The organism is Sorangium aterium, assembly GCF_028368935.1.
Classification (GTDB): Bacteria; Myxococcota_A; Polyangia; order Polyangiales; family Polyangiaceae; genus Sorangium; species Sorangium atrum.
Genome location: NZ_JAQNDK010000002.1, coordinates 1,959,073 through 2,016,743, shown reverse-complemented (window position 1 = coordinate 2,016,743; position 57,671 = coordinate 1,959,073). Strand labels below are relative to the sequence as shown.

The following is a 57,671-nucleotide window of genomic DNA, read 5'->3' as shown; positions in this document are numbered from 1 at the left end:
CGCCGTAGCCACGCCGTCGGAAAGGAAGATCACGCGGTTCTGCCAGGCCGGATCGAGGTGCCGCTCGGCGAGCGCATACGCCGTGAAGAGCCCCTCGTACAGGTTGGTCGACCCCTGCGCGGTCAGGCCCTCGAACGCCTCTGTGAGCGCCTCCCTGTCCGAGCCCTCGGCCTGCTCGAGGACGACCTCGGCCGCGTCCGAGTACCGGACGAGCGAGATCCGGTCGGTCGGCTGGAGGGCGTCGATCATCTCGACGAGCCCCGCCCTGACGTAGGCGATGGGGTCGCCTTGCATCGAGCCGCTCGTGTCGACGGCGATGACGAGGTGCAGCGGCGGCCGCTCGATCGCGCCGAGATCCACGGGCGAGTTCATCCCGATCTGGATGAGCGTGCAGGGCGAGCCGCTGATCATGTTGCCCATGATCCCGAGCAGCCCGTGCATGCACACGTCCTCGCCGCAGGTCGCTGCCGGGTAATCGAGCTTGTGCTCGGCAAAGAAGCCGACGTCGTCGAGCGTGTCCGGCCCGGGGATCTCGCCGTCCTCGAGGATCTGCCGGAACAGGCCGAAATCCTGCGCGCCCCCCTGGGAGACGCCCACGCTGCCCGGGGGATCCGTCGGTGCGGCGACGCTGCCCCGAGCGTCACCGGAATCGGCGCAGCCGGCCGCGCCGAGCGCGGCGGCGGCGCTGAGCGCGAGGACATCATGGATGCGGAGCTTCATGGCGTGACCTCCTACGGCGCCGCGGTGGCGGCGACCAAGACCGACTCGAGCAGGCGGGGTTGATCGATGGGAACGGTGAAGCACTCCGCGTCACGCACGGGCATGTCGTCGGCGCGCACGAGGAAGAGCGCGCCAGCGCCCTCGGCGAGCTCCGCGCTCTCACCCGGCCGCAGCGAGGCGACCCCGGAGACCCCCTCGCCGAGGAGCGACGCCTCGAGCGGCGCGACGAGGCTTCCGCACGCGTCGTGGAACGCGTCGCAGCCCGCGAGCGGCGAGAGATCGGCCGAGAAATCGGCGGCGGGCTGCCGGCCGACCATCGACCAGCGGGCGAGCACGTTGCCCCGCAGCGCGAGCACGGCGTGCGTCGCGCTCTCGATGTGGATGCCGCGCGCGAAGGCGAGCTGGTCCCGCGGGAGCTCCGGGTAGCTGCCGCGGTCGATCGCGACGGAGCTCACGCGGAGGACGTCGCCTTCGCTGAACGGGATCGCCTCGGCAGGAGCGCAGAGGAAGAACGTCTCGCCGCGCTCGAGCGTGAGGGCATGACAGCCGTCCGGAGACGATGTCACGCCGGTGAGGACCCCCGCCCCGGGGACGGGCATGGTCCAGTCGAGCCCGCTCCCCGTGGCGTGGACGCCGCACGCGCTCGCGGGCGACGGCGTCTCGAGCGGCGGCGCCGGGAACACCGCCGGGTGCTCGGCAAGCGCGAGCCTGGCCCCGGCGCGCTGCAGGACGATCATCCGATCCGGCCGCGGGTTCTCCGTCGACGTGACGAGCAGCTGCTCGGGAAAGTCCGTCGCGGACCAGGCGAGGAGCGTGAGCGGCAGCCCGTCGGCGTCGATGAGGTAGGCGTCACACCCCGCGTTGCCGAGCGGGAGCGCGCGGCCGGGCGCGATGAGCCAGATCTCGGCGTTCGCGAACAGATCGCGCGAGAGGGCGCCCGTCGGGTCGTCGAGCACGACGCCGCAGTCGACCCGCACCGACTCCCGGAGGCGCCGCACGCGGATGAGCTGCTCGGTCCCGGTCGTGTTGCCGATCACGAGCGACGCGAGCTCCTGCGGCTGCGGCGGCATGCACCCCTCGGCCTCGCCGCACGGAGGCGGATCGTAGCTCGTGGCCACGCAGGACAGGCCGCCGGCCATCAGCGCAAGGCGGTGGGCGACCGGGCGCGCGGGCTCCGGCCGCGCCATCGCCTCGCCGAGCACGCGGTACGAGGCGAGGAGGACCGGCAGCGCGATGAGGTCCGTCGGGTCGACGGTGATCCGCCACGGGAGCGGCGTGAGCGCCATGAGCCCCTCGACCGCGCGGGCGGCCTCCGGAGCGAGCTTGATGGCCGAGAAGACCACGCCGACGACGAGGTGCGCGCCGAGGAACCCGCGGCGTGAGGTCACGCGGAGCAGCGAGGCGAGGACCGCGGGCGCGACAAGGAGCCCAGCGAAGTCGCTGAGCTTCCCGGTCAACCACCCGGGGAGCAGGCCGGAGCCCTTGAGGGCGTGATCGTTGAGGACGAGGAGCGCCAGGGCTCCCAACCACAAGGGGTGAAGGAGCGTTCGAGTTGAGCGCAGATCTCGAGCCATCGGGAGCTCTCCCTCCGTGCGATCAGAGGCCATCGCGGGTGGCCAAGCAAGCGAGCGAGGCGCTCGCCGAGGTCCGGCGCCAAGCAAGCGCCATACCCTGAACAAACCAACATGAATTCAATAAATTACACAGCACCGCGGCCGCGCGCCCCTGACGCCGGTGTCAGGCGTCAGGGGCGCGCGGCGGGCCATGGTTCGCGCGTTCGCGCCGCCCGAGCGCGTGGGCCGCTCCCGAGCGCCGGATCGGCCGGCGGCGCATCGGGCTCCGACGAGGGGCCGTGATGGCGGTGTTCGAAGGACAGAGGCCGTATGACGGCGCGCCGGACGAGCGCCGGAGGGGGCGATCTGCGCCCTCCGTCAGGGCTTGAGGACGACCTTGACGCAGTCGTCGAGCTTCTTGTTGAAGATCTCGTAGCCTTGCGGGGCGCGCGAGAGCGGCAGGCGGTGGGTGATGATGTCGTCCGCCCGGAGGTGACCGTCCTCGATGTGCTTGAGGATCCGGTCGATGTAGTTGTGCGCCGGCGCCTGGCCGGCTTGGAGCCTCAGGCCCTTGTCGAAGATCTGGCCCAGCGGGAAGTTGTCGTAGGGCACGCCGTAGACCCCCACGACCGGCACGACCCCGCCCCGGCGCACGGCGCTCAGGGCGAGCCGGAGGGCCGATATCGTCCCGACCTGGCCGTGAAGGGCGCTGGAGGCCTTCTCGAGGAGGCCGCGGTGGGCCTCCATCCCGACCGCGTCGACGCACACGTCCGCGCCTCGCCCGCCCGTCATCGCGCGGATCGCCTCGACGGCGTCGACCTTGTCGACGTTGACGGTCTCGGCCTTGGCGATCTCGCGGGCCTTCGTCAGGCGGTACTCTTCCCGATCGACGCCGATGACGCGCGCCGCGCCGCGGAGCCATGCGCATTTCATGGTCGCGAGGCCGACAGGCCCGCATCCGAACACGGCGACCGTCTCTCCACCCTTGAGCTCGGCCCACTCGATCGCCGTCCACCCGGTGGGGAGGATGTCGGTCGTGAACAGGACCTCCTCGTCGGTGAGGCGCTCAGGCACCTTCCGTGGTCCGACGTCGGCGTAAGGGACGCGCACGTACTCGGCCTGCCCCCCGTTGTAACCGCCGTAGAGGTCCGTGTACCCGAAGAGAGCGCCGCCCTTGCCCTCGAGGGTGCCGCCCTCGGGTCCGTAGTGCTTGGGATTGGAGCTCTCGCAATGGCCGGGCAGCTCCGCCTGACAGAAGAAGCAACGCCCGCACGCGATGGGGAACGGGACAACGACCCTGTCGCCCTTCCGCAGCTTCGTGACCTGCGGGCCGACCTCCTCGACGACGCCCATGAACTCATGGCCAAGCACCATGGGCTTCGCCTGGGGGAAGAAGCCGTTGTAGATGTGCAGATCCGAGCCGCAGATCGCTGTCGCGGTGACGCGCACGATGACGTCGGTGGGCTCCTCGATCCGGGGATCCGGGACGTCCTCGATGCGGACGTCCGAAGGTTTGTGGAAAACCAGGGCCTTCACGGTGCCTCCTTTCGGGTGACACATCGGTACGGGGCGCTCGGCGGCTCTGCGGGCCGGGCCGGCGCACAGACAGCTGAACCACCGCGCTGGCTCGCATAAAGCGAGCCACGGCGCAGCGGCGCGCCTGCGGACGGGGGTCCTGTCGGCCACGCCGAGCGCGAACGGGGTGCTCTGCCCCACCGTGGCGGTCTGTCTCGGCGCGCGGAGCGACCACGGCGACCGCGGACCGGGCGCGGCCGGCACCCCCGCCGAGCGCGGGCCGGGCGCGGCCGGCGCCCCTGACGGAGCGCGGGCCGCCGCTCGTCCGCGACCCCGCTGGCACCGCCGCCCGCGCCGATGTCTACTCCTCTCGATGCTCCCCTCGTCCCCCGGGCCGCTCCTCGGCGCGAGCTTCGTCCGCGAGCTCGAGGTGCTCCAGCGGCGGCTCGAGATCCGCGCTCGCTCCGGCGGCGCCGGCGAGCACCTCGCGCGGCGCCGCGGCGGCTCGGCCGAGTTCAAGGAGCACCGGGCGTACGCGCCCGGCGACGACATGCGGCGGATCGACTGGGCCGCCTACGCCCGCACCGGGGAGCCGGTGCTCAAGCTGTTCTGCGCCGAGGAGGACGTCATCGCCCGCATCGTCTGCGACGCGTCGGCGTCCCTCGACTTCGGGGAGCCGACGAAGCTCGACGCGGCCCGCCGGCTCGCGGCGGCGATCGGGTACATGTCGCTCGCGCGCTCCGAGCGCGCGCAGCTCTTCGTGGCGGGCGACGGCATCGCCCGCGAGCACGCGCCGGTGCGCGGGCGCGCAGGGCTCGCCGCGCTCCTCCGCGCCCTCGACGGCGTGAGGGCCTCCGGCGGGACGCACCTCGCGCGCGCCATCGACGCCGTCGTGCGGCAGAGCGCTCGGCCAGGCCTCCTCTGCGTCGTCTCCGACTTCTTCGACCCCGGCCCGGTCACCGCCGCGCTCGGGCGCGCGGCGCAGGCCGGCCACGACGTCGCGGCCCTCCAGGTCGTCGCCGCCGACGAGCTCGAGCCGAGCTTCGAGGGCGACCTGACGCTCGAGGACGCCGAGACCGGGGCGCTCGTCGACGTGACCCTGGACGCCGCGGCCCTCGCCGCCTACGCGGCCCGCTTCGCCGGCCTGTGCGAGGCGCTGCGCGCCTTCGCCCGCCGCCACGGCGCGACGTACGTGCGCGCGCGGAGCGACGAGCCGCTCGAGGGCGCCGTCCGCCGCTTCGTCGCGAGGGGCGTCGACTGACGTGGCCGCCCCGCTCGCACAGGCCTCCGCGGGCGCTCCGCTCGCGCTGCTCTCGCCCGGCGGCCTGTGGCTGCTCGCGCTGCTCGGCCCGCTCGTCCTGCTCTACATCCTCAAGATCAAGCGGAGCCGCCGGCGCGTCCCCTCGACGTGGCTCTGGGCCGCCGCGCAGCGCGACCTCATGGCGCGCGCGCCGTTCAGGAAGCTCATCGCGCAGCTGCCGCTCGTCCTGCAGGCGCTCGCGCTCGCGCTCCTCGCGCTCGCGCTCGCCCGCCCCGCCTCGCGTGGGCGCGAGCTCACCGGCGATCACGTGGCGATCGTCCTCGACACGAGCGCCTCGATGTCCGCGGCCGCTCGAGGGCCGGCCGGCGAGGCGACGACGCGCATCGAGCTCGCGAAGCAGCTCGCCAGGGACCTCCTCTCCGGCCTCGCCCCGGGCAGCGACGCGCTGATCGTCGAGGCGGGGCGCGACGCGCGCCTCGTCGCGGCGCTCGATCGCGATCTCGTCCGGCTCAAGGCGGCGATCGACCCCATCGCGGCGCGCGACGTCGAGGGCGATCTCGGGGCCGCGGTGGCGCTCGGGATCGACCGGCTCCGCCAGCTCGGCGGCGCCCGCCGGGTCGTCGCGATCACCGACGGCAACCTCGCCCGCCCCGCCTCGCTGCGCGGCGCGTCGCTGCCGGTGGAGGTCATCACCGTGGGTGCTCCGGTCGACAACGCCGCCATCGTCCGCGTCGACGTGCGCTCCGGGAGCGCAGCCGTTGACGTGAGCGGCGCGAGCGGCGCGGACGGCGCGCGATCGGAGCAGCGCGAGGAGGTGCAGGCCTTCCTCGTGGTCGCGAACTTCGGGGCGCAGCCGCGCGACGTGTACGTGACGATGCGGCAGGACAACGCGTCGGACGTGCTCGGCTCGCGGCGGGTGCTGGTCAAGCCGGGCGAGCGCCTCCCGGTCGTCGTCACGTTCCGCCCGTCGCCCGGCGACTACCGCAAGGGGCTCGTCTTCGAGCTCTCGCCGCGCGACGCGATGCCGCTCGACGACGTCGCCTACGGGCGCGTGCCGGCCGGCGACAAGCTCCCGGTGTTCCTCGCGTCGGCCGGCACGGGCCAGGGCGGCGACGCCCAGGGCGCGCAGCCGGGAGCGCCCTCCGGCGGCTCCGTCTGGCTCGAGCGGGCGCTCGCGTCCGACCCGATGACCTCGGTGACCTCGGGCGCGCTCGCGGATCTGCTCGGGAAGCCCGGGCTCGATCCCGACACGTTCGTCGTGATCGACGGCGCGTGCCCGCCCGATCCTCCGGGGGGCGATCTGCTGATCGTGAACCCGCCGCCCGGGCGCTGCGCCGGCACGCTCGTCGGACAGACGCTCGAGCGCCCCACGCTCACGTCGTGGGACACGGCGGATCCGCGGCTGCGCTTCCTGACGCTGGACGGCGTGAACCTCCGCGTGGCCTCGTCCCTCAAGCCGGAAGCGGCGACGCAGGAGCTGATCCGCGCCCAGGAGGGCACGATCGCGACCGACATCTCCACCGCCTCGCGGACAGGCACGCTGCTCGGCTTCGACGTCGGCGAGAGCGACTGGCCGCTCAAGGCCTCCTTCGTGCTCTTCGTGCGCAACCTGATCGAGCAGGCGCGAGCCCACCGCGCCCACGGCATCACAGGCCCCGCGCGCACCGGCGAGCCGCTGCGCGTGAGCGTCCCCGCGACCGCGCGGGACCTCCAGGCCACCGGCCCTGCAGGCGAGCGGATCGAGGTAGCGCAGCGCGCAGGCGTCGCGGTGATCGCGGAGACGCCCCGCGCCGGCTTCTACCGCCTCGCCTGGCAGGGACCGCAGGCCGGGTCCGTCGTCGTGCCGGCGAACCTCACGAGCGTCGCCGAGAGCGATCTCACGCCGAGGCCGCTCGTCGCGGAGGGGGGCGGCGAGGTCGCCGTCTCCAGCGCGGCGGGACAGCCGGACGCCCACGTCGAGTGGACCTGGGTGCTGGCGCTGGCGGCGCTCGGCTTCGTGCTCTTCGACGTCTGGTATTTCACGCGCGTGCCACTACGGTCGTGAACACTGCGGTTGCAGGGGCGCAATGTGCTCGACGAGCTCGACGAGCTCGCCGATGCACGCGAATCCCTGCTCGAGGGGCGGGGCGCACCCCCGGACGACGAACCACACCCTGCTCTGGACAACCACCCTCACAGTAATCCGGTGCATCTCCCCTCCGGTGGACTCTCGTATCCCCGGCTCTGAAGGTTCCTGGTAATCTCGATGAGCTTGGCTCCTGTCCTTTTCCACCGGCGGGCGTCGCCCGCGGGCGCATTCCCCGGAGGACCCATGGTTACCCAGGACCCCCCGTGCCGTTCCGGTCGCGGGTTCGCCGCCGGACCTCAGCACCCGCACCCTTCACCATGGGCCGCGCGCGCCGGCCTGGGTGGGTGGCCTCTCGGCAGCGCGGCGTTGCTCCTCGCGCTGCTCGCGGCAGCCTGCGCCGGGGGCGAGATCGGGGATGGCGCGAGCGGCGCCGGCGGCGGCGCGGGCAGCACGGGCGGCACGCGCAACCCGATCTGCGAGGTGGGCACGAGCGCCGGCGAGGTGCAGGCGCCCGAGCACCGGATGGTCCTGCCCGGGCAGACGAGCTGGTACGCGTCTCCTGTGGTGATGGACCTCGACGGCGACGGTCAGAACGAGCTCATCGCCGCTTACTATTCGCTCTTCGTCTTCGACTCGCGCGGGAAGGAGATCGATCGCGCCGAGGTCGGGGAGGACAGGATCTACGCGCCGCACGTGGTCGCCGACCTCGAGGGCGACGGCGCGATCGACATCGTTTATGGCAACGGTCATCAGGTGTTCGCATTCGAATGGAACGACGGGCTCTCGCTGAAAGCCGGGTGGCCGGTGGACACCACCACGGCCGGCAGCGCCCCCGAGGTGCGCGGGCTAGCCGCGGCGGATCTCGACGGCGACGGCACCATCGAGGTGGTGGCGACGACGACCCAGACCGCGACCACCGAGGACGGCGGCGCGCAGGTCTTCGTCTTCAGCGCGGATGGGTCGCTCTATCGCCCCGCAGGCACCGCCTTCGCGGCCTGGCCTCGGTACAACAACCAGAGCGGCCCGGGGAACGACGCCGATCGCAACGGTATGGGGCACTCGGGGTTCGGGTGTTATGGGCTCAACGTCGGCATCGGCAATATCGACGACGACCCGGAGCTGGAGATCCTGGCCACTTACGACAACCACCATATCCAGGCGTTCGACCACGACGGCGTGGCGATCGACGCCGCGCCATATTTCAAGAATCGCGAGGAGTCCTTCGCCGGCAAGCCGCTGACCTGGGGCCAGTTCATCCGCTGGGCGGACCCGAAGGTGGAGGGCGACCATTACCATCTCCATACCGGGACGTGGCCGCACCCCAGCTTCGCCGAGTGGCTGCAGTGGACCGCGTCGCCGCCGAACGTGGTCGATCTCGACGGGGACGGGCGGAACGAGGTCGTCGGCGTACCGAACGTCGAGATGCACGAGCCCTACGAGACGCAGGCGTATGCGGTGATGGTGCTCGAGGGCGCGCACGGCGACGGCAGCCGATCGGCGATGCGCAAACCCGGGTGGGAGACGCTGCCGCGGGGCGAGAGGCCGCTCGCGATCGACGGCTATTACCCGCCGAGCGGCGTGCCCTCGCCGACGACGGTGAACGTCCAGGGGGACGCGCGGCCCGAGATCATCGTCCCGATGAACGACGGCTACCTCTATGCGTTCGGCCCCGACGCGTCGCTCCTGTGGCGATACAACTACATGCACGGCAAATCGATCATGTTCGCGACCGAGGCCACCGTGGCCGACCTGAACCAGGACGGATCACCCGAGGTCTTGCTGGCGACCTATGGCGCTCCCGACGTGCTCGACTCGGGCAACCTCGTGATCCTCGGCGCGAACGGCGCGGTCCTGCACGACGTACCCCTGCCGAACCCCGGCAGCAACGGCAACGGCAACGGCGCGCCCGCCGCGCCGGCGGTGGGTGATCTCGACGGAGATGGCCAGCTCGAGGTCTTCGTGCAGACCTTCGAGCACGGGATGGATGTCTTCACGATCCCGGGTTCGGCGGCCAATTGCATGCTCTGGCCCACCTCGCGAGGCGGCCCGCTGCGCACGGGTCAGCCCTCGCGGTGACCCGCGCTCGTATGGCGGGCGCCGGCCGCTCCATGGGCTCTCAAGGGCAGGCCGTCTGCTCGCCGTGAGGCCGGCCCCGGGACCCCCGGTGCACCCGGCGGCGCGACGACCACCGGCGGCTCGGCCGGCCCCGCTCCTCCACCCAGGAAACGCGCGGCGTCGCGCCGTTGCCCGCAGGCACACAGGGCTCCTCGCAAGGAAGCCACTCCCCCTCGAGCGACACGCCGCGCGCGTCCTCCCGGACGCCCCGCGCCCGGAGCCACGCCGCGAGCGCCTCGCCGAGCTCGCGCATGCTCGACCAGCGCGACGACGGCTCCTTCCGCAGCCCGCGCTCCACGATCGCCCAGAGATCCGCGTCGAGGCCGCACGTGTCGACGAGCGACGGCACCGCGTCCTGCAGCACCGCCCGCAGGCCGTCCAGCGCGTTCCTCGATGAGAACGGGGGCCGGCCCGACAGGAGCTCGTACAGCATCGCGCAGAGCGACCAGACATCGGCGCGGCGATCGATGTCAGGGACGGCGAGGACCTGCTCCGGCGGCATGTAATCCGGGGTGCCGAAGACCTCGAAGCTCGCCGACGCGTTGCTCGCCTCGCGCTCGGAGACGAGCTTCGCGACGCCGAAATCGACGATCTTCGGCTGGAGCCGGCCGCCGCCGTGGCGCACCAGCATCACGTTGTCCGGCTTGAGGTCGCGGTGGACGACCCCCTTCTCGTGCACCGCGTGCATCGCGCCCGCGACCGGGAGCAGCAGCGCGATCGCCCGCTCCGGCGTCATCGCCGCCTCGCGCGAGAGCGCGCTCCTCAGCGACTCGCCCTCGATGAGCTCCATCACCAGGTAGGGGTCCCCCGCCGCGGTCTCGCCGAGATCGAAGATCCGGACGACCTCCGCGTGGTTCAGCCGGCCCGCGGCGCGCGCCTCGCGGACGAAGTACTCCGCGAGCTCCGGCGACCGGAGCTCGGGCCGCATTAGCTTGATCGCGACCTCCGACCCGAGCGCCACGTGCGTCGCGACCCAGACCGTGCCCATCGCCCCCTCGCCGATCCTGCGGACCAGCCGGTACTTGCCCGCGACGAGATCCCCGTCCTGGTAGTGCGCGCTGCGCGCGGGCTCACCGAACCCCTCATCGAGATCCCATGTGCCGCCGTCCGTGCCGCTCCAGGTGTCCGTGGTCTCGATGCGCGACATGATGTCTCCTGCCCCGGCTGCGCGGCCTCGCCGCGCCCATGCCCGCGCTCAAGCAGACAGCGTGCCATCCCTGACAAACATGGAAAGGTGCTCTGATGCGCCGGAGCGCCCCATGAAACCCGCACGACACCGACAGAGACGCCCCATGGCTTCGCCGATGGGGCACTCGGCCACACCCGCCGAAGCGGCGTCCCCGGGCCCGCGTAAAGATGATTTACTGCGGCTCCCCCGCATGCGGACCGAACGGAGGCGTCCCTGATCCCGGCGGCCGCGCTGCGCGCCCTCCCCTACGCCGCCACGCTCGCCGGCGCGCTCGTCTTCGCGGCGCTGCTGCGCCTCGCCCTCCGGCGCGGCGCGCTCCGCCGCCCGATCCTGCTCGGCTGGATGGTGGCTGGCGCCCTGCCGGCGCTCTACGTGGGCCTCGTCTGGTGCGGCCTGCTCCCGGACGCCTATCTGCGGCTCGCGCGGCCCTGGGGCGCGCTGCTCGCGCTGGGCGCCACGTCGTTCATCGCGCTCCGGTACCTCGCGCTCGCGCTCGCCTCGGCGCACGCTCGCCGGCAGGGGGCGTGGCGCTCGCGGCTCGGCGACCTCCTCGCCCCCTTCGCCGCGTTCGCCGCAGCCATGGCCGCGGCCGGGCCAGAGCTTGGCCGGCCACTCGACCGGCTCACCGTCCTGGTCGCAATCGATCGCAGCCGCTCGATCGACCTCGTGCCGAGCGCCGATCGGCGCGTCGCGCAGGAGCTCTCCGTCGCCGAGCTCGGTATGCGCGAGGACGATCGGATCGCCACCATCGCGTTCGCCGCGGGCGCGGCGACCGAGGATCCGCCGCGCCCGCGCTCGCAGCTCGCGGCGCCGCAGCGGGTCGCGCTCGGCCGCGATGGGACGGACCTCGCCGCCGGCATCCGGCGCGCGCTCGCCGAGGTGCCGCCGGACTCCGCGGCGCGCGTCGTGCTGCTCAGCGACGGCGTCGCGACCCGCGGCGACACGATGGCCGCGGCCGCCGCCGCCGTCGCCGCCGGCCTCCCTGTCGACGTGATCCCGCTGGAGCAGCGGCTCGTCCCCGACGTCCGCGTGGTCGCCCTCCGCGCGCCCGCGCGGGCCGACGAGGGCGAGGCGCTCGATCTGCGGCTCGTCACCTCGTCGCCGTCCCCGGCCGAGGTCGAGATCCGCCTCCGCCGCGACGGCGAGCTCATCGCCCGCACCGAGGCCTCGATCGCCGCGGGAGAAGACGTGCTGCGCATCCGGGAGAAGGCGCCGGGGCCCGGGCTGCACCGCTACGACGTCGAGATCACCGCGAAGGATCCGAGGCTCGACGAGTCCGCCGAGGACAACGCGGCGAGCGCGTTCCTGCGCGTCCGCGGGGCCGCGGCGGCCCTCGTGCTGGAGGGCGACGCCGGGCAGGGCGCGTTCATCGCGCGGGCGCTCGCGGACGGCGCGTTCCGCGTGGACGAGGGCGGCCTGAGCCGCGTCCCCGCCGATCTCGGGGAGCTCGCCGGCTACGACGTCGTGGTGCTCAGCGACATCCGCGCGTCGGATCTCTCGCCTGGCCAGATCGACGCGCTCGCGAGCTACGTCCGCGATCTCGGCGGCGGGCTCATCCTGATGGGCGGCGATCGGAGCATGGGGCCGGGCGGCTATGCGCGGACGCCGCTCGAGGAGATCTCGCCCGTCGCGTTCGACCTGAAGCAGGAGCGGCGGCGGGCGAGCCTGGCCGAGGTGATCGGCATCGACATCTCTGGGTCGATGGCGGCGACCGCCGGCGCGCACACGAAGCTCGAGCTCGCCAACGAGGCCGCCGCCCGGTCGGCCTCGCTGCTCGGCGCCGGCGATCGGCTCGGCGTCGCGCACGTCGACACGGCGGTGCGGTGGAGCGTGCCGCTCGGGCCGGTCACGAACGGCGCCGCGATCGACAAGGCGATCCGCGCCGTGGGCCCGGGCGGCGGCGGCATCTACGTCGACATCACCCTCGAGGCGGCGTACCAGGCGCTCGACCGGGACACCTCGAGCCTGAAGCACGTGCTGCTCTTCGCCGACGGGTCGGACGCGGAGAACATGGGGCCGTGCCGCGCGATGGTGGAGGCGGCGATGCGCCGCGGGACGACGACGAGCGTCGTGGCGCTGGGCCAGGGCAACGACGTGCCGGAGCTCGAGGCGCTGTCGCGCATCGGCGGTGGTCGCTTCTACCTCGTCGAGGACGCCACGCGGCTGCCCGCGGTGTTCACGCAGGAGACCATCATGGCGGCGAAGAGCGCGATCGTGGAGGAGCCGTTCCGCGTGGCGCTGGGCGCGCCGTCGTCGATCACCGCCGGCGTGCCGTTCGGCGAGGCGCCGGCGCTCGGGGGCTACGTGGTGACGGTCCCCAAGAGCCGATCGACGGTGCTGCTGTCCGGGCCGGAGGGCGATCCGGTGCTCGCTGTGTGGTCGGCGGGGCTCGGCCGGGCCGCCGCGTTCACGAGCGATCTCAAGGGCCGCTGGGGCGCCGCGTGGACGCGCTGGCCCGGCGCGGCGCGGATGATCGCGCAGGCCGCGCGCGACGTGACGCGCAAGGAGGAGGATCCGCGCGTGCGCCTGGAGGCGGACGCGTCGGGCGGCGAGCTGTCGGTGCGGGCGAGCGTGATCGGCGACGACGGGCGCGCGCAGTCGTTCCGCCGGCTGGTCGTGCACGTCGCGGGGCCCGACGGCTTCTCGCGAGAGCTCCCGCTCGAGGCGACGGGCGCGGGGGCGTACACGGCGAAGCTGCCGCTCTCGCGGCCGGGGACCTACGTGGCGGTTGCGCGGGACGAGCTCACGGGGGAGGCGGTCGGGACGACGGGGGCGGCGATGACCGCCGGCGAGGAGCTGCGCCCGACGGGCAGCGATCTGTCGCTGCTCGGGCGGATCGCGGAGTTCACCGGGGGCAAGCGGCGCGACACGCTCGCGGGCATCTTCGAGGATCGGGCCTCGAAGCGCTTCGCGTACCGGAACGCGACGCCGAGCCTGGTGTTCTTCGCCGCGCTCGCGCTGCTGCTCGCGGTGGCGGCGCGGCGGCTCGCGTTGCCGGAGGCGGCGGCGGCGTGGATCGCGCGGGCGGGAGAGCGGCTCCGCGCGGCGCGGTGGGAAGCCGCCACAGAGCCGGCCGGCGCGGGTGCGACCGTGGGGGCGCTGCTGTCGGCTCGGGAGCGGGGGCGCGCGCAGCGCGAGGGCACGGAGGCGGGACCGAAGCTGCGCGATGACGGGCGCGGCGAGGGCGCGCAGGCGAGCCCGGCACCGCGCGCCGGTGAGCGCGGCGACGGAGCGCAGGCGGGGGCGATGCCAGGGAGGACAGCGCCGCTGGCAGGGACGATGCCAGGGAGGACAGCGCCGCCGGCGGGGGCGCCGGGACGTCAACCTGGGTCGGCGGCGTCGGGGCCTCAACCTGGTTCGTGGCCTCGACCTGAGCCGGCGGTGGGGCCTCAACCTGCGCCCCCGGGGGGCGGACACGCAACGGGCGCGGGCGGCGCGGCGCCGGAGGGACGACCGCTCACGGCGGCGGAGAAGATCTTGGCGCGACGTCGTGGGCGGAGGTGACGCGACGGAGCGCGGCCGTGCCGCGCACGTCTGCGAGATGCCGCGCTTCGTGGCGCGCGAGGATCTCGGCGGCCTGAGCACGGTCCCTTCGCCGCCAGGACCGGTGAGGCCGGCGTCGTGTCCGCGTCGTGCGGGCCTCGATTGCATTCCCGGCGGGGCGTGGGTGAACCTGCTGCTGTCGCCATGAGCAAGGTCACGGCGCTGGGTCTGGATACCGTGCACGAGGGCTCTGGCCACCAGATGACTGGCATGGCGGTGAGCGTGTGCACCACGCCGGCCGCGCCGAGCCCTCTTCCGATCCCCTATCCGACGATGGGCACGGTGGCCGAAGGGATCATCGACGCGCCGATGCGGACGACGATCGAAGGTAGGAAGATCCTGACGGTCGGCGGGTGCATGAAGGCGTGTCACGGCAACGAGCCAGGCACCATGAGAGAGGTGCTGAGCCTCAACACGGGCGGCCCCTGCTTCCCGTGGCTCGGCGCGCCGAACGTGCTCGTCGAGCTTGGAATGGCCGGGATCACCGGCAGCATGGGGCAGATGAACAAGTCGGTCACCGCCGGCGCCGGGACGGCGGCGAGCGGGGCGGGCGGCGCCGGGGGCGCGGGCGGCGGCGGAGGAGGCCGCGGCGCGGGGGCGCCGGGAGGCGGCGGGCCGAGCGCGCCGGGAGGCGGCGGTGGGGGCGGCGGCGGGCGCAGCCACAAGGGGGCGAAGGCGGGCAAGTCGTCGTCGCCGCCGGTGGAGCAGTGCACGACCGAGGGGCACCCGGTCGACGCCACGGACGGCGCGGTGGTCGACACGGCGACGGACCTCTCGGTCCCGGGGATGATCCCGCTCGTGTGGGCGCGGCATTATCGCTCGTCGCGTCACGGGGAGCGAGACGCGGCGCTGGGGCCTGGCTGGGCATTCTCGTACGAGCAATGGATCGAGGAGGGCGAGCAGGTCCTCGCGCTGCGCGACGGCGAGGGGCGGTGGATCTGGTTCGAGAAGGTGGAGCCCGGGGAGAGCGCGTTCCACCGGCGCGAGCGGCTGGAGCTGCATCGAGAGGGAGCGCGGGAGTACCGGGTGGTGGAGCTCCGGTCGCGGCAGGTGCGGCTGTTCGCGGCGGAGGACGGCTCGGCGAGGGCGCTGCTGCGCGCGATCCGGGATGTCCACGGCAACGAGGTGCGGCTGCACTACGAAGGCGAGCGGCTCGTCCGGGTCGTCGACACGGCGGGGCGAGAGCTCAAGGTGCGGTGGAAGGACGGGCGGATCACGCGCCTGGAGCTGTGGGCGGAGCGGCGGCTTGGGCAGTGGGTGGACTACCGTTACGATCGCGCGGGGTGCCTGATCGCGGCGGTCGACGCGGTGGGCGGCGTGGAGGCGTACGAGGTCGACGTCCGGCACCGGATGACCGCGACGACGCTGAAGAACGGCGAGCGGTTCTGGTACGCCTACGAGGACCACCACGGGCACCGGTGCAGGAAGACCGGCGGGCGGGACGGGTTGCACGAGGTGGAGCTCCGGCGCGACGCGCAGGGGCAGACGACCGAGGTCCGAGGCGTGGAGCCGCGGGTGTACAGCTGGAACGCCGACGGCCTTGTGACGCGCGCGGCGCTGCCCGACGGGACGGCGCTGTGGGAGCGGGCGTACGACGAGGACGCGCTCCTCGTCGCGGAGGCGAACGGCGCGGGCGAGGGGATGCAGCGCTGGTACGACGCGCGCGGGAACGCGATCCGCGAGGTGGACGCGCTCGGCAACGAGACGCGGTGGGAGCACGATGGCGATCTCGTGGTGCGCGAGATCAGCCCCGAGGGGCTCGTCACGCAGGTGGTACGCGACGCGCGCGGCGGGGTGAGCGCGGTGCTGCTGCCGACCGGCGAGGCGACCTCGTTCGCGCGCGACGAGCGCGGGCGGGTCACCGGCGTGTACGGGCACGGGGGTGGGCACGAGGGCTTGCTGCTCGGCCATGAGCACGACGCGCAGCACGACGTGATCGCGGAGACGGACGCGCGCGGCGCGCGGACGGCGTACGCGTACGACGCGATGGGCCGGCCCATGTCGCGGACCGACGCGCTGGGGCGGACCACGCGCGTGGCGTACGACCCGATGGGGCGGCCGGTGCGCGTGGAGCGGCCCGACGGGACGAGGACCGTCGCGACTTATGATCGCATGGGCAACCCGGCGCGCCTGGTCGATGCGCTGGGGCAGACGACGCAGCTCGCGTACGAGGGCACGGGCGTGCTGGCCCAGATCGTCGAGCCGGGCGGGGGCGTGTGGAGGTTCGCATACACGCACAAGGAGCGGCTCCGCGCCGTCACCAACCCGAAGGGCGAGAGGTACGTCTTTCACTACGACGCCGCGGGCCGGGTGGCGCAGGAGGACACGTTCGATGGGCGCACGCTGCGCTACGACTACCGCAGCTCGGGGCGGCTCGGGCGCGTCGAGCAGGCGGCGGACGGGACGTGGCGCGACCTGTTCTACGATCGCGCGGGGAACCTCACGGCCGACGAGACGCCCGATGGGGCGATCGGCTACGCGCGCGACCGGATGGGGCGGCTGCTCGGGGCCGTGCTCGAGGAGTCGAGCGGGCAGCGCATCGAGACGTGGTTCGAGCGCGACAGGTTCGGGCGCGTTGTGTGCGAGCGGCAGGGCGACGAGGCGGTGCGGTACGCCTACGACGCGCGTGGGCGGCGCACCGAGCGCGTGATGCCGGACGGGGCGAGGACGCGGTATGCGTACGACGCGCTCGATGCGCTGAGCGCGATCGAGCACGACGGGCACCGCTTGCGGATCGAGCGCGACGCGCTGGGACGCGAGGTCCAGCGGACGAGCCGCACGCTGCGCGAGGGCGACGGAGATACGGCGGCCGAGGCGGCGGCGATCGCGGTGCGGAGCAGCTACGACGCGATGGACCGGCTGATCGACCAGCGCGCGACGGCGCCGGCTCCCGGGGCACCCAAGGCGCTCGTCGCACGGCAGTGGCTCTACGACGCACGCGGGCGCGTCGAGCGCATCGATGACGCGCGCTGGGGGACGACGGCGTACCGTTACGACCGCGCCGACCGATTGCTGTCGGCGCAGCGCGGGCATGTGCGCGAGGTGTTCACGTACGACCCGGCCGGCTCGATCACGGGCATGCTCGCGGAGCTCGCCGAGCGCAGCAGCGTCGGGCTGCTCGCCGACGCATCGCGCTCATCGCAGGACTGGATGCAGCCGTCGTGGCAGATCGAGCGCGGCGGCGTGCTCCGCCGGACCGAGACAGCGGCGTACGAGGTCGACGCGCGCGGGCGGCGCACCGCCAAGGTGGAGCTCGCGCGCTACCGAGAGAGCCACCCGAACGGCGGCGCCGTGACCGAGGAGGAGCTGACCCGGTACACCTGGGACTGCCGCGACCGGCTGCGCGAGGTGCGCCTGCCGGATGGCGCTCGAGTCGTCATGACCTATGACGCCTTCGGGCGGCGCGTACGCAAGGAGGTGATCGGCACTGCCGCGGCCGACCCGCCGCGCGTGGTGGAGTTCGTGTGGGATGGGGATGTGCTGGCGGCGGACGTGGACAGCGAGCGAGGCGCGCGGACCTTCGTGCATGCGCCGGGGACGTTCGTGCCGCTGCTCCAGCAGCAGGACGGGCGCGTGCTCACGTACGTCAACGATCACCTCGGCGCGCCCAAGGAGCTGCTCGACCCGCAGGGCCTCGTGGCGTGGGCGGCGGCGCACTCCGCCTGGGGCAAGGTCACCGAGGTGTGGCGCGATCCGATCAGCGTGCTCAACCACAGGACCACCGTGGAGTCGCCGTTCAGGCTCCTGGGGCAGTACGCCGACGAGGAGACGGGGCTCTGCTATACGCGCTTCCGGTTCTTCGATCCGGAGATCGGGGGGTGGTGCAGCCCGGATCCGCTGGGCATACGTGGCGGCCCGGGACTATTCCGACTTGACGGTAGTCCAACCAGCAGCATCGATCCTTTCGGCTTAAGCAGCTATACGCCAAGCGATGTCAATGCACTTATTGCCGACAGCAATCCAGAGTTCCCGCTGACTCAGGAAAATGCCGAGAACATCCTAGGGACCGGCCCTACAGGCTCGACCGCAAGGGTTGCTGGCTCTGGCGGTGCAGGAGCTGACGTCACGTTCGAGGATCCGCACGGCAATATTGTTGGGCGCCGAGAGGTGAAGTGCATAGGCGGGAGCTCGCAAGGAGCTTTCAACAAGCAAGTGAGCCATGCTGCAAAAGCTCAAGCCGGCAGCGGCGGAGAAGTATTTGTTCAGGTCAAACGTAGCACAAGCCCCGACGACGCAAGCAGAATGGTCGCCCGCTTTCGAGGCTCACGAACCTCAGACGACCTGGCCAAGTACTCCGGCACCAAGCTCGTTATTACAGACACAGACGGGAACACTTTGTACAGTGGACCATTAAGCTGCAACGGTGGACAATGAGCCGTTACGCGTATCTCACATGCGTCGAGTGCAGTGTCGCCCTGTGGCTCGGAAAGGCGATATATAAGGGCGACAGGGTCGATCGATTCCACATAGGCCAGGAGAGCGACCCAGCAAACTCGCTCAACAACAAGCTCAACCGGGTGATATGGAAATTCCTTGCCGACCATGCAGGCCACGCGATTCGCGTAATCGTCGAGGGCGACGCCGATTTTGATAGCATCGGAGACTATCAAGAGATTGGCGGCGACGAGATTGTGAGCATCTCAATTGATGACTATTTAAGCGGCTGGACCGGGTGAGGAGAGCATGTACGCGGCCTGCGATTCGCCGACCAGCGACGGCTCCACACCCCCGCCATGCCAAAGAAGTCGCTACTCCTGCACCAGCTTATGAGGCGATCACCTGGTGATGCATGCCGGGAGTTTGGTGACGCATGCTGGGATGTGTTGAGGAGGCATCGGCGCGACTTCCACGCACGACAGGACCGGACGACCCGTATCGCAGACCGACGCGCTCGGGCGGACGACGACGCGGCAGGCTGCGCTACGGATACCGCAGCTCGGGCGCATCGAGATCGCGACGGACAAGACGTGGCGCACTTGTTCTATGACCGCTCGGGCAACCTGATCGGCGACGAGATGCCGGATGGGGTGATCGGCTACGCGCGCGACCGGATGGGGCGGCTGGTCGGCGCCGTGCTGGAGGAGGAGAACGGGCAGCGCATCGAGACGTGGTTCGAGCGCGACGCGTTCGGGCGCGTCGTGTGCGAGCGGCAAGGCGACAGGACGGTGCAGTACGCCTACGATCCGGCCGGCTCGATCACGCGCATGCTCGCGGAGCTCGCGGAGCCCAGCAACTTAGGGCTGCTCGCGGAGGCATCGCGGTCATCACAGGACTGGATGCAGCCGTCGTGGCAGATCGAGCGCGGCGGCGTGCTGCGCAAGACCGAGACGGCGGCCTACGAAATCGACGCGCGCGGGCGGCGGACCGCCAAGGTGGACCTGGCACACTACCGAGAGAACCACCCCGGCAGCGGCGCCGCGACCGAGCAGGACATGACCCGCTACGTCTGGGACTGCCGCGACCGGCTGCGCGAAGTGCGCCTGCCCGATGGCGCCCGCGTCGTCATGACCTATGACGCCTTTGGCAGGCGGGTGCGCAAGGAGGTGATCGGCACCGCCACGGTCGATCTGCCGCGCGTGGTGGAGTTCGTCTGGGATGGCGATGTGCTGGCGGCCGACATCGGCAGGGAGCGGGGGGCACGAACGTTCGTCCATGCGCCGGGGACCTTCGTGCCGCTCCTGCAGCAGCAGGACGGGAGCGTGCTCACCTATGTCAACGACCACCTCGGCACGCCCAAGGAGCTGCTCGATCCGCGCGGGCTCGTGGCGTGGGCGGCCGCGCACTCGGCCTGGGGCGAGGTCTTGGAGGAGCAGCGCGATCCGATCAGCGTCCTCAACCACAGGACCACGGTGGAGTCGCCGTTCAGGCTGCTCGGGCAGTACGCCGATGCCGAGATGGGGCTCTGCTACACGCGGTTCCGGTTCTTCGATCCGGAGATCGGCGGGTGGTGCAGCCCTGACCCGCTTGGAGCAGCGGGAGGCCTACACTTGTTCGCGTTTGATGGCAGCCCGACCACGCAGTTCGATCCCCTTGGCCTTGCCAAGGGCAAGGTCCTCGGAGAGGCAGGAAAGGCGTGGGAGGAAGATGTCAGAAGAATCAGCGGAGGCACATCTCAGATTATTGAGGGGCGCGAAATCGACTCGGTAACATCCGCAGAACTCATCCAGGCGAAAGACTCGCCGACCGCGGTCGACAAGCCGAAGAACTTCCTCAGCAAGAGCACGAGAAACCAGATCAAGGAAACGGTCCGCCTCGCCGACGACCACGGCAAAAAGCCCGTCTATTGGTTCAAAGAGGAACCGCACCCAGAAGTGCGGAGCTACATCGAAGACAAGGGCGCCGAAGTACGCATCGGCCTATCCCCACCGACGCAGGGGAAGTGCTCCTCTTGACACTCAAAGCTCGAACAGGACTGACACGAATCAACAACCGAGCCCTCAGGCGCACCATGTCGTATTTTTACTCGGTCCGTGGCTGGCTGGAAGCATCACCCAGCGACTTCCCGAAGATTGTATCCACCATCACCGCTCTTCGCGAGCGGTGGCAGAGCCACGACAAAGAGCGGCTCTACATGAAGGGCTGGTGCTGGAGCGATGAGCCCATCAACTGGACACGGTATCTGTTCTATGGCGCAGATATCACAGAGGAAGGCCTGACATTGCTCTGCGACACGATCCATGAGATTGCACTCCTGAAGGTCGAAATTTCAGGATATTTCCACGCACGAGGGGAAGACGGGGAGAACATCATCGTTTACAAGGTCGACAATGACGTGTTGACCGAGGAAAGAGTGTCAGCTCGGGGCTCAGCTTGAGAAAGGTGAGCGCTCCACGATTCAGACGGGATCCTTGTTGCAGAGCGCGGGGCGCAGGTCGGGGCCGATCCATTCGACGCGATCCGGGGGAGATGGCCGACATGGACCAGGGGATGGTGAAGCAGATCCACGGCGCTGCGAACCAGCACGGTCAATCATGGGGCGCAGCGCGAATGAATTGCGTCGACGGCTCATTCGCCTTTAAAGGCGAGGGCGGTGGGCGCGAGCTGGTGATTGCACCCGACAGAACGATTCATGTCGGCCCGCCAGGGCTCATCAACACGGATCCGAAACAAATCACCTTTGACCGGAGCACATCACCGTCGCGGCTCCTCATGGGGCCGCCTAACTTTCCTGGCCCGCCGGGGACAAGGACGTTCTGATCCCATGGACAAACCTGACGTCATCGCGAACGGGCAAGAGGCGTTTCAACACCTTGACTCGATCACCGACCGATTCACGAGAATACTCGTCCATCAGGGTCTCATTGATCTACTGTCCTCGTATTGCCTGCTGCCTGGCGACTCTCCGCTGCACCTGGATATGCTCACATACACGCACTGCCTCGAGGCGATCTACGCCGACCGGGCGCGCGTCGCCATGATCGCGTCAGGCAGTTCGGGATCGATCGACCCTTCCGAGCTCCGCGCACGTGTTGCGGCAGCAGCGGCGGCTGGCGCGATCAAGCGCGCAAGCGAGGCGCTCGCTCACTGCGAGGCGCTGCCGGACGGACCAGTCCGGGAGCTCGAGCGCTTCGGGCTCGCGACATCGACGCAAGTCATTGCGGCTCGAGAGCCAGGCGTGCCCCCAGTCGACTTCTTGGTGCATGCACGGTTGCTCGAGGCCTCGTTTCAGAAAACCTACTTCGTCCAGCATGTAGCGGAAGGCAAGGACCCCTCGCCCTTTATCTGATGGCACGGATTCCGCCCGACCGACAGATGCGCGGCCGGAGCGTGGAACGGGTGATGCCGAACGGCGCGAGGACAACGCGCTCGATGCGCTGGTCGCGGTTGAGCACGACGCGCCGCACAACGTGATCGCGGAGACGGACGCGCGGGGCGCGCGGACGGCGTACGCGCACGACGGGATGGGCCGGCCCGTGTCGCGGACCACGCGCGCGGGCGCGTCCAGCGCGTCGACGACGTGCGCGTCGGGGGGCGACGGCGTACCGCTACGACAGAGGAAAGCGGGCGCCCGGCGAGGCGCACCGCGAGCGCTACGCGAGCGCTCCGCCGGCGTGCACCGGCGCTGCCGGATGCCCCGGCGGGAGCCCGATGCGCTGCCGCACCTGCGCGATGCCGACGCCCACGCCCCCTGCTGCGAGCGCGAGCGGCCAGGGCTTCCCGGTCGTCTGCCGGATGAAGGCGCGCACCCGCCCGACGTCCTCGAGGACCGCCGTCAGCCGCGCCGGATCGTTGAAGTTGTTCACGAAGGCGTTGGCGAGCGCCTGCTGCCCGCTCGTGTTGTCCGCCCGCCCGTCGCTGCCGTACTGCGCCATGAGGAAGTGGGCCATCGTGGGCGTCACCCCGGCGAGCAGGATGTTGTTGAACCGGTCGGTGGGCCCGCCGTGCCGCGCGTAGAAGCGATCGAAGGTGCGCGTCATCCACTCGGCGTCGAACGGGCGCTCGCCGTGCTGCACGATGCACTCGACCAGGTTGCGCGCCATCTTGTTGCCGCTGTTGGCGCCCTGGCCGCCGATCGGATCGATCGACATCGCCGTGTCACCCAGCGGCGTCACGATCCGGCCGGAGGGCAGCCGTCCGACGGGCTTGCGCACCGCGGGGACGACCCGCCCGTTCTGCCATCCGTGTTTGTCCGACAGCTCGGCTCCCTTGAACCACTGGTAGTCCCAGGGGATGAGCTCCTTCACCAGTCCCTTCGCGATCGCGATGATCTCCTCGCCTGACTTCGCGCCCTGGAACCTGTCGAGCGGCCCTCCGGGCACCGCCTCGACGAGACAGTTCCAGCTCGGTCCCACGTCCTTGTGGTGGTAGGGCACCCAGAACGCCTCCCCGATGCCCGCGAACAGGTTGAACTTGACCGGCAGCATGGGGATGCCGTCGAACCCGAGCTTCGGGCCGGTCACGCACATCATGACGACGTTGCGCTGCGCCTCCGTGTGGACGTTGCGCGCGGGGTCTCGCTCGAACAGGTTGCACAGCTCGCCGCGCCCCGCGGCGACCACGGTGAGGTCGTTCTCCGCGGCGATCGTGTCGAGCCGCGCGATCGTGACGGGCTCGATCACGATCTTGCCGCCCCGCCGCTCGAGCTCGAGCATCCACCGGTGGCTCTGGAGCCGGAGATCGATCGCGAAGAAGTGCTGCTCCAGGCGGCCCGCCAGCGTCAGGAGGCGGTTGCCCGGCGCGGCGCACGCGGTCAGCTGGGCCCCGTGGCCTCGGGGCGCGGCGTCTTCCCAGAAGGCCAGGCCGAGCTCGCGCTCGAACGCGAGCGCCACGTCGAAGCGCGCCGCGGTCCCGGTCGGCTTCGACTCGTTGAGCCACTGCTCGGGCGTGCGATCCGAGTAGAGCGTCACCTCGTAGCCGGCCTTCACCAGGCCGTGCGCCGCGAGCAGGCCGGCCTGTCCAGACCCCACGATAGCTATCTTCCGCATGAGGAACCCCCGGGTTGGGTTGGTCTGCGCTCGCCTCACGGGCGACGCGCGCCGAGCCATCCGAGTCGGTTCGCCGCCAGGGCCACAACGGGCGTCGCGAGCAAGGAAAGCCCAGTCAAGAGAGACCGTATCACCCGAGCCACCCCTGCAGGAAGCGCCCACCCCGCACGCCCGCACGCTCCGGTGCCGCGCATCGATCCCCGTTCCCCTCGCGCCGCGCATCCCGCCGGAGAGAGCCCTCGGGGGGAGGGGGTGTCGCGCGGGGGGCGAGGGGGAGGGCCCTACGAACCCGAGCGCCGGCCCGCATCGCAGCCAGTCCTCACGGACTCGCCAGCTCCGTACAGCAGGCCATTGCCACCAAAAGGCGCGAGTTCGTGGGAGGGCCCCCCTCGCCCCCCGCGCGACGCCCCCTCCCCCCGAGGGCTCCGCTGCAGTCAGTCCATGGGGGGAGCACCCCCGCCACCGAGCCCGCCCGCCGGTTGCGAGGCGCAGCCGCTTGGAGTAGCGTCCGCGCCGCCGCGGCCCCGGGCGATCCAGTTCGCCCAGCGCCAGCGGACGAGCCGGGCGTCTGGTGCGCGCCCCGGCTCGCGCGGCTCCCTCCGCGCACAGGAGACGAGAATGGCCCGAGGCTCGACAACGACGCGCAGCGAATCGGACGCTGCCGAATCGCTCATCGGACGGGGCGCCCGCATCCGCGGGCGTGTCCATGGCGACGGCTCGCTCCGGGTCGAGGGGAGCGTCGAGGGGAACATCCAGCTGGCTGGCGACCTGGAGATCGAGGACGGGGCGTCGGTCACGGGGGACGTCGAGGCGAGCTCGCTCGTCGTCTCCGGCCAGCTCACGGGGGACGTGGCGTCGCGCGGCCCCGTCACGATCCGGGCGACCGCGCAGTACGCCGGAAACGTGGGCGGCAGCGAGGTGATCCTCGAGGAAGGCGCGGCGTTCGCCGGCCGCATCGAGGCGGAGTTCGACCTCCCGGCCGAGCTCTCGGAGCGGACGACCGGCGGTCGCGGGCAGGCCCCCCGGCGTGAACCGGCAGGGCGGTAGCGCGCGTTGACGGACGAAGAATCGCGCCGCGAGGGCGCGGCGAGGAGCACGAACGTGGCGGGTACGATCATCGGAAACGGGCTCACGATCGAGGGCGAGATCACCTCCGACGAGGAGGTGATCGTCGCCGGCACGGTGCGCGGAAAGCTCACCGTCGAGGGGCCTCTCACCATCGACGCAGGGGCGCTGGTCGAAGCGGACATCGGGGCGGCGTCGCTCCAGGTGGGCGGCAACGTGACCGGCAACGTCACGGCGGCCGATCGCGTCGATCTCCTCGCCGGCGGTCGCCTCGTCGGCGACGTGAAGGCGTCGCGGCTGACCATCGCGGACGGAGCCTCGTTCAAGGGCAACGTCGACATGGACGTGTAGCCGATGGCCGCCCAGTCCTCGATCGGGCCGACGACGGCCATCCGCGGCAACGTGCAGGGCGACGGGGATCTCGAGATCCTCGGCCGCGTCGAGGGGAGCGTCGTCATGACCGGCGACGTGACCATCGGCGAGGGCGCGCTCATCCAGAGCGACGTCCGCGGGCGGCGCGTTGTCGTCCGCGGCGCCGTCGCCGGGAACATCTCCGGCGACGAGGCCGTGATCCTCGAGCCCGGCGCGCGCGTCGTCGGCGACCTCGGCGCGCCGCAGATCGGCATCCACGCCGGCGCGCTGGTGCGCGGCAACGTCACCACCGGCGCGCCGCTCGCCGCGGCCCCCGCCCCTGCCCCGGCGCGGGCCGCCGCCGCTGCACCTGCGCCGCGCGCCGCGGCGGCGCGGCCGGCGCGTGCGCCGGCGGAGCAGCGCGCGCCTGCGCCGCCCGCCCGGCCTGCGCCGCGCGCCGCGCCTGCCCCCGCGCGCCCCGCCCCGGCGGCGCGCCCCGCCCCGGTCGTCGAGGCGAGGCCCGCCCCTGCGCCGGAGCCGCGCCTCGCAGCCGTTCACGACGACGAGGAGGCCGACCTGTCGGCCTCGGCCGCCGGTGAGGGTGACGAGCCCGATGCGGCCGAGAGCACCGGCGGGCCGCCGCCGCCCGTGGTCCCCGCGCTCCGGAAGGGCGCCGCGAAGGCCTCGCTGCGCAAGCGGGGCGGCCGGTGAGCGCCGCCGGCGCCTCGGAGCGGGAGCGGCTCGTCGCGCTGCTGCGCGAGCGCTCGTTCGAGCAGAAGCGCGTCGTCCTCGCGTCCGGCCGGGAGAGCGACTTCTTCATCGACTGCAAGCAGTCGGTGCTGACCGCCGAGGGCCACGCCCTCGTCGGCTCGCTCATGTTCGAGGCGCTCGACGCGCTCCCGCGGTGCGAGGCCGTCGCCGGCGTCGAGCTCGGGGGGTGCCCCCTCGCGAGCGCGGTGTCGCTCACGAGCTTCCTGCGCGGCCGCCCCCTCCCCGCGCTCTACGTGCGCAAGGAGGTCAAGGACCACGGCTCGCGGCGCCTCGTCGAGGGCGATCGCGGCCTCGTGCCCGGGATGCCCGTCGCGATCCTCGAGGACGTGATCACGACGGGCGGCTCGACGCTGAAGGCGGTCGAGAAGCTGCGCACCGCGGGCGCCTCGGTGGTCGGCGTGATCGCCCTTGTCGACCGCCTCGAGGGCGGCGCGGAGGCGATCCGCGCGGCGGGGCTGCCGGTCGTCGCGATCTGCACCCGCCACGACTTCATCCCGGACAACCCGGCCGGCTGAGGCCGCGCGACGCGCGGCCGGCCGAGGCGACGGCGCGCTGCCCGCCGCCTCGGCCTGCTGTGCGCTACTCCGCCGCCTTCGCCTGCTGCTCGCCGAGGAGCGGGTAGCCGAGCGCCTCGCGCTGCGCGACGTACGTCTCGGCGACCGCCCGCGCGAGCGCGCGGACCCGGCCGATGAAGCGCTGCCGCTCGGTGACGCTGATCGCGCCCCGCGCGTCGAGGACGTTGAAGCGGTGGGCCGCCTTCACGACGAAATCGTAGGCCGGGAGCACCAGCGCCTTCTTCGGATCGATCGCCGCCCCCTTCGCCGCCGGATCCGCGCCCCGGTACAGGAGCCGCTTCACCTCGGCCTCGCAGACATCGAACGCCGCGAAGTGCTCGGCGATGTCGGCCTCCTCGAAGTTGTAGGTCGACCACTCCCACTCGGCGCGCTGGTAGATGTCCCCGTAGCGCACGATCTTCCCGCCGCGGTCCGAGTAGACGACGTCGTAGATGCTGTCCTTGTCCTGCAGGTACATCGCGATCCGCTCGAGCCCGTAGGTGAGCTCGCCGGAGACGGGGCGGCAGTCGATCCCGCCGATCTGCTGGAAGTAGGTGAACTGCGAGATCTCGAGCCCGTCGATCCACACCTGCCAGCCGAGCCCCCACGCCCCGAGCGTCGGCGACTCCCAGTCGTCCTCGAGGAACCGGACGTCGTGATCGAGCGGGTTCGTGCCGATCGCCCGCAGCGACTCCAGGTAGAGGTCCTGGATGTCGATCGGGCTCGGCTTGAGGATCACCTGGAACTGGTGAAACTGCTGCATACGGTTCGGGTTCTCCCCGTAACGACCGTCCGCGGGCCGCCGGGAAGGCTCGACGAAGGCCACATTCCAGGGCTCGGGGCCGAGCGCGCGCAGGAACGTCGCCGGGTTGAAGGTGCCGGCGCCGACCTCCGAGTTGTACGGCTGCACGATGAGGCAGCCGCGATCGGCCCAGAACTTCTGCAGGGTGAGAATGAGGTCTTGGAAGGTCATGGGAGGGCCGGTTCTTAGCCTGGATCGCCCGCGCAGGCGACGCCCCGCGTAGCGTCGCCCGCACGGTCCGCCCGGCGCGCTGCCCCCGGGCCGGCGCGCCGCGCGCCGGACGCCGCGCCGGCGCCCCGCCGCCATTCCACCGCCGCCCGCGATCACCCCGTCGAGGACGGTCCGCCTCGATCCGCCCAAGCCCCTCGGAGGACCGCAGACTGCTTGCGGTTGACCGGCGAGCGGCGTAGGTTCCCCGCAAATCTATGGGATCCCATGGTTCTTCGACAGCGCGCCGGAAGAGCCCCGCGCGGCAGGCTCCCGGCGGGCCCGACGCGCAGCGGGTCATGGATTCGATCCGCGCGATCGTGCAGCGCCTGCGCGTCTCGTCGCGCGCGTGCGAGCGGCAGCTCGGGCTGAGCAGCGCGCAGCTGTTCGTGCTGCAGCAGCTCGATCAGGCCGCGGCGTCCTCGATCGCCGAGCTCGCGCACCGCACCCTGACGCACCAGAGCTCGGTGTCGGTCGTGGTGACGCGCCTCGCCGAGCGAGGGCTGGTCACCCGGCGCGCCTCGCCCGAGGACGCGCGCCGGACCGAGATCTCGCTCACCCCTGCCGGCCGCGCGCTGCTCCGCCGCGCGCCCCGCACCGCGCAGGCCGAGCTCGTCGCCGCCGTCGACCGCCTGCCCGCCGACGAGCGCAGCGGGCTCGCGCAGAGCCTCACCACCCTCGCCCGGGCGCTCGGCGCCGGCGACGAGGCCCCCCCGCTGTTCTTCGAAGGCGAGGAGACCCCCGCCGAAGCCAAAGCCATCGACCGCGAGGAGAGCTGAATTGTCCAGATTGAACGCCCCACCCCCAACAGTCACCGAGAGCATCCCGGTCGCCCCCTCGATGGGCCCCACCCTCGAGGACCTCCGCGTCCCCCCGCCCAGCGCCGCCGTCGACCGGCGGGTCGTCCTCGTCAGCGGCCTCGCGATCGCGCTCGGCGGCGTGGCCTTCCTCGCGGCGGAGCTGCTCACCACGCTCATCGCCATCATCACGAACCTCGCGTTCTTCGGCCGGCTGTCCGCCGCCCCCGCGTCGCCCGCCGAGCACAACCTCGGCCTCCTCGTGCTCGTCGTGCCGATCGCCGGCGCGCTCGTCGTCGGCGTGATGGCGCGCTACGGCTCCCAGGCGATCCGCGGCCACGGGATCCCGGAGGCGATGGAGCAGGTGCTGTTCAACCAGAGCCGCATCCCGCCGCGGATGACGTTGCTCAAGCCGCTCTCCGCGGCGATCGCCATCGGCACCGGCGGTCCGTTCGGCGCGGAGGGCCCCATCATCGCGACCGGCGGCGCGCTCGGCTCGCTGGTCGGGCAGCTGCTGCGGATCACCGCGGACGAGCGCAAGACGCTGCTCGCCGCGGGCGCGGCGGCGGGCATGTCGGCGACCTTCGGCAGCCCGGTGGCGGCCGTGCTGCTCGCGATCGAGCTCCTGCTCTTCGAGTACCGCCCGCGGTCGGTGATCCCCGTCGCCCTCGCCGCGACCACGGCGACCGCAGCCCGCCTGGTCGCAGGCCACACCGCGCCCGCGTTCGAGATGCCTGCCGTGGCGCCCTCGACCGGCCCCGCGCTCGCCTTCTACATCGTGCTCGGCGCGGCGCTCGGCCTCGCGGCGATGGGCGCGACCCGCGCGATCTACGCGATCGAGGAGGCGTTCGAGCGGCTGCCGCTCCACTGGATGTGGTGGCCGGCGATCGGCGCCGTCGCGATCGGCGTCGTGGGCGCCTTCGCGCCGCGGACGCTGGGGGTCGGGTACAGCAACATCGACGACATCCTGAGCGGCCGCCTGGCGCTCGCCGCGCTCGTGTCGCTCTCGCTGTTCAAGTTCATCTCCTGGTCGATCGCGCTCGGCAGCGGCACCTCGGGCGGGACGCTCGCGCCGCTCTTCACCATCGGCGGCGGGCTCGGCGCGATCCTCGGCCTGGCCGCGGCCGCGCTCCTCCCCGGGCTCGGCGTGGACCCTCGCGTCGCCGGGCTCGTCGGGATGGCGGCGATCTTCGCGGGCGCGTCCCGGGCGCTCCTCGCGTCCGTCGTCTTCGCCTTCGAGACGACCCGGCAGCCCATGGGGCTCCTGCCGCTGCTCGGCGGCTGCAGCGCGGCCTTCCTCGTCTCCAGCCTGCTGATGCGGCACTCCATCATGACGGAGAAGATCGCCCGCCGCGGCGCGCGCGTGACGGTCGAGTACGCGGCCGATCACCTGGCGCAGATCACCGCGGGCGAGGCCGCCTCGCGCCCCGCCGTCACGCTCGCCGCCGAAGATACGGTCGAGACGGCCCGCGCCTTTCTGCTGTCGCAGGCGGCGGGCTCCCGCCACCAGGGCTTCCCGGTCGTGGACGGCCGGGGGGAGCTCGTCGGTGTGGTCACCCAGCGCGACGTGCTCACCGAGCAGGCCGGTACCATCTCGATCCGCCACCTGGTCCGGCGGCCGCCCGCCGTGGTGTTCGAGGACAGCTCCCTTCGCGAAGCCGCCGATCACATGGTCACCGAGGGCGTGGGGAGGCTCCCTGTCGTGTCCAGGCAGGCCCCCCGCAAGGTCCTCGGGATCCTGACGCGCAGCGACCTGCTCGACGCGCATCGGAGCCGGATCGACGCCGGCAAGCGCCGCGAGCCAGCCCTCGCCGCCGCGACGCGGCGCGGAGGTCCGGCCATCCGGGACCGCGCCTCCGTCGGGCAGAGCTAGTCGACGAAGTACTCGCGATCGCCCGCCAGCCCCTGCTCGAGCGCGGCCATTCCCTTGGCGACGTCGAGCTTCACGCCCTCTCGCTGGAAGCTCATGCCCATCGCGTAGAGCGTCTTGAACAGGTTGTGCGAGCGGCACTGCTCGCCCATCTGGCCCACACGCACGATGTTGAGGCCGAAGGCGCCCGAGATCTCGACGCGGAAGGCCTTGGTCATGTACTCGCGGATCCGCGCGCTATCGGCGCCGGTCGGCAGCTTGATGGCGAGCACGCTGTTGAGGCGCACGTCCTTCGACGCGAACAGCTCGAGCCCCATGGCCTCGATGCCCGCCTGCATGGCCAGAGAGCTCATCTCGTGGCGACGGAACCGCCGCTCGAGCGTCTCCTCGCAGACGAGGCGCAGCGCCTCGTGCAGCGCGAGCACGCCCGGCACCGGCGCCGTGTAGTGGTACTGCTGGTAGCCCCAGAACCGCTGCGCGCGCGTGGCGTCGTAGCACCAGTGCGGGCGCGGCAGGGGGCGCTCCTCGACGACCTTCCACGCGTCCTGTGAGAAGGCGCAGGCCGAGACGCCCGGGATCGACGACAGCGCCTTCTGCCCGCCGACGATGCCGACGTCGATGCCCCACTCGTCCATGTGCACCGGCATGGCCGTGAGCGTGACCACCGCGTCGACGATCGTGAGGGCGCCCTGCGTCTTCGCGAGCCTGCAGATCTCCGGCAGCTCGACCATGCGGACGCCGCAGGACGTCTCGCCGTGCGCCATCGTGACCACGTCGTAGCGCTGCTTCTTCAGCGCCTCCCGCACGTCCGCGAGCGACACGGGCCGCCCGGGCGGCCCCTCGAGGTAGGTGACATCGGCGCCCACGCCGAGCGCCATCTCGCCGAGGCGCCCGCTGAACGTCCCCACCTTCAGGCAAAGGACCTTCCGCCCGGGCCAGCACAGGTTCGCCACGGCCATCTCCATCGCCGCGGACGCGGGCCCGGCGATGCCGAGGATCTTGTCGCTGCGCGTCTGGAACGCATAGGCCGCCATGTACTTCACGTTCTGGATGACGCGGTCCATGGTGGGGCCGAGGTGATTGATGATGACCCCGTTCGCCTGGGCCACCGCCTGCGGGATGGGCACCGGACCGGCGCCCATGAGCAGCAGCGGCTCGGACGGCAGGATCGCGGCGAGGGGCGTGATCGGCGGGGGCAGGATCGAGAACGACATGGCCAGGACCTTGGGCAAAAGCGCGGAGCCCGCTAGCAAGCCCAAAGCCTCCTGCGGCGTCAAGCGTTACCCGGCGAGCGGGCGCGGCGCCGGCGGAATCGCGGCGCCGGCGCCGGACCGAGCGCGACAGGCCGCCGAAGGCCCTGCTCGTCGTACGACCCTGGGGGTGAGCCGTGCGACGAGCAGGGCCCCTCAGCCCGCCGAGCGCGAGGAGAGCGCGCGCCGCCTGAGCCGAGCTCTCGCTCACGGACCGCAGCGCCTCCTCCGCGCCTCCTGCTCGCGGCCCGAGGTGCTCCCGCGCGTTACAGATCGCGGGAGCGGTTCGGGAGCTCCTTCCTCCAGCGCCGTGGGCCGGTATCGGGCGTGGCGCCTCGAGCGGGGATCGCTCGGCCGGCTCATACCACCGTACGGCGCCGCGCGATCGCCTGATAGCCGGCGGTCAGCAGGATGGCGCCGATGAGGGACATGAAGAAGCCGGCCGGCTCCCCCTCACGGTACATGAACAACATGCGGCCGAGCAGCCCGCCGATGAAGGAGCCGACCACGCCGATGATCATCGAGATGACCCACCCGCCCGGCTCACGTCCAGGAACGATGAGGCGCGCCAGAGCACCGACGACGAGGCCAAACAGGAGAAAGAGGATGAATGACATGATGAACCTCCCAGAAAGGAGCGAAGCGCTCCTCGTTGCTATGCAGGCTGTTCAGCAAGCGCCGCGCCATGCCGTGGAGTCCCGGCTCTCCACAGACGCGCAGCCGAGCTGAACGCCACGGACAGAGCGCTCGCGTCACCGCGATCCAGCGCGAAATCCGACCGCGGCGCGGTGCGGCCCCCAGGAGAGCGGGGATCGTCCGGTCGGACCGTGGGACTGCTTGCTTGGCCGCCGCGTGGCGTATTGCCTCAGACGAGCCGAGAGACAGAGCGCGGGCGAGGTAGCCTGCCCCAATCCCCCTTCCGCGCCCTCGAAAAGACCGTTTGCCCTGCGATGGCGCACCGGTTGCTACATCCGGAGGTTGCCAATGCCAGGTCAACGGCGGCGGCGCGCCGCAGAGAGGCTCTGCGGAGGCCACGCCACGAGGAGGAAGCAATGAGCAACACGAGCGATCGCAATGAGGGGGCCGCCGAGGAGCTGGGCGGCAAGATCAAGAAGGGCCTCGGTCAGCTGCTCGGCGACGAGCAGATGGAAGCGGAGGGCCGCGCCAAGGAGCTCCGAGGAAAGGTGCAAAAGGAGGACGCCAAGGCGGAGGAGCGCGCGAAGGGAGCGCTCGAGGAGGCCGCCGGCGCGCTCAAGAACCGAGTCGGCAAGCTGGTCGACAATGAGCAGATGGCCGCCGAAGGGAAGGCCAAGGAGCTCAAGGGAGAGAACCGGCAGAAGGCCAATCAGTAAAACCAGCAAGAGGGCGCGCTCTGGCGCTGCCCTCGGGGGTCCGACGGGGTGGGCCGCCTCCGGCGCTGCCCCGCGGGCCCGGCGGTCACGCCTCCGTGGCCGAGACGCCGTGCCGCTGGAGGAGCTCGCGCAGGTGGCTGCGGTCCATCCGCGCCGCGCGGGCGGCGCGCGACAGATTGCCGCCGTTCGCGCGCACGAGCGCCGTGAGGAACGTGCGCTCCCAGCGCGCCACGGCGCGCTCCTTCGCCTCGCGGAACGACAGGCTGAGCTCGTCGTCCCGGGGCGCCGGGAGCGCCGGAGAGCCGCTCTCCGCCCCCTCGGAGCCCATCACGGCTTCGCGGAACAGCGCGGGATCGATCATCAGCACCGCGCGCTCCACAGCGCCGCGGAGCTCGCGCACGTTGCCCGGCCAGTCCTGCCGCATGAAGGCCTCGAGCAGCTCGCCCGGGGGGCTCTGGTCCTGCCCCTGCGCGAGCTGCCGGTAGAAATGCGCGGTGAGCAGCGCGATGTCGTCGGGGCGCTCCCGCAGCGCGGGGACGCGGAGGCGGACGATGTTGAGCCGGTAGTACAGATCCGACCGGAAATTTCCGCGATTCACCTCCTGGCGGAGATCGCGGTTGGTCGTCGCGATGACCCGGATATCGAGCTTGGTCGGCTCGATCGTGCCGATGCGCCGGATCTGCCGCTCCTCGAGCACGCGCAGGAGCTTCGGCTGCATGTCGAGGGGGAGCTCGCCCATCTCGTCGAGCAGCACGGTGCCGCCCCGCGCCGCCTCGAAGGCGCCGGCGCGCGCCGCCTGGGCGCCCGTGAACGCCCCCTTCGCGTGCCCGAAGAGCTCGGCCTCGATGAGCGTCGGCGGGATGGATCCGCAGTCGATCACGACGAACGGCCCCCCCGCGCGCGGGCTGCTCTCGTGGATCGCCTCGGCGAGCAGGCCCTTGCCCGTGCCCGTCTCGCCCTCGATCAGCACCGTCGAGTCCGACGCGGCGATCCGCGGCAGCGCCCCGAAGATGCGGCGCATCGCCGCGCTCTGCCCGAGCACCCGGCCGTACCGCTCCTCGTCGCCGAGCGGCTCGCGGATCTCCTCGGCCAGCGGCTCGAAGCGGAGCGTGGACTGCCCGACCCCGAGCGAGGCGCCCGGCAGGAGATAGGCCGCCTCGACGCGGAAGCCGGAGAGGGTCGTGCCGTTCTTGCTGCCGAGATCGCGGAGCAAGAACCCGCGCGGGGTGACCGAGATCACGCAATGGTGCCGCGACACCGCCCGGTCGGTCAGGATGAGCTGGTTGCCAGGCGCCGTGCCGATCACGAACTCCGTCGCGTCCGACGTCTGGGACGCCCCGGCGTCCGGGCCCGCGGTCACCTGAACGCGGAAGCGGCTGAACGCGATCTCCTTGGAGCGGACCTTGAGGAGCGCCGTCTCGGCGCTCGGGTGGATCTTCGGCTCGGACGCCATTTCGCCAGTCTACCACAGGGAGCGCGGCGCGAGATCGCCCGCCGGTCCGCTCGCCCCGACGCGCGCAGCGGCGCCGCGTGGCGCTGGCGTCAGCGCGTCACCGCGTCAGGCCGTCAGCGCCGCGCCCCAGCGGCTCGCCCCGGGAGAGCCATGGCTCGCTGCCGTCAGGGCCTTTGAACCCGTAACGATAACGTGCCGGATAGGGTCAATATGGACCTATCATAAACACCATTTCTTTTGTGCTCCTTCCCGAAGGATAGGAAGGATGGCCGGCGACCGAGCCCGGCAGTCACGGCAGGCGCGCTCGCCAGCGCCGCGGCGAGCGCGCCTCTCGCGGCGCCGCCGCGCCCGCGTGCTCCCCTTGTCGCTTGTCGCTTCGGCGCGCGGCGGCTAAGAGGTCTCCCCATGATGCGAGGCGCGCGCAGCGATATCACGAAGGCCGTCGGCGATACGCCGATCGTCAAGCTGAACCGGGTCACGGAGGGGCTGGAGAGCGACATCTATGTGAAGTGCGAGTACCTGAACCCGGGCGGCAGCCACAAGGATCGGGTCGCGCTGAACATGATCCGCGACGCCGAGGCGAACGGGCTCAGGCCCGGCGGGACGATCGTCGAGGCGACCAGCGGCAACACCGGCGCCGCGCTCGCCATGGTCGCGGCCATCCGGGGATACAAGTGCGTCTTCGTCATGCCGGACAAGATGTCGCAGGAGAAGATCGCGACGCTGCGCGCCTATGGCGCCCGCGTCGTGGTCTGTCCCACCGCCGTCGAGCCCGACGACCCGCGCAGCTACTACCAGGTGGCGAAGCGCATCGCCGACGAGACGCCGAACTGCTTCTACGCGAACCAGTACCACAACCCGTCGAACCCCGAGGCCCACGTCCGGTCCACCGGGCCCGAGATCTGGGCGCAGTGCGGCGACGAGCTCGACGTCTTCGTCGCCGGCATGGGGACAGGGGGCACCCTGAGCGGCATTGGCAAGTTCCTCAAAGAGAGGAAGCCGGAGATCAAGATGGTCGGCGTCGACCCGGTCGGTTCGCTCTATTACGATTACGTGAAGACCCAGCGGATCACGAAGCCGTTTGCCTACAAGGTCGAGGGGATCGGCGAGGATTTCTTTCCGAGCACGATGAACCTCAAGATCATCGACGAGATCATCCGGGTCGACGACAAGGAGTGCTTCCTCATGACGCGGGACCTCGTGCGGCTCGAGGGCCTCTTCGTGGGCGGCTCCGGGGGCGCGGCGGTGGCCGGCGCGATCAAGTATGCGCGGCAGAGCGGGAAGAAGGAGAACATCCTCGTCCTCTTGCCCGACGGCGCGTCCAAGTACATCTCGAAGATCTTCAATGACGACTGGATGCGAGAGAACGGCTTCCTCGAGGAGGACAAGGGCCTCGGGACGGTGCGCGACCTGCTCGCCGTCAAGCCCAGCGGGGCGGTGGTCACCGCCGACGCGAACGCGCGGGTCCGCGAGGTCATCGACATGATGAAATCGCACGGGATAAGCCAGCTCCCGGTGACCCAGGACGGCAAGCTGCGCGGGATGGTCCACGAGATCGACCTGCTCCGGCACCTCGTGACGGGGAGCGGCACGCTCGACTCGAGCATCGGCGGGCTCGTCGAGAGCGACTATGCGACCGTGACGCCCGCGACGAAGGTCGAGCTCCTGAAGGGCGTCCTGAGCGACGCGAAGATCGCGCTCGTCGTCGACAAGGAGACGGTGCTCGGCGTCGTGTCCAAGATCGACCTCATCGACTATCTTGCCCGCAAGGCGACGCCGGCCATCGGCTGAGCGCCCGGGCTCCGGCCGGAAAGGGACCACCGCGGTGACCTACGATCTCGACACGGTGCGGCGCGCGCTGCACGACCATATCGCCAAGGAGATCCTGCTGCGCAAGGCGCCGCTCGCCCTGGACGAGGACCTCTTCGCGGGCGGGTCCGGCTTCGACTCGATGTCGCTGACGCGGGTGCTCGTGTTCATCGAGCAGCGCTTCGGCGTGAGGATCCCGGACGAGGAGGTGGACCTCGACGCGGTGTCGACCGTGGACAGCATGGCGCGCTTCGTCGCCGGCCGCATCGCGGCCGCGCAGGGCTAGCGGGGAGCGCGTGGCCGGCACGTTCCGCCTGCGCGCCGAGGACCTGGCCGCCCGCGGCGACGCCATCGCGCTCGCGTCGCGCGCCGCGACAGTGACTTACGCCGAGCTCGCGGCGCGCGCGGCGGCCGTGGGCGCGGCGCTCGCCGGGGCGGGCGTGCGCCCGGGGGACCGGGTGGCGCTGCTCTCGCTGGGCCGGGCGCACGACGAGCCGGTGGCGCTCGCCGGGGTGCTCACGGCCGGCGCCGTGGCGGTCCCGCTCGACGCGACCGCGCCGCCGGCGCGGCTCGGGCGGATCGCGCGGGCCCGGGGGTGCCGGGCGCTCGTGCTCGACGCCGCGGCCGCGGGCCTCGCGGACGGCATCGACGCCGAGCTCGGCGGCGGCTTGCCGCGCGTGGAGCTCGACGCCGAGGGGCGCACGCCGCGCGGGACGGCGCGCGCCGACACGGGCGGCGACGGCGGGGCCAGCGGCGACGGCGGCTCCGGAGCGCAGGACGTCGCGTGCATCCTGCACACCTCGGGCAGCACGGGCGAGCCGAAGCCGGTCCCCATCACATGGGCCGGGCTCGATGCGTTCACCGCCTTCTGCATCGACCTCATCGGGCTCACGCCGGCGGATCGGGTCCTCCGCGTGGCCGAGCTCATCTTCGATCTCGCCTGGTTCGACCACCTCGCGACGTTCCGCGCCGGCGCGACGCTCGTGACGATGGCGCGGCGCGACCTCGCCTCGGGCCGCGCGCTCCGCGACGCGGTGAGCGCGCTCGCGCCGACGGTCATCTACGGCGTGCCGTCGATGTTCATGAAGCTCGTCGCGGCGCTCCCCGCGGCGGACGCGGGCGCGCCGGCGCCGGCTTTCGCGCTCTCGCCCCCCGTGCGCGCCATCCTCTTCGCCGGCGAGGTCTTCCCGCCGCGCGAGCTCGCGGCGCTCGCGGCGCGGGCGCCCGGCGCGACGCTCTACAACCTGTACGGCCCGACCGAGACGAACGTCTGCACGTTCCACCGGGTCGATCGCGCGGCGCTCGACGGGGCGAGCGAGCTCCCGATCGGCGTCGCGTGCCCCTACGCCGCCTGCGCGCTGCTCGCGCTGGACGCGGACGACGAGAGCGGCCGGGTCATCGAGGGCCCCGGGACGGGCGAGCTCGTGGTCTCGGGGCCGACGACCATGGACGGCGGCCCGTACCGGACCCGCGACCGGGTGGAGCGCAAGGCCGACGGGCTCTTCTACTTCCGCGGCCGCATCGACCGGATGGTGAAGATCCGGGGCTACCGGGTCGAGCCGGGCGAGGTCGAGGCGGCGCTGGCGTCGCACCCCGCCGTGCGCCAGGCCGCGGTGATCGCCGTGGAGGACGCGCGCCTCGGCAAGACGCTGCGCGGCTTCGTCGCCCTCGCGGGGGACGCGGACGACCGCTCGCTCAGGCTGTACCTTGCGGAGCGGCTTCCCCCGTACATGGTCCCGGAGAAGATCGTCGCGATGGACGAGCTGCCGCGGACGTCGACGGGGAAGATCGATTACCGCGCGCTGCCCGGGTGAGCAAACATCACTGCTTCTTCCTCAGGCTCATGCGCGTGCGGGAGCGACCCCTCCAACCAACCGGTAGCACACCCCCATCGAGGCACTTCCGGTCCGGAACAGGGAGATTGTCATCCGCCGCCGGCGCTGAATGACGACGGCGCGCAGGCCGCTCGAACGGAGCCCGCGGCCGCGGCGCGGCCGCGCGCCGGTTCACGCCTGCTCCCGCTTCTCCGACCTGTGGGAGCCAGGCACGGCCCGGGTGGCGAGCACCACGCGGTTCCAGGCGTTGATCGTCACCACGGCCCAGGTGAGATCCATGATCTCCCGCTCCGAGAAGTGCTGGCGTACGGCGTCATAGACGCGATCGGGCACGTGCTCTGCCGCGACGAGCGTCACCGCCTCGACCCACTCGAGGGCGGCCCGCTCGCGCTCGCTGTAACAGGGCGCTTCGCGCCACGCGCTCAGCATGTAGAGCCGCCGCTCGTCCTCACCTGCGGCCCGCGCTTCCTTCCAGTGCAGATCGATGCAATAGGCGCAGCCGTTGATCTGCGAGGCGCGGAGAAACACGAGGGAGATCAGCGTCTTCTCCAGCCCGCAGCGCTTGACGTAGGAGCTCAGCCCGAGCATCGCTTGATACGCCTCGGGGGCGACGCTCGCGTAATTCATGCGTGACTGCATGGGTCCATCCTCCGTGGTTTCCCTCCGCCCGCGCGCGGGCGCCTAGCACGACTGCGGGAGGTCGCCCTGAGAAGCGAACCGCCCAGGCGCCGAGGCCGCCAAGAGAAGAGGGGGAGGGCCGTCCCGGCATTCCCTTCTCGTTCCCCTGGTTGCTTGGCGGCCTCGGCGCCTGGGCGGTTTTTCTGCTGATCCGGGGCAACCTCCCGCAGTAGAGCCAGAACGCACTTTCTAGGCAGCGCGCCGGGCGAGCGCGAGATCCACTTCGTCCCGATCGGCTGGATCCACGTGCGGGGCGCTCAGCGCTGGCGCAGCGCGGCCTTCAGCCGCCGGACGCCCTCGGCGATCTCGTCCTCGGGCAAAGCCGCATAGCCGAGCAGCAGGGCTCCCCGTCCGGCGGAGCGCGCGCGAAGCTCGGACAGCGCGACGCACCGCACGCCGCTCGCCGCCGCGCGCTCAGCCGCAGCGCCGTCCGCGCGCCCGGTAGGCAGCCAGCCGAGGAGGTGCATGCCGGCGGGCGCCGGGCCGACCTCGAGCAGCCCCGACAGCTCTCGCTCCGCCGCCGCGACCAGCGCGGCCTGGCGCCGCTCGTACAGCACGCGCATGCGGCGCACGTGGCGCGCGAAGTGGCCCTCGATCATAAAATCGGCCACGACCGCCTGCTCCAGCGAGGGCGACGAAACGTCGGCCAGCGCCTTGGCCGCGACGAACGCGTCGACCAGCCCCTCCGGCACCACGAGGTAGCCGAGCCGCAGCGACGGCGAGAGCACCTTGCTGAATGTCCCCGCGTAGATCACCCGCGCGCCCGGCGACAGGCCCTGAAGGGCGGCGAGCGGCCGGCCCGCGTAGCGGAACTCGCTGTCGTAGTCGTCCTCGAAAACCCAGCCGCTCGACGACCTCGCCCAGTCGAGGAGCGCGCGCCGGCGCTCGAGGCTCATCGTCACGCCCAGTGGGAACTGGTGCGCCGGCGTCACGACGGCGAGCCGCGCCGAGCTCGATCGCCGGACGGCCGTCGCCACGTCGAGCCCCTCCCTGTCCACCGGGACCGGCACCGGCGTCGCCCCGGCCGCGATCAGGGCGCTGCGCGCCGCGGTGTAGCCCGGATCCTCGACCCAGACCGGATCGCCGGGATCGAGCAGCACCTCGGCAACGAGCGAGATCGCCTGCTGGGCGCCGCTGACCACGATGACCTCGTCCGGCGTGCACCGCACGCCCCTCGCGGTGACGAGGTAGTCGGTGATCGCGCGGCGCAGCGGCGCGTATCCCTGCGGCTCGCAGCGCGTCAGGAGCGCCTGCCACGAGCGGTCCCAGCGCCGGCTCATCAGCCGGCCCCAGGCGGCGGCAGGGAAGGCGTCGAACGCGGGCACGCCCACCTGGAACGCCCAGCCGGCAGGACCGCGCGGCGCGGTGGCGCGCAGGAACGGCGACGCCGCGCCCGCCACGAGCGCGCCGCGCCGCGAGAGGGAAGCGCCATCCAGCGAGGGCGCTGGCTGCGGCTCGGAGCTCGGCCGGGCGAGCAGGACGCGCTCCGGCGGCGCGTCGGCGACGTACGTCCCGGAGCCGATCCGGCCGCGCAGGTACCCCTCCGAGAGGAGCTGCGCGTACGCGCCGAGCACCGTGTTGCGCGACAGGCTGAGCTGCGCCGCGAGCGCCCGAGTCGACGGCAGCTTGCTCCCGGACCGCAGCCGCCCGGCGACAATCGCCCCGCGCACCGCCTCGTAAACCTGCCGGTGGAGCGGGGCGCTCGACGCCGGATCGAGCACCACAGCCGCCACCGCGCCCGCGGGCGGAGAGGTCCGCCGCGGCCGCTTCGCCGAGGTCTTCCGCGTCAACGACAGGCTCTCCGACGCCTCGGAGGAGGGTCGGGGGAGGGCTCGCCGGGCGGCCCGCGCCGCCCACCCCTCCCGCCGGGGCGCGTCAGTGCGCCCCCACCTTCGCGCCCGCGCTCGCGTGCGCCGACGCCGACGCCTTGAAGCTCGGCTTGGGGATCGAGATCTTCGGCGCCTTGATCTGCACGTTCACGCTGGGCGGCGTCACGCGGATGCTCGGCGCCTTCACGTTGACGTTGGCCTTCGCGTTGGCCCTGGCAGCGGCGCCGGCCCCCGCGTGGACGTGGACCTTCGGGTCGATGTCGGCCTTCGCCTTCAGGTCGGCGTTCGCGAGCGCGTGGACGTGTGCATCCCAGTCGGTCTTCACGCGCACCTTCACGCGCGGCGCGCGCGCATGGACGGCGAACGCCACCCCGGGCCGGTAGCCGCACAGGCCGACGGCCGCGTGGCCCGCCTTCCGCACCGCGATGGTCAGCTTCAGCGGATCGGCGGCGAGCGCGAGCTTGCCGGTCAGGTACGCCCCCGCGGCCACCCCCGCGGCCGCGGTCGCGGCCACGTCCGCTGTCGCGACCGCCGGGGCGAGGACGACCACCTGCGGCGCCTCGGCCACCACGCCGAGCGTGATCTTGCGCTCGCCGATATCGATGGGCTTCAGGTCGGCGTCGAGCACATAGACGCGGACCTCGCCGGTCACCTCGTCGACAAGGAGCTCGAGACGGTCGTCGCCCACGATCTCGACGCGCCCGCCGTGCGGGCCGAGCTTGCCCTCCGGCAGCCCGAGCTCCGCCGACGCCTTCGCGTTGGCGTAGAGCTCGGCGGTGCCGCCGGCGGGGACGTGCAGCGTCCCATTCCACGGCTTGCCGGCGACGTTGAGCGTGTAGCCGATCTCGGTGAGATCCGCCTCGAGCTTGGGGCCGGCGGCGACGAGGAGACCGGTCTTCGCATCGAGCGTGAGCGGCACGGTCTTCTCCCCGGACGCGTCCTTCCACACCAGCGTGCCGCTGACGTCCTCGCGGATCGGCTTGCCGTCCGGACCCGTGACCGCGGCCTTGACGTTCCCGTCGGCAGCGACGTTGAAGGCGGCCTTGCCGCTCTCGTGCTCCTCGACATAGGCGCCTTCGCCCATCGCCGACTCGGCGGTGGCGGTCACCTCGACCGTCGCGTTCGCCTCAGCCGGCTGCTCGCCCTTGCCGCAAGCAGCCGCGGCGGCGATCAGCAGCAGGGCGAGCACTCCGGAAACCTTGGTGATCTTCATGAAATCCTCCTCTGTGCCAGCGAACCCTCGGCGCGAGCCGCGACTTCGCTTGAGCCGAGACGCCGAGGCTTGAACCTCCCCGGACGCGCCGGCTCCGGAGCCCATCATACGCCGAGATGCCCTGGAAGGCGCGGACGAGCACGAATATCAACAGGAATCAAAAGATCCAGGGAAACACAGGTAGGACAATGGCACTCACGGCCGCCAAGCGGCCGTGTCGTGCCTACCGGTGATTCGTTCAGGAAGACAGCCGTGCGTCCGCGTTGCGCGCGATGATCGATGATCGATCGCCCATGATGGGTGGCCGCCCGCTCCTCGGCGCCGCGTTCAGGGGCTCTCGGCGCCCGGAGCTCCGCCCTCGTCCGCTGCCACGATCTGCGGGCATTTGCGCGCCACCGCCTCACACTCCGGAGGGACCGCCTCGAGCGAGCTCAGCTCGGAGTCGCACGTGAGCGCCCGGACCCGCTGCGTCTGGGCGAGCAAGCAGACCTCGTACTCGGCCACCGTGGCGGAGCAGCCGGCGCGGTGCTCGGTCGGAGGCATGCAATCCGCTGCGTGGTCGTCCTGCTCGTCAGCCTCCTCGTCGGCCGCGGAGAGGCACTCGTCCTTCACCGTGCCGCACGGCTGCCCGACGGCGGGCGACGCGACGAGGCCCAGGTACTCACAGGCATCTTCCTTGGAGAGCTTCACCCTCGCCGCGAGCGAATCGCAGGCGGATTGGACGTCATCGGCCGTCAGATCCCTGAGCTGCTTGGAGCTCACGGCGCTGTCCGTCGGGGCGGAATCTGCACCTTCGCCGCCGCACGCAGCGAGGAACAGGACGGTCAACAAGGCCCCGAGATGAGTCGAATGCTTCATTCGTTGGTTCCCTTTCTAAGTGCGGCCGCCAGCGCGGGCCGTGGGCGCACCGGGAGCAAACCGTGTACCGCGAGCTCAGCTGTGCACGATGGGCTCGCACAGCGCGATCGAAGGTCGGTGAAACGGGACAACGACATCGGAGATGTCGAATCCACCAAGCGGGGAAAGCAGACGATCTCCGGCGGTCCTCTGGCCGCGAGAGACCGAGACGTCCCCGCCCGAGCGCCGCGCGGCGAGGCTCGCCTCGACATCGCGCCTCGACATGCGGCGACGACCGCGGCGGCAGAGCGCGCCTCCGCAGAGTCCCGGGTTCACCGCGTCTCGCGCGGCGCTAACGTCCAGAGAGGCGCCCGCGCGCCGGCGCTCCCTGCGTGCACGCGCGACGCGCGACGCGCGACGCGCGACGCGACGACCGCACGGCGCCTCGGCGGCGCGCCGGCGCCTCGGGACGCGCCGCGCCTCCGCTCCGGCGCGAGCCTCGATAGCCACGCTCCGCTGCTTCGTGTGTAGTCGCCTGTCGGTGCGACAGCCCCGCCGCGCGGCGTTCGTGCGATGAGCTGGCCTCCACACAGACCTGTTGTACGGTCGACCGCGCCGTGACATCATCGCGCGCCGTCGGGTGGATGTACTCAGCTCCAGCGTGGATGTCGGGAAACCGCTTTTGACCTACCACCTGGGGCGAATCCAGGCCCGGGCCAAGGCTGCGTCGGTCCCTCGATGATCACGACGCCGAGCTCGGGTCAGGCCAGGCACCCTCCGGATGTCCCGGTGTCCATCGGGCCGTGGCGGGTGCTCGCGCCGCTCGGCCGCGGCGGGATGGGGATCGTTTACCGCGCCCAGCACAGCATCACGGGCGCGCTCGCGGCGCTCAAGACCGTCAGCGTGGGCGACGAGAGCCTCGTCTCCAGCATCCGCCGCGAGATCCACGCGCTCCGGGGCGTCGAGCACCCGGGCGTCGTGCGGGTGCTCGACGAGGGGGTCCAGGGCGGGATCCCGTGGTACGCGATGGAGCTGATCGAGGGGCGCACGCTCCGGGATCACAACCAGGAGCGCTGGCGCGCCCGCGGGAGCGTGAGCAGCGAGCCGACCGTGAGCGTCTCCACGGCCATGGACGCGCAGGCCAGCACCGCGACGGCGGAGATCGCGCCCGCCTCGATCATCCCGCGCTCGTACCAGCCGTTCGCGCCGCGCCCGTTCCACCGCGCGGCGGGCGGCGCGCTCCGCCAGGCGCTGACGCTCCTCCGCGCGATCTGCCGGCCGCTCGCGTACGTCCACGGCCGGGGCCTCGTCCACCGCGATCTCAAGCCGGACAACGTGTTCATCCGCCCGGACGGCACGCCGGTGCTCTTCGACTTCGGCCTCGCTTTCCAGTTCGAGGGGAACACCGGGCGCGACGTGCTCCAGGCGGGCGGCAGGCTGATGGGCAGCCCCGACTACATGTCCCCCGAGCAGATCCGCGGGGACCTCGTCGACGCGCGCGCGGACCTCTACGCGCTCGGCTGCATGATCTACGAGGCCGTGACCGGGGGCGTCCCGTTCCTCGGCGACTCGAGCTCCGTCGTGCTGTCCATGCACCTCTACGCCGAGCCGCTCCCGGCCTCCGAGCTCGTCGCCGACGTGCCTCCCGCGCTCGACGCCCTCATCGCGCGGCTCCTGAAGAAGCGCCCCGAGGACCGGCTCGGCTACGCCGACGAGGTCGCGACCGCCCTCGCCGAGCTCGGCGCGGCCGACACGCCGCCCCCCGGCGGGGAGCGCGCGCATGTGCGCGTGCGCGTGCCGAAGGCGCAGCCGTACCTGTACCGGCCGCGCCTCGCCGGGCGCGGGGAGGCGCTGCAGAAGATCACCGAGGCGCTCGAGCGCGCCCACGAGCGGCGCCAGGGCAGCCTCCTCGTCGTCGGCGGCGAGAGCGGCGTGGGCAAGACGCGCCTCGCCGTCGAGGCGGCGCACCAGGCGGCGCTCATCCGCATGGCCGTGGTCACGGGCGCATGCGCGGCCGTGTCCGCCGAGGTCGAGCGCGAGGGCGCGGTCAAGGCCGCGCCGCTGCACCCGTTCCGCCCGCTCCTGCTCGCGGTGGCCGACCGGTGCAGCGAGCTCGGCCCCACGGGCTACGACGCGCTGCTCGGCCCGCGCGGCAGGGTCCTCGCGCCGCACGAGCCGTCGCTCGCCCAGCTCCGCGGCCACGACCGCTACCCGGAGCCCCCCGAGCTGCCGCCGGACGCGGCCCGCTACCGGCTGCGGACCGCGCTCGCCGACACGCTCGCCGCGTTCGCCGCGACGCGGCCCGTCCTGCTCGTGCTCGACGACCTCCAGTGGGCCGACGAGAACTCGCGCGCCGTCCTCGAGCACCTCGACGCGGACTACTTCGCGGCCCACCCCGTGGTCCTCCTGTGCGCGTACCGGACCGAGGAGACGTCGCCCGCGCTCTCCTCGCTCCTCGGCGCCCCCTGGGCCTCGCGGCTCGATCTCGGGCGGCTCGATCGCGGGTCGGTCGGGCGGATGGTGCGCGACATGCTCGCCCTGGACGAGCCGCCCGAGGCGTTCGTGCAGTACCTCTTCGAGCAGTCCGAGGGGAACCCGTTCTTCATCGCGGAGTACCTCCGCGCCGCGATCCAGGAGCGGGTGATCTACCGGGACGAGGCCTACGCGTGGCGGATCCGCGCGGGCGCCGAGGGCGCCGCCGCAGAGCGGCTCGCCCGCGCCGCGCGCGGGAGCCAGCCGCCCGCCCCGCTGCCGCTGCCGGGCTCGCTGCGCGAGCTCGTGGCGCGCCGGCTGTCGGGGCTGAGCCAGGGGGCGCTCGCGCTCGCGCGGCTCGCCTCGGTGCTGGGCCGCGAGCTCGAGGAGCGCCTGCTGCTCGGCGCCGCCGGCCTCGCCGAGGTCGACGCCATGGACGCGCTCGCGGAGCTCGCCCGTCGCCACGTGCTCGAGGAGACCGAGCCGGGGCGGCTCGGCTTCGTGCACGACAAGCTGCGGGAGATCGTCTACGCGGGCACCCCCGAGCCGGAGCGGCGGGCCCTGCACGCCGCCGCGGCGCGCGCGATCGAGCGGCGCCACCGCGACGCGCCGGGCCTCGCGCTGTCGTACCCGCTCCTCGCCCACCACTACGGCATCGCCGGCGCCGTCCAGAAGACGCTGGAGTACCTCGACAAGGCGGGCGCCCAGGCCCTCGCGACGGGCGCCTCCGGCGACGCGGTGGATTTCTACAAGAGGGCGCTCGACCTCGACGGCGCGCACCCTCCCGAGGAGCGCGCGCCGCCGCTCCGGCGTGCGCGCTGGGAGCGGCGGCTCGGCCAGGCGCACTACAACCTCGGCGATCTGCTCGGCGCGGAGCGGCACTGCGCGGCGGCGCTGGAGCTGCTCTCGCGGGACGAGGCCGCGTGGCTCCGCGCGGGGGAGCGCGCGGCGAGCGGTCGCGCGGGCCTCGGAGAGCGGCTCCGCCCGGCGATGGCCTCGCTGAAGCAGCTCGGCCTGCAGCTCGCGCACGTCGCTGGCCTGCCGGCCCCGGTCGCGCGCGACGCGGCCGAGCGCGAGCGCCTCGCCGAGGCGTCGCTCGCGGCGGAGAAGCTGTCGGAGACGTACCTGTTCCGCAACGAGCCGACGCTCGCCTTCCTGGCCGCGCTGGCGGCGACCAACGCCGCGGCGCGGCTCGGCCCGTCGCTCGCGCTCGCGCGCGGGTACGCGACCCTGAGCGTCGCGTTCGGGTATGTCCCGTGGAAGGCCGTCGTCGACGCGTACGCCGCGCGCGCGACGGCGGTCGCGGCGGCGCTCGACGACCCGCAAGGCGTCGCGTTCGTCTCGTGCCTGCGCGGGCTGACGGCGCTCGGCGAGGGCCGGTGCCGCGACGCGCGGGCGCTGCTCACCCAGGCCGAGCAGCTGGCCGAGGCGCTGCACGACCGCCGCCGCAAGGAGGAGTGCATCACGCTGCTCGCCGGCGTGGCGTACTCCGAGGGCCGCTGGAGGGAGGCGCTCGACCTGTACGGCGCGCTCGTGATCGCGTCGCGCGAGAGCGACAACGCGCAGGGCCACATCTGGGCGGAGAGCGGCCGCGCGCAGTGCCGGCTGCTGCTCGGCGACGGCGAGGGCGCGATCGCCATCTTCGACGCGCTGTCGGCCGAGGTGCAGCGGCTCGGCGACCGCACGCAGCAGATCACGCACGGCCAGGTCGCGCTGGGGCACCTGCTCCGCGGCGCGAACGCCGAGGCGCGCGCGGCCGCCGAGCGGACGCTCCCCATGCTCCGCGAGGGACAGCCGGCGGGCTACCACTGCCTGTACGGCTATGCGGCGACGTGCGAGGTGCTGCTCGCGCTGCTCGAGGACGCCCCCGGCTCGGCGGAGAGGCGCGAGCTCTCGCGCACCTCCGCGGAGGCGTGCCGCGCGCTCGGCCGGTACGCGCGCATCTTCCCCCTCGGCCGCTCGACCTCGCTCCGCCTGAGCGGCCTCGCCGCGTGGCTCGCCGGCGGCCGCGCGCGCGCGAGGCAGCTCTGGGCCGCGGCGATCGACGACGCCCTGCAGCGCGGCCTGCCCGTCGAGGAGGCGCGCGCCCGCTTCGAGCTCGCGCGGCACCTCCCGCGCCGCGATCCAGAGCGCGAGCGCCAGATCGCGCGCGCCGCCGCGGTCTTCTCCGCGCTCGATCTCCAGCACTGGCGCGACCGTGTGGCCAGGCTGCGCGAGCGCTAGGCCTCGCGTCCCCGACGAAGAGCACCAAAAACAGAGCGCCCATTCGACGGCGGGGGGGGAAGCCGTCACGGGCGCTCTGTCCTGCAGCTTTAGCAGGACACGGGCCAGGGCCCGACCTTGCTCGATTCAGGGGGTTAACCTTAAGGATGCTCCTGAAGTCTTTCGAACCTGAGATTCTCCTTTGCATGTCTGGTAGCCCGGCCCCCCACCGGCGGGCGGCCATCGTGCGCCAGCGACGCAACGGCGGCGGTGAGCGGCGTCACCGCGCCAGGAGCGCGCTTCGGCGAGCACCGACTCGATCGTCCACGTCCACCGGGTGATGGATGGGTGGACGTGGTTCCCGAGGGCCTCTCGTCCGGTCCATCCACTCTGTCTGGAGCGGACGCCCCTCGGGCGCACCGAGCGCGGATGACCGCTTTGGGCCGTGGTCACAACCACAGATCTGGGCCGTTCACCGCAGCGCGCACGGCGCGATAACAACCGCTGAATCCCCCCTGTCACGAGCGCGTCTAGCATCGCGTCCGGTCGCGAGTCGGAGCGTTTCCGTCGCGCCGTTCACCGCGGCAGACCGAGCAGCAGAGAGAGAGGCTCGCCCCCGGCGCTCACGCGCCGTCACGTGGGCACAGGTGCCATCCGCCAGGAACTCCGGGATAATCCATGTGCCTAGAACGCCTGACGTACCGCCGAGACGGAGCGAGAAGGGGCCGAGATGTCAGGCCATCACTGATGTTATCCGTTGGACAATGTACCGACCCAGGGTATACACCGACGATCATTGACGGCGTGTTCCCAACATACCGGCAAAAGACACAAGGAATCCATGCATTATCTCCGGCGCCCGTGCCCTGGACGACGAATTTCCGCGTCGACTGGGAGACGATAAGGCCTCATAAAGGAAGGCGAACGGGCGTCACCGCGCATCTCTCGGAGGATCGGAAAGTTCTACACGGTAGAGAGCCACCATCCATCACCGACGCAGGCGCCCAAAGCAAACAGGGCGGGCCACGTCCATAATCGCCAGTGACCGCGCGAAGCCAGGGCGACACCGGCGACAAGCACGTTCAACGTGCGGCACTCGACATCGTGAAACCTATTCAACACATCTCCTCTCGACTGCCCTACCTGCCCGCTGCTGCACCGGCATCGGAGCAGACTCCCTACCAGCCGATCTCGGCGATCGTCGGCTCATCGCACTATCGCGCCCTGTCGGACGACGCGTTGAAAGACGAGGACAACGCCGCATGGGTGCTCGGCCTCACGCCCGACGTGAAGCGGGCGTGGCTCGACCGCATCCGCTGGATCCGCATCGTCGATCGCCTCGCCGAGAACGAGCGCATCGAGCCGCACGCGCGGCGGTTCAGCCGCTTCATGGTGGCGTGGAGGCGCGTCCGTTCCTGCGGCTTCGTCGATCCGTGCTGCCCCTTCGCCCGCGAGCTCTCGGCCATCCACGCGCTGTGGCTCCGCGGCCCCGCGCCCGATCGTCCCGACCCGGACGACATGCAACCGCGCGCGCTCGCCGCCTGGGACGCCTACCTGCTCGCCCTCGCCGACTACCACGCTCCCAGCCTGCTCATCCGCACCCTGAAGGAGCACGACACGATGCTGGTGCGGCTGTCAGGCCATATCTTCCAGCTGGTTCCGTTCCTGACGAAGGAGCACTGGGACGCGGCCGGGGAGTTCGGTCGGCTCGATCAGTTCTTCAACAACCTGAGGGACATGCAGGAGGACGCCGATCGCGGCATCTGCTACCTGCCCGAGGAGGAGCTCGCGCGTTATGGGGTCACGCGCGCTCAGGTGATCTCCGGACGGTGCGTCGATACGCCCGGATACCAGGCCCTGATGCGGAACTGGCTCGATGAGGTCATGCCAGCGCTCTACGCGCGCGCCGCGCCGTTCATCGAGGCGCGCGGCCTCCACCCCTCGCTCCAGATCATGAGGGAGTGGAGCCTGCGCCGTTATGCCCGCATCACACGGGTGTTCCGCGCGACCGGCTTCGATCACCGCCGGTTCCCCGCGCGGTACTGGGCCGAGGTGCGGCGCGACCTCGCCGAGCGGCGGCAGCTCCTCCGCGCTCACCCTGTGTAGCGCCTCACTGTCGAGAGGAGCGCGTCCGGCTCGAACGGCTTGCCGAGCCACGCGTCGGCGCCGACCTCGGCCGCCCGCCGGTGCGCGTCCGCCGCGGCGGTGAGCACGACGATGGGCGCCTGACGCCCGTGCCGGACCTCGAGCTCACGCGCGAACTCCGGGCCGTTCATCACCGGCATCTTCATGTCGAGCAGGATGAGATCCGGCAGGTCGTGCTCCAGCTTGGCCAGCGCCTCGCGACCGTTGCACGCGATCTTGACCCGGTACCCGCCCTCCTGGAGCACGAGGGCGACGAGCGCCACGAGATCCGCATCGTCCTCCACGAGGAGCACCGTCTTTGCGTGTCTGTCGCTCATCGTCGATCGGCCGCGGGGGCCTCGCTGCTGAGTGGAAGGGTGAAATAAAACGTGCTGCCGCTGTCCTCCTCGCTCTCGAACCAGATACGGCCACCGTGACGGGTGATCATGTCCTTCGCAAGGAACAGCCCTATTCCCATGCCGCCGTAGTCGTGTCGGGTGTCCGTGTGCGCGCGGAAGAAGCGCTCGAAGATCCGCTCCTGCTTGTGCGCGGGGATGCCGACGCCCCGGTCGCGCACGGACACGACCGCCTCGTAGCGCGGCGCCGCGCCGTGGCGCTGCGAGAAGAGCGCGGCGTCGCAGGAGGACGGCGGCGACGACGCCGCCGCGCGCTCGGCGACGGCGACGCGCACGTCGACGTCGCCGCCGTCGGGCGAGTACTTCACCGCGTTGTCGAGCAGGCTCGCGAGCACCTGGCGCAGCCGCTCCGGATCGGCGCGCACGACGGGCGGCCGCTCGGCGTCGAGCGACATCCGCACCCGGTGCCGGCTCGCCGACTTCGCGACGCGGTCGACCGTCTCCTGCACGAGCTCCTTCAGATCGACGTCCTCCTCGGAGACCTGGAGCACGTCGAGCGTGACCTGCGAGATGGCCAGGAGATCGTCGACGATGCGGTTGATCCTGTCCGCGCCGCGGTCGATGGCCTCCAGCATCTTGCGGCGCGGCGCCGGCAGATCGTTCGTGTTGCGCAGGAGCGCGAGCGCGTATCCCTTCATGATCGCGACCGGCGTCTTGAGCTCGTGCGCGCCGACCCGGATGAACTGATCTTTGACGAGATCGAGCTCCATGAGCTCCGTCACGTCGCGGGCGACCGCGACCGCGCCGAGGACCGCCCCGCCCTCGCTGCGGATCGGCGCCGCGCTGGTCCGCAGGAAGACGTCGCGGCCCGCGCGGCCGTCCGCGAGCACCTGCTCTTCCTGCACGATGGTCTCGCCGGCGAGCGCCCGCACCATGGGCAGCTCCTCGCGCGTGAAGGCGCGACCGTCGCTGTGGCGCACCCGGCCGAGGTCCATCACCTCCTCGACCATCCTGCCGGCCTGCTCCGAGCGGCCCGAGAGGCCGAGCAGCCTGAGCCCCGAGGCGTTGATCATCGTCAGCCGGCCCTGGCGGTCGCACGCGAACACCCCCTCGACGAGGTTGTCCAGCACGGCCCCGAGCTGCGCCGCGCGCTGCGCCGCGTCCTGCAGCAGGCGCTCGCGCTCCGCCAGGTAGCTCCGCGTGCGCCGGGACGACGCCTCCAGGCGATCGACCATCGCGTTGACGCCACCCGCCAGCGCGCCGATCTCGTCATTGAAATAGACCGGGATCCGCTCCAGCCGGTCGACCTCGCCGCGCTGGACGATCTTCTGGATGACCGCGGCGACCTGCTGGAGCGGGCCCGCGAGGGCGCCGGCGAGGAAGCCCGCGCAGACGGGCGCCCAGGTGACCGCGACCATCGAGAAGATCGCCAGCGTGAGCTTCAGGCCGGGCTTGGCCGGCCCCGCCGTCTCGCCGAGCACCATCGCCGCCATCCAGCTCGTCGGCGCGATGGCGAGGCAGGCGCCGAGGATCACGAGGCGGACGGCGAGCGAGTATCCCTTGCCGGGCATGGAGAGGCCGCGCTCGCGCGCGATGAGCGAGATCACGCCGGCGGCGGGGGCGAGCAGGCGGCCGAGGATGCTGTAGGCGAGCGGCAGCGCGGCCGCGAACAGCGCCAGCGCGAACAGGGCCAGCGCGACGCCGCGCTGGACGCCGAGCGGGCTCTGGTCCGGCGCGATGAAGTAGAGCGCCACGGTGACCGGCAGGTACAGGAGCCCCCACGACACGGCCCAGACCGTCGCGAACGCGAGCGGGGTGTCGTAGGCGGCGCTCGCCGCGGCGAGGACGACCTCCTCCGGGGGCGCCGCGCCGCCGCTGCTCGAGTCCTCGAGGCCCGCGCCGCTCTGGAGGCGATGGACCACGGCGTACTGCCGCAGCCGCTCGATCGGGCGCAGCATGTGGACGAGCAGCGCAATCAGGCCCCCCGTCTTGACGAGGTACATGAACCCGATGAGCCCGAGCAACCGCGCCTGGACCGCCGAGTCCACGACGCCGAGGAGGCGCAGGTGAGCGACCGGGACAAGCAGGCTGTACGGCAGCTCGATGCCGAACGCATAGGCCACGACCCGAGGCGTGAACGACGGAGTCCGCGACCTCCCCGGATTCCAGATTCTAGCCCAGGCGGCTCGGCTGATGGCCACGTCCGTCACCCCCCTTGTTGAAGCATGGCTGCGGGGTTCGCGCCTCTCGGGCCCCCTCCGCGCCAAGTCGATGAGTCAGGTCGCCAGGCAGCTTTGCTATGAAAACCAATGAGCGAGTTGTCGACCGTTTTACGCAGTGGCACGTGTCGATTCGATCGACTCCAACTCACACGTTCCGTCCGCGCCCGGGCGCTCTGCGGTTTTCCTGATCAGCTCAGGGACTGCCCTATGGCGTTCCTGGCGATCAGGAAAAGAATGGTAAACACGTGGCGCGCGCGCAGGCCGCTCGCCTCGCCGCGGTAGACGGGACGCACGCTGACCTCGCGGACGCGGAGCCGGCGAGCCGCGAGGGCGGCGAGCAGGTCGTTCGGATACCCGTAGCGGGGCCAGAGGCCGTCGAGGTCGAGCGCGTCGATCGCGCGCGCCGAGATGGCGGTGTACCCGCACTGGCTGTCGGAGAGGGCGTCGAGCCGCGCAGCACGGCGGGTGAGCGCGGCGAGCGCCGCCGTCGCGGCGAGCCGCTGGAGAGGCATGACGCGCCACACGTCGGGGTGGCGCAGCCGATCGCCCTTCACGTAATCGGCTTCGCCCGAGGCGATCGGGGCGACGACGCGCGGGAGATCGCGCGGATCCATCTGCCCGTCGCCGGCCATGACCGCGACGGCCGAGGCGCCGAGGGCGCGAGCGCGCCGGTAGCCAGCGACGATCGCCGCGCCGACGCCGCGGCACTCCGGGTGGACGAGCACCTCGAGGCGCTCGTCCCCGACCGCGCGGGCCATCTCGGCCGTGCCATCTCGACTGGCATCGTCCACGACGATCACGTGGTCGACAAAGGCGGGGACCGACCCCGCCGCCTCGGAGATCCATCGCGCTTCGTCCCGCGCGGGGATGACCACTGCGACGCGCGCACCGTGGAGCACGCGGATTCCTAGCGGAGCGAGCGGCCTCCGGCAACGCGCTCGGCGCTGCGACGGCGCGCTCGGCGCCGCGGCGCGGGCCGTGCGCGCCGGACGTATTACTTGCCAGCGCTCTTGCGGAGCTCGGCGTACGAGCCGCCGGGCGTTGTCGTCTCGGCGGGCAGCCCGGCCGGCCCCCACCCCGGCTCGGTGATCGCGCCGAACGCGTCGCGCGGCCCATCGAAGCCGGCGCGTTGCTCGATGACGGCCGTGTAGCCTGCCGACACCATGGCCTCTGCCGCGCGCATCGAGCGCTGTCCGGACTTGCAGCCAACGATGATCTTCGCGTCCCTGGGATAGAGGGCGCGGACCACATCGAGGAAGTCGGGGTTCTGCTTCATGCCGCCGGCGCCGGCGTGCATGAGCGGCACGTTGTGCGCGCCGCTCGGGTGCCCGGCCGCATATTCGGGCTCGCTCCGGACGTCGAGGTAGAGATACCCCTCCTCGTCGATGAGCTTCTTGGCCTGCTGGGGGGATATACGCTTGATGTCCGCCATGGGGCGCAGTCTAGCCCCGGCGCGGCGCGCTCGTCAGAACGTATGAATGAAGAGCCCGCTGCGGAGCTTCGGCTCGAACCACGTGCTCTTCGGCGGCATGAGCAGCCCTGCGTCGCTCACCGCGAAGAGCTCGTCGATCTGCGTCGGATAGAGGTGGATCGCCATCGTGAACGCGCCCGAGTCGACGCGTCGCTCGAGCTCGGCGACGCCGCGGATGCCGCCGACGAAATCGACGTGCTTGTCGCGGCGGGGGTCGCTGACGCCGAAGATCGGGCCGAGGATCTGGTCCTGGCAGATGGAGCAGTCGAGCGAGGCCACCGGGTCCTTCGCGTCGAACGACCCCGGGCGGACCCTGGCGGTGTACCAGCGACCGCCGAGGTAGAGCCCGAACGTCCGCGGGCCGGCAGGGGTCGCGGCCGCGCCGTCCCTCGCCGGCGCGATGTCGAGCCGCTCGCCGAGGGCTGCGAGCAGCGCCTCCGCGCTGCGGCCGGCGAGGTCCCGGACGACGCGGTTGTACGGCATGATGTTCATCTGGTCGTGCGGGAAGACCACGGCCAGGAAGACGTCGTGCTCGCCGCCGTCGCCCCGCAGCTTCCTGTGGACGCGCGCCGCCGCGGCGCTGCGGTGGTGGCCATCGGCGACGTAGAGCGTTGGGATCGCCTGGAAGCGCTCCTCGATGTCGGCGGTCGCCGCGCGGCCGAGGACCCAGAGCTTGTGCTCGACGCCGTCCGTGGTCGTGAAATCGTAGATGGGCGGCGACTGCAATGCCTCCGCGACGGCGCGGTCGATGCCCGCGTCGGCGCGGTACGTGAGGAACACCGGCTCGTCGTGGGCGCCGAGCTCCTCGATGTGGCGGGTGCGGTCGTCCTCCTTGTCGGGGCGCGTCTTCTCGTGCTTCTTGATGACGTCCTGCTCGTACTCGGCGACCGCGGCGCAGCCGACGACGCCGATCTGCCGGTGATCACCCATCCTCTGCGCGTAGAGGTAGAGGTGCGGCTCCGGGTCCTGCGCGAGGTCGCCGCTCGCGATGAGATCGGCGAGGTTCTGCGCGCCGCGGGCGTAGACGGCGTCGTCGTGCTCGTCCGTCCCCTCGGGCAGGTCGATCTCGGGGCGGGAGACGCGGAGGAAGCTGTGCAGGCCTCCCGCCGCGAGGACGCGCGCCTCGGCGGTCGAGATGACGTCGTACGGCGGGCTCGCGACGCGAGCCGCCTGGGCCTGGGGGGGTCGGTAAGCGCGGAAAGGTCGGACGGTGGCCACGGAGAGCGCCTAGCCCAGCGGCCTGGGCGCGTCGAGGCGGCTCGCGCGGCGGGAGCCGCGGCAGGCGGGGCGGGCGGACCGCGCGCGACGGTGCGGGGCCCCGGCGACGGCGCCGAGCCCCGGCGACGGCGACGCTGATGGCCGCGCGCGGCGCGTGCTAGGAGGGACACGCGCCGCGAGCCGCTCGCATCCGCTCGCCGCCGCACCATCCCGCCCGCGCACCACCGCGCGCCGCACGAAGAGGAACCTTGTCCAGCTCCGGTGAGTCCTACCCTCCGCCGCGCTATTCGACCCTCCCGCCCGGCTCGGCGGACGACGACCTCCCCCTGCCGGGCGAGATCACCTCGTTCTCCAGCTCGCGATCCCGGCGCGTGATCGCCGTGGGGGGCGGCCGCGGGGGCGTGGGCAAGGCGACGCTCGCGGTCAACCTGGGGGTGTACTTCGCGCAGCTCGGGCGCGACGTGATCATCATCGACACCGACGCCTACAGCCCGGGGCTGCACGCCGCGCTGGGGATCGAGGCGCCGCCGCTCGTCACGCGCGAGGACATCGAGGAGGGCAAGGCCGAGCCGATCGCGACCACGGTGCCCGGGCTCCGGCTCGTCCCGACCGCGTACGATCCGATGACGGCCACGCCGCACCGGCCGAGCCGCGCCGCCTACTGGATGAAGATGATCCAGGAGCTCGACGTCGACTACGTGATCGTCAGCCTCGGCGCGGCGACCGGCTCCTCGACGCTCGACCTCTTCCTGCACGCCGACGTCGGCATCTGCGCCACCACGCCCGAGCCGCTCGCGGTCGAGCACTCCTACCGCTTCTGCCGCGCGCTCTACCAGCGCACCTTGCGCCGGGCGCTCATGAAGGAGCGCTTCAAGATCCGGCTCGTGGAGAAGGTGGCCGCGTCGCTCCCACCGCTCGCGACGCCGCGCGACTTCATCATGGAGGTGAAGCGGTTCGACGAGGGGGTCGCGTCGCTCGCGGCCGCGCAGCTGCCGCGGGTGAAGCCCCACCTCGTGGTCAGCCAGACCCGGCACCGCTCGGACCTGGAGCTCGGCCCCGCGATGAGCGCCGTCTCGGAGCGCTTCCTCGGCATCTCCCTCGACTACCTCGGGCACATCGAGCACGACGACGCGGTGTGGCTGACCGCGCGCCGGCGCCAGCCGCTCCTCATCGACAGCCCGACCTCGAAGAGCGCGCGCAACCTCGAGCGCGTGGCCCGGCGCATCCTCGCGCTGCTCGCCGCGCGCGACTCCCGCCCGGCCGAGGCGCACGCGCGCGCCCTCGCCGCCGCCTCGAAGAGCGCCGCGCCGCTGACGCTCTACGACGCGCTCGGCCTCGCGCGGACGGCCGCCGACGACGAGATCCGGCGCGCCTACAAGCGCCAGCGCGACACCTACCGGGAGGGGAGCCTCCCCGTCGTCAGCGTGCTGAGCCCCGCGGTGCTCCAGAAGGAGCAGGCGCGCATCGAGGAGGCGCACGACACCCTCCTCGATCCGGTGCGCCGCCGCGCGTACGATCTCTCGACCTACCCGGACGATCCGCGCACGCAGCTCGGCCCGGTGCGCGCCGAGAACGCCGCCGCCGTGGCCGAGCTCGCCATGCTCCAGGCCGAGCTCGCGCGCGAGATCAACGCCGAGACGCAGTTCAGCGGCGCGCTGCTCCGCAAGGTGCGCGAGTCGCAGGGGGTCGAGCTCACCGACATCTCCCAGCGGACCAAGATCTCGCTCGCGCACCTCCAGGCGATCGAGAACGAGGCGATAGGCGACCTGCCAGCGACCGTCTACGTACAGGGATTCGTTCAGGAAATTGCCAAGTACCTGCGGCTCGATCCGGCGCAGGTGGCGAAGACCTACATGCGTCGCCTGCGCGAGATCTCCGCGGGCGCGCGCGCCAAGCCGCATGGCTGAGGCGGCGCGCGCCAGCGACGGGGCGGCGCGACTCGGACGTGGGCGCGGCGAGTACGGCGGGCGCGACGGGCGCGGCATGTCAGAGCGCGCCGGCGGGGATCTCGCGTTCTCGGCGCTCGCTTTCGCGCTCGCGCTGCTGCCGCGGCTCTACGTGGCGATCGCGTGGGCGCGCGAGCCCGTGTGGGACGGCCATTACTACGATTTCGGCGCGCGCCGCATCGCCGCCGGGCTCGGCTACTCGGACGATCTCATCGTCGGGGGCCAGGCGGTCTGGCATCCGTGGTGCCATTACCCGGTCGGCTACAGCGGGTTCCTCGCCCTCGTCTACCGGCTGTTCGGCGCCGGGCCGCACGTGGCGACCGTCGCGAACGCGGTGATCGGCGCGCTGCTCGTCGTCGTTGTCCACCGCCTCACCCGGTACGCGACGACGCCGGCGCGCGCCCGCGTCGCGGCGCTCCTCGCCGCGCTCTCGCCGGGGCTCATCCTCTATGCGGCGCTCCTCATGACGGAGCCGCTCGCGGCGCTCGGCCTCGTGACGGCGCCGTGGCTGCTCGCGCGCGACGCCGCGCGCGGTCGCCCGGCCCGCGGCGCGGTCCTCGCGGGCGTGGCGCTCGGGCTCTCGGCGCTTGTGCGGCCCCAGAGCCTGCTCTGCGCGCCGGCCCTGGCGCTGCTCTCGTGGCGGGGCGCCGGCGGGGCGTCCGGCGGGGCGCGCGCCGCGTGGAGGCGCGGCGCGCTCACCGCGGCGCTCTCGGCCGCGACGGCCCTCGCCGTGGTGGCGCCGTGGACGATCCGCAACTGCCGCGTGATGGACGGCTGCGCGCTCGTCTCGACGAACGGCGGCTGGAACCTCGCCATCGGCGCGTTCCCGCGCGCGACGGGCCGCTTCGAGACGCTGCGCGCGGGCGACGGCTGCCCGATCGCGCGCGGCCAGGTGGCGCAGGACCGCTGCTGGATGGCCGCCGGGCTTCAGTGGATCAAGGATGATCCAGGTCGCTGGCTGGCCCTGATCCCGAGGAAGCTGGGCTTCACCTTCGATCACGAGTCGTTCCCGATCGGCTATCTCGGCGAGGCGGACCCTGGGGCGTGGCCCGAGGAGCGGCGCGCGGCGGGGCGCAGCGTGCTCACGGCGTCGCACCTCGGCCTGCTGTCCGCCGCGGCGCTCGGCGTCGTGGCGATGCCGCGGCGGAGGCCGCGGCGGGAGCTCGCCGCGCAGCTCCTCGCGCTCGCGGCGGTGCTCGGGCTGGTCGCGCTCGGGGTGTTTGGCGACGGGCACGCGTTCTGGCCGCTCGCGGTGGCGATCCCGCTGATCGCCGCGCTGCCGCTGCCGGGCCGGCCCGCGAACGGGGGCGTCGTCGGCTACCTCGCGTTCGCGGTCGCGTCGGTGGCGCTGACGCACGCCGTCTTCTTCGGCGAGGACCGGTATCACATGGTCGTGACGCCGGCGCTGTGCATCCTCGCGGCATGCGCGCTGCGGCGTGGCGAGGCGGCGGCCGCGGGGCAGGCGGGCGATCGGTGATGTGACGCAGGCGGCGCCCGGAGGCGCTGGAGGCGACCCGTCAGGGCTTTGGCGCTGCCCCGCTCGGGCCGCCTGCTTTTTCCTTCTCCGACGCTTCCTGGTCCATCACCAGGCCGATCTC

General features: G+C 72.1%; 43 protein-coding genes (2 of these 43 only partly in view). 24 read left to right on the top strand and 19 right to left on the bottom strand.

Annotated features, from left to right (window positions below; all coding sequences use genetic code 11):
* From POL72_RS22580 to POL72_RS22570, 3 genes are all read right to left on the bottom strand, one after another.
* Positions 1-720, bottom strand: partial view of a vWA domain-containing protein gene (locus POL72_RS22580; RefSeq protein ID WP_272097574.1) — the start only. The gene continues 846 nt to the left of window position 1, outside the view; the window shows 720 of its 1,566 coding nt (coding positions 1-720); it begins with the start codon at positions 718-720; the stop codon falls past the left edge of the window.
* An 11-nt stretch (positions 721-731) separates the two neighbouring features.
* Positions 732-2,252 carry a hypothetical protein gene (locus tag POL72_RS22575; protein WP_272097573.1) on the bottom strand — a complete coding sequence of 507 codons (1,521 nt, stop codon included), beginning with the start codon at positions 2,250-2,252 and terminating at the stop codon, positions 732-734.
* 399 nt (positions 2,253-2,651) lie between these two features.
* Positions 2,652-3,809, bottom strand: coding sequence for a zinc-dependent alcohol dehydrogenase (locus POL72_RS22570; RefSeq protein WP_272097572.1), 1,158 nt, complete (start codon positions 3,807-3,809; stop codon positions 2,652-2,654).
* 352 nt (positions 3,810-4,161) lie between these two features.
* Between POL72_RS22570 and POL72_RS22565 the strand changes: the two genes are divergently transcribed.
* The 3 genes from POL72_RS22565 to POL72_RS22555 all read left to right on the top strand — a co-directional run bounded on the left by POL72_RS22565 (position 4,162) and on the right by POL72_RS22555 (position 9,193).
* Positions 4,162-5,049, top strand: coding sequence for a DUF58 domain-containing protein (locus tag POL72_RS22565; RefSeq protein ID WP_272097571.1), 888 nt, complete (start codon positions 4,162-4,164; stop codon positions 5,047-5,049).
* 1 nt (position 5,050) lies between these two features.
* Positions 5,051-7,093, top strand: coding sequence for a vWA domain-containing protein (locus POL72_RS22560; protein WP_272097570.1), 2,043 nt, complete (start codon positions 5,051-5,053; stop codon positions 7,091-7,093).
* 390 nt (positions 7,094-7,483) lie between these two features.
* Positions 7,484-9,193 (top strand): FG-GAP repeat domain-containing protein, encoded by a 1,710-nt coding sequence (locus tag POL72_RS22555; RefSeq protein WP_272097569.1) that lies wholly within the window; start codon positions 7,484-7,486, stop codon positions 9,191-9,193.
* A 40-nt stretch (positions 9,194-9,233) separates the two neighbouring features.
* On the opposite strand, the gene POL72_RS22550 is transcribed toward POL72_RS22555, so the two are convergent.
* Positions 9,234-10,379, bottom strand: coding sequence for a serine/threonine-protein kinase (locus tag POL72_RS22550; RefSeq protein WP_272097568.1), 1,146 nt, complete (start codon positions 10,377-10,379; stop codon positions 9,234-9,236).
* 384 nt (positions 10,380-10,763) lie between these two features.
* Between POL72_RS22550 and POL72_RS22545 the strand changes: the two genes are divergently transcribed.
* The 7 genes from POL72_RS22545 to POL72_RS22515 all read left to right on the top strand — a co-directional run bounded on the left by POL72_RS22545 (position 10,764) and on the right by POL72_RS22515 (position 21,690).
* On the top strand, positions 10,764-13,925 hold the full coding sequence (locus POL72_RS22545) for a VWA domain-containing protein (RefSeq protein ID WP_272097567.1): 3,162 nt from the start codon (positions 10,764-10,766) through the stop codon (positions 13,923-13,925).
* A gap of 183 nt (positions 13,926-14,108) precedes the next feature.
* Positions 14,109-18,338, top strand: coding sequence for a PAAR-like domain-containing protein (locus POL72_RS22540; protein ID WP_272097566.1), 4,230 nt, complete (start codon positions 14,109-14,111; stop codon positions 18,336-18,338).
* On the top strand, positions 18,335-18,640 hold the full coding sequence (locus POL72_RS22535) for a hypothetical protein (protein ID WP_272097565.1): 306 nt from the start codon (positions 18,335-18,337) through the stop codon (positions 18,638-18,640). Before POL72_RS22540 ends, POL72_RS22535 begins: the two co-directional genes overlap by 4 nt.
* A gap of 300 nt (positions 18,641-18,940) precedes the next feature.
* Positions 18,941-20,356 carry a restriction endonuclease fold toxin gene (locus tag POL72_RS22530; protein WP_272097564.1) on the top strand — a complete coding sequence of 472 codons (1,416 nt, stop codon included), beginning with the start codon at positions 18,941-18,943 and terminating at the stop codon, positions 20,354-20,356.
* A gap of 56 nt (positions 20,357-20,412) precedes the next feature.
* Positions 20,413-20,778 carry a hypothetical protein gene (locus tag POL72_RS22525; RefSeq protein ID WP_272097563.1) on the top strand — a complete coding sequence of 122 codons (366 nt, stop codon included), beginning with the start codon at positions 20,413-20,415 and terminating at the stop codon, positions 20,776-20,778.
* Positions 20,779-20,891: 113 nt separating this feature from the next.
* Positions 20,892-21,161 (top strand): hypothetical protein, encoded by a 270-nt coding sequence (locus POL72_RS22520; protein ID WP_272097562.1) that lies wholly within the window; start codon positions 20,892-20,894, stop codon positions 21,159-21,161.
* 4 nt (positions 21,162-21,165) lie between these two features.
* Positions 21,166-21,690, top strand: coding sequence for a hypothetical protein (locus tag POL72_RS22515; RefSeq protein ID WP_272097561.1), 525 nt, complete (start codon positions 21,166-21,168; stop codon positions 21,688-21,690).
* Between the two features lie 304 nt (positions 21,691-21,994).
* Here the strand turns inward: POL72_RS22515 and POL72_RS22510 are convergent, their stop codons facing one another.
* Positions 21,995-23,371, bottom strand: a complete 1,377-nt coding sequence (locus POL72_RS22510) for a styrene monooxygenase/indole monooxygenase family protein (RefSeq protein WP_272097560.1) — start codon at positions 23,369-23,371, stop codon at positions 21,995-21,997.
* A 636-nt stretch (positions 23,372-24,007) separates the two neighbouring features.
* Between POL72_RS22510 and POL72_RS22505 the strand changes: the two genes are divergently transcribed.
* From POL72_RS22505 to pyrE, 4 genes are read left to right on the top strand one after another with little or no spacing between them, the layout of a single operon-like run.
* Positions 24,008-24,436 (top strand): bactofilin family protein, encoded by a 429-nt coding sequence (locus POL72_RS22505; protein WP_272097559.1) that lies wholly within the window; start codon positions 24,008-24,010, stop codon positions 24,434-24,436.
* Between the two features lie 54 nt (positions 24,437-24,490).
* Positions 24,491-24,805 carry a bactofilin family protein gene (locus POL72_RS22500; protein WP_272097558.1) on the top strand — a complete coding sequence of 105 codons (315 nt, stop codon included), beginning with the start codon at positions 24,491-24,493 and terminating at the stop codon, positions 24,803-24,805.
* A 3-nt stretch (positions 24,806-24,808) separates the two neighbouring features.
* Positions 24,809-25,516 (top strand): bactofilin family protein, encoded by a 708-nt coding sequence (locus POL72_RS22495; RefSeq protein WP_272097557.1) that lies wholly within the window; start codon positions 24,809-24,811, stop codon positions 25,514-25,516.
* Positions 25,513-26,091, top strand: a complete 579-nt coding sequence (pyrE, locus tag POL72_RS22490) for an orotate phosphoribosyltransferase (protein ID WP_272097556.1) — start codon at positions 25,513-25,515, stop codon at positions 26,089-26,091. Before POL72_RS22495 ends, pyrE begins: the two co-directional genes overlap by 4 nt.
* 64 nt (positions 26,092-26,155) lie before the next feature.
* Here the strand turns inward: pyrE and glyQ are convergent, their stop codons facing one another.
* On the bottom strand, positions 26,156-27,103 hold the full coding sequence (gene glyQ, locus POL72_RS22485) for a glycine--tRNA ligase subunit alpha (protein ID WP_012233080.1): 948 nt from the start codon (positions 27,101-27,103) through the stop codon (positions 26,156-26,158).
* Between the two features lie 335 nt (positions 27,104-27,438).
* Here glyQ and POL72_RS22480 point away from each other — a divergent pair, with 335 nt between their 5' ends.
* Positions 27,439-27,918: a MarR family winged helix-turn-helix transcriptional regulator gene (locus POL72_RS22480; protein WP_272097555.1), complete on the top strand. Its 480-nt coding sequence runs from the start codon at positions 27,439-27,441 to the stop codon at positions 27,916-27,918.
* Position 27,919: 1 nt separating this feature from the next.
* The gene (locus POL72_RS22475) at positions 27,920-29,809 is read left to right on the top strand and encodes a chloride channel protein (RefSeq protein ID WP_272097554.1); all 1,890 of its coding nucleotides are present in this window, start codon (positions 27,920-27,922) and stop codon (positions 29,807-29,809) included.
* Here the strand turns inward: POL72_RS22475 and POL72_RS22470 are convergent.
* Positions 29,806-31,020 carry a pyridoxal-phosphate-dependent aminotransferase family protein gene (locus POL72_RS22470; protein WP_272097553.1) on the bottom strand — a complete coding sequence of 405 codons (1,215 nt, stop codon included), beginning with the start codon at positions 31,018-31,020 and terminating at the stop codon, positions 29,806-29,808. The two genes, POL72_RS22475 and POL72_RS22470, sit on opposite strands and share 4 nt — an antisense overlap.
* A gap of 395 nt (positions 31,021-31,415) precedes the next feature.
* Entirely contained in the window at positions 31,416-31,673 is a 258-nt protein-coding gene (locus POL72_RS22465; protein ID WP_272097552.1) for a GlsB/YeaQ/YmgE family stress response membrane protein, read from the bottom strand.
* 435 nt (positions 31,674-32,108) lie between these two features.
* Between POL72_RS22465 and POL72_RS22460 the strand changes: the two genes are divergently transcribed.
* Complete coding sequence (locus tag POL72_RS22460; RefSeq protein WP_272097551.1) at positions 32,109-32,408, top strand: CsbD family protein; 300 nt, start codon at positions 32,109-32,111, stop codon at positions 32,406-32,408.
* An 85-nt stretch (positions 32,409-32,493) separates the two neighbouring features.
* On the opposite strand, the gene POL72_RS22455 is transcribed toward POL72_RS22460, so the two are convergent.
* Positions 32,494-33,861, bottom strand: a complete 1,368-nt coding sequence (locus POL72_RS22455; protein ID WP_272097550.1) for an FHA and sigma-54 interaction domain-containing protein — start codon at positions 33,859-33,861, stop codon at positions 32,494-32,496.
* A gap of 405 nt (positions 33,862-34,266) precedes the next feature.
* Between POL72_RS22455 and POL72_RS22450 the strand changes: the two genes are divergently transcribed.
* From POL72_RS22450 to POL72_RS22440, 3 genes are read left to right on the top strand one after another with little or no spacing between them, the layout of a single operon-like run.
* Complete coding sequence (locus POL72_RS22450; protein WP_272097549.1) at positions 34,267-35,652, top strand: cystathionine beta-synthase; 1,386 nt, start codon at positions 34,267-34,269, stop codon at positions 35,650-35,652.
* Positions 35,653-35,686: 34 nt separating this feature from the next.
* Positions 35,687-35,956, top strand: coding sequence for an acyl carrier protein (locus POL72_RS22445; protein WP_272097548.1), 270 nt, complete (start codon positions 35,687-35,689; stop codon positions 35,954-35,956).
* 10 nt (positions 35,957-35,966) lie between these two features.
* Positions 35,967-37,484, top strand: coding sequence for an AMP-binding protein (locus POL72_RS22440; protein WP_272097547.1), 1,518 nt, complete (start codon positions 35,967-35,969; stop codon positions 37,482-37,484).
* Between the two features lie 192 nt (positions 37,485-37,676).
* Here the strand turns inward: POL72_RS22440 and POL72_RS22435 are convergent, their stop codons facing one another.
* From POL72_RS22435 to POL72_RS22420, 4 genes are all read right to left on the bottom strand, one after another.
* Positions 37,677-38,144 (bottom strand): carboxymuconolactone decarboxylase family protein, encoded by a 468-nt coding sequence (locus POL72_RS22435; protein ID WP_272097546.1) that lies wholly within the window; start codon positions 38,142-38,144, stop codon positions 37,677-37,679.
* Positions 38,145-38,440: 296 nt separating this feature from the next.
* Positions 38,441-39,973: a MocR-like pyridoxine biosynthesis transcription factor PdxR gene (gene pdxR / locus POL72_RS22430; RefSeq protein WP_272097545.1), complete on the bottom strand. Its 1,533-nt coding sequence runs from the start codon at positions 39,971-39,973 to the stop codon at positions 38,441-38,443.
* 85 nt (positions 39,974-40,058) lie between these two features.
* Positions 40,059-41,225, bottom strand: coding sequence for a hypothetical protein (locus POL72_RS22425; protein WP_272097544.1), 1,167 nt, complete (start codon positions 41,223-41,225; stop codon positions 40,059-40,061).
* 327 nt (positions 41,226-41,552) lie between these two features.
* Positions 41,553-42,083: a hypothetical protein gene (locus POL72_RS22420; RefSeq protein WP_272097543.1), complete on the bottom strand. Its 531-nt coding sequence runs from the start codon at positions 42,081-42,083 to the stop codon at positions 41,553-41,555.
* A 717-nt stretch (positions 42,084-42,800) separates the two neighbouring features.
* On the opposite strand from POL72_RS22420, the gene POL72_RS22415 reads away from it, so the two are divergent.
* Complete coding sequence (locus tag POL72_RS22415) at positions 42,801-46,757, top strand: serine/threonine-protein kinase (protein ID WP_272097542.1); 3,957 nt, start codon at positions 42,801-42,803, stop codon at positions 46,755-46,757.
* Between the two features lie 1,083 nt (positions 46,758-47,840).
* Positions 47,841-48,842: a squalene/phytoene synthase family protein gene (locus POL72_RS50460; RefSeq protein ID WP_272097541.1), complete on the top strand. Its 1,002-nt coding sequence runs from the start codon at positions 47,841-47,843 to the stop codon at positions 48,840-48,842.
* Here the strand turns inward: POL72_RS50460 and POL72_RS22405 are convergent.
* The 5 genes from POL72_RS22405 to POL72_RS22385 form a co-directional block, all read right to left on the bottom strand.
* Positions 48,830-49,198, bottom strand: a complete 369-nt coding sequence (locus POL72_RS22405) for a response regulator (protein WP_272097540.1) — start codon at positions 49,196-49,198, stop codon at positions 48,830-48,832. The two genes, POL72_RS50460 and POL72_RS22405, sit on opposite strands and share 13 nt — an antisense overlap.
* Positions 49,195-51,417, bottom strand: a complete 2,223-nt coding sequence (locus tag POL72_RS22400; RefSeq protein WP_272097539.1) for a HAMP domain-containing sensor histidine kinase — start codon at positions 51,415-51,417, stop codon at positions 49,195-49,197. Before POL72_RS22400 ends, POL72_RS22405 begins: the two co-directional genes overlap by 4 nt.
* Before the next feature lie 209 nt (positions 51,418-51,626).
* Entirely contained in the window at positions 51,627-52,337 is a 711-nt protein-coding gene (locus POL72_RS22395) for a glycosyltransferase family 2 protein (protein WP_272097538.1), read from the bottom strand.
* Between the two features lie 95 nt (positions 52,338-52,432).
* Entirely contained in the window at positions 52,433-52,870 is a 438-nt protein-coding gene (locus POL72_RS22390) for a rhodanese-like domain-containing protein (RefSeq protein ID WP_272097537.1), read from the bottom strand.
* A gap of 33 nt (positions 52,871-52,903) precedes the next feature.
* Positions 52,904-54,127: a DUF1015 domain-containing protein gene (locus tag POL72_RS22385; RefSeq protein ID WP_272097536.1), complete on the bottom strand. Its 1,224-nt coding sequence runs from the start codon at positions 54,125-54,127 to the stop codon at positions 52,904-52,906.
* 248 nt (positions 54,128-54,375) lie between these two features.
* Between POL72_RS22385 and POL72_RS22380 the strand changes: the two genes are divergently transcribed.
* Complete coding sequence (locus POL72_RS22380) at positions 54,376-56,034, top strand: helix-turn-helix domain-containing protein (protein ID WP_272097535.1); 1,659 nt, start codon at positions 54,376-54,378, stop codon at positions 56,032-56,034.
* A 76-nt stretch (positions 56,035-56,110) separates the two neighbouring features.
* Entirely contained in the window at positions 56,111-57,550 is a 1,440-nt protein-coding gene (locus tag POL72_RS22375; RefSeq protein WP_272097534.1) for a glycosyltransferase family 39 protein, read from the top strand.
* A 40-nt stretch (positions 57,551-57,590) separates the two neighbouring features.
* On the opposite strand, the gene POL72_RS22370 is transcribed toward POL72_RS22375, so the two are convergent.
* Positions 57,591-57,671: the 3' portion of an OmpA/MotB family protein gene (locus tag POL72_RS22370; RefSeq protein WP_272097533.1), read on the bottom strand. The gene runs 942 nt beyond the window's last position; only the last 81 of its 1,023 coding nucleotides appear in the window; the start codon falls outside the window, past its right edge; it ends in the stop codon at positions 57,591-57,593.

What these genes read in the sequence shown, in the direction of transcription:
- POL72_RS22565 (WP_272097571.1), top strand. Translation starts at nt 4,162, where the DNA reads ATGCTCCCCTCGTCCCCCGGGCCGCTCCTCGGCGCGAGCTTCGTCCGC.
- POL72_RS22550 (WP_272097568.1), bottom strand. Translation starts at nt 10,379, where the DNA reads ATGTCGCGCATCGAGACCACGGACACCTGGAGCGGCACGGACGGCGGC.
- POL72_RS22545 (WP_272097567.1), top strand. Translation starts at nt 10,764, where the DNA reads ATGGTGGCTGGCGCCCTGCCGGCGCTCTACGTGGGCCTCGTCTGGTGC.
- POL72_RS22540 (WP_272097566.1), top strand. Translation starts at nt 14,109, where the DNA reads ATGAGCAAGGTCACGGCGCTGGGTCTGGATACCGTGCACGAGGGCTCT.
- POL72_RS22535 (WP_272097565.1), top strand. Translation starts at nt 18,335, where the DNA reads ATGAGCCGTTACGCGTATCTCACATGCGTCGAGTGCAGTGTCGCCCTG.
- POL72_RS22525 (WP_272097563.1), top strand. Translation starts at nt 20,413, where the DNA reads ATGTCGTATTTTTACTCGGTCCGTGGCTGGCTGGAAGCATCACCCAGC.
- POL72_RS22520 (WP_272097562.1), top strand. Translation starts at nt 20,892, where the DNA reads ATGGTGAAGCAGATCCACGGCGCTGCGAACCAGCACGGTCAATCATGG.
- POL72_RS22515 (WP_272097561.1), top strand. Translation starts at nt 21,166, where the DNA reads ATGGACAAACCTGACGTCATCGCGAACGGGCAAGAGGCGTTTCAACAC.
- POL72_RS22505 (WP_272097559.1), top strand. Translation starts at nt 24,008, where the DNA reads ATGGCCCGAGGCTCGACAACGACGCGCAGCGAATCGGACGCTGCCGAA.
- POL72_RS22495 (WP_272097557.1), top strand. Translation starts at nt 24,809, where the DNA reads ATGGCCGCCCAGTCCTCGATCGGGCCGACGACGGCCATCCGCGGCAAC.
- glyQ (WP_012233080.1), bottom strand. Translation starts at nt 27,103, where the DNA reads ATGACCTTCCAAGACCTCATTCTCACCCTGCAGAAGTTCTGGGCCGAT.
- POL72_RS22480 (WP_272097555.1), top strand. Translation starts at nt 27,439, where the DNA reads ATGGATTCGATCCGCGCGATCGTGCAGCGCCTGCGCGTCTCGTCGCGC.
- POL72_RS22470 (WP_272097553.1), bottom strand. Translation starts at nt 31,020, where the DNA reads ATGTCGTTCTCGATCCTGCCCCCGCCGATCACGCCCCTCGCCGCGATC.
- POL72_RS22465 (WP_272097552.1), bottom strand. Translation starts at nt 31,673, where the DNA reads ATGTCATTCATCCTCTTTCTCCTGTTTGGCCTCGTCGTCGGTGCTCTG.
- POL72_RS22460 (WP_272097551.1), top strand. Translation starts at nt 32,109, where the DNA reads ATGAGCAACACGAGCGATCGCAATGAGGGGGCCGCCGAGGAGCTGGGC.
- POL72_RS22455 (WP_272097550.1), bottom strand. Translation starts at nt 33,861, where the DNA reads ATGGCGTCCGAGCCGAAGATCCACCCGAGCGCCGAGACGGCGCTCCTC.
- POL72_RS22450 (WP_272097549.1), top strand. Translation starts at nt 34,267, where the DNA reads ATGATGCGAGGCGCGCGCAGCGATATCACGAAGGCCGTCGGCGATACG.
- POL72_RS22435 (WP_272097546.1), bottom strand. Translation starts at nt 38,144, where the DNA reads ATGCAGTCACGCATGAATTACGCGAGCGTCGCCCCCGAGGCGTATCAA.
- POL72_RS22425 (WP_272097544.1), bottom strand. Translation starts at nt 41,225, where the DNA reads ATGAAGATCACCAAGGTTTCCGGAGTGCTCGCCCTGCTGCTGATCGCC.
- POL72_RS22420 (WP_272097543.1), bottom strand. Translation starts at nt 42,083, where the DNA reads ATGAAGCATTCGACTCATCTCGGGGCCTTGTTGACCGTCCTGTTCCTC.
- POL72_RS22415 (WP_272097542.1), top strand. Translation starts at nt 42,801, where the DNA reads ATGATCACGACGCCGAGCTCGGGTCAGGCCAGGCACCCTCCGGATGTC.
- POL72_RS22405 (WP_272097540.1), bottom strand. Translation starts at nt 49,198, where the DNA reads ATGAGCGACAGACACGCAAAGACGGTGCTCCTCGTGGAGGACGATGCG.
- POL72_RS22390 (WP_272097537.1), bottom strand. Translation starts at nt 52,870, where the DNA reads ATGGCGGACATCAAGCGTATATCCCCCCAGCAGGCCAAGAAGCTCATC.
- POL72_RS22375 (WP_272097534.1), top strand. Translation starts at nt 56,111, where the DNA reads ATGTCAGAGCGCGCCGGCGGGGATCTCGCGTTCTCGGCGCTCGCTTTC.